The organism is Fodinibius roseus, from assembly GCF_900129315.1.
GTDB classification, from domain to species: domain Bacteria; phylum Bacteroidota; class Rhodothermia; order Balneolales; family Balneolaceae; genus Fodinibius; species Fodinibius roseus.
The window spans coordinates 57,672-115,342 of record NZ_FQUS01000016.1 but is presented as its reverse complement, the minus strand read 5'-3'; the positions used below and the strand labels follow the sequence as shown (position 1 = coordinate 115,342).

The following is a 57,671-nucleotide window of genomic DNA, read 5'->3' as shown; positions in this document are numbered from 1 at the left end:
AACCGGAAGTTCTGCTGAGATACCCGGGGTATATGTATCATTGTGCGATAAGTCTGTGGTATGTGAGGGGACTGTGAATAAGAGCGATGGGCGCGGATGACTAAGTTATATATTTTTAAATAAAAGAATTTTTTTACATACTATTGCCTTCTAATTAAAAAATTATGAGCAGAAGAAAATTTTTAAAAACGTCGGCGTTAGCCATGGGGACACTTTTACCGTGGCAAAAGGTCAATCAGCAGGCAGCGGGCGTTGAAAATAGGATAAATAAAGGCATTAGAATTAGTTTAAATGCCTACTCTTTTAACCGTTACCTGGAGAATGGAGAAATGACGTTGGAGGAGTTGCTGATGTATTGCTCTGAGCTCAACTTTGATGCACTGGATCCGACGGGCTACTATTTTCCAGGCTATCCGGATGTGCCCTCGGATGAATATATCTACAAGATTAAGCGAAAAGCCTTTATCCATGGTGTGGAGATCAGCGGTACGGGGATACGCAATAATTTCACGGATCCCGACCCGGACCGGAGAAAAGCTGATATTCAACATATCAGGCAATGGATAAAAGTGGCCTCTAAGTTGGGAGCGCCCGTGATAAGAGTGTTTGCGGGCAGGGGCATTCCCGAAGGCTACAGCCGCACTGAAATGAACGGGTGGATTGTGGACGCCTTGAAAAAATGTGTGGCCTGTGGGAAGGCACACGGGGTGATGATTGGCGTGCAAAACCACAATGATTATTTGAAAAATGCCGATCATGTACTGGAGATTATAGCATCCGTTGATTCCGACTGGCTGGGTATCATTCTGGATGTGGGAAGTTTTTCAACCGAAGATCCATACGAAGATATTGCGCGCGTAGCGCCTTATGCCATATCCTGGCAGATTAAGGAACAGCTGGGTTACCGGGATCGTGTAGTCAGAACAGACTTGAGGAAGATTGTGAATATACTGGAGGATGTAGCATACAAAGGATATATTCCCATCGAAACCTTGGGAGGTGATCCAAAGGAAAAAGTACCCCGCTTTTTAGAGGAGGTCAGAGAAGCGTTGTATTAGTTTTTGTAAATGATTTTATGAACCCGAACTACTTTGTTGATTCCTAAATGAAGGGTACGGGCTTATGCCGCAAATTGTGTTTACAGTTTATAACACCCTTTGATACCCACTACAACAGAGGTCAAAACAGGGCTGCGAGGGCTGTTCGGGATTCAATATGAGCTGCCAGCGTCTGGCAGGGGCTTTTTCAGAATAACTCTGCGGTACAGCTTCAGCGTAGGAGTGTTGAGGATTTAGAAAATAGGATTTTTAATTAAAATAAACGATTTAATTGAATTTTTTAGGACTCGGTTCGTCGAAGAAAAAAGATACATCAGCAGGAGTTAAGAAGTCGAAACGCCTGCTTTCGATAGATGCGTTGCGCGGTTTTGATATGCTTCTCATTTCGGGAGGGGCTCTGTTTATCAGGCGAATGGAAGGAAAAACCGAATGGGGCTGGATTGACTGGGTGGCCACACAGATGACGCATCCCGCCTGGCATGGTTTCACCTTCTATGACTTCATTTTTCCTCTATTCCTCTTCATTGCCGGTGTTTCCCTTCCGTTTTCACTGAATAAGGGACTCTCCACCGGTATGGGCAAGCCACAGTTATACAGAAAGATGTTCCGGAGAATGCTAATCCTGATAGGCTTGGGGATACTATATAAAAATGCTCCGGTTTCCATTTTCGAGCCTTCCGGAATACGCTATGTCAGTGTCCTCGGCAGAATTGGAATTGCGGTGTTTATTACTACCTTCCTGTATCTGAATTTTTCAAAAAAAGGCCGACTGATGTGGGTCGGCTCTATCTTACTGCTGTATTATGCCGCTCTTTTTCTCATTCCCGTACCGGGACACGGGGCCGGTGATCTTTCGCTTGAAGGCAATTTGGTGGGATGGATAGACCGGCAGCTGCTGCCGGGACGCCTGTTGCAGGGTTCATATGATGAGCTGGGTTTGCTGACCCAGCTGCCGGCTCTCTGCCTGACGGTATTGGGATCTTTTGCCGGTGATATATTAAGGTCCAATCGTGAAGACAGCATGAAGCTACAGAGGCTGTTTTTTGCCGGCGCGGCGTGCGTGGGAATCGGACTTGTATGGGGTCTTCATTTTCCGGTTAACAAGCACCTGTGGTCCAGTTCCTTTATCTTGCTGACGGGGGGGATGGCTTTCCTTTTCATGTTTGGCTTCTATGCACTGATTGATGTACTGGAGTATAAAAAGTGGGCCTTCTTCTTCCAGGTCATTGGCCTGAATTCGCTTACTATATACCTGGGATACCGGTTTATTGATTTTAGCGAGACGTCCCATCTGTTGTTTGCAGGGATCTATTCCATTGCTCCCGAACCTTGGCACGAAGTCTTCCAGGCCTTTGGGGCCATGATGCTGGTCTGGCTGCTTTTATACTTTTTGTACAGGAAAAAGATATTTATCAAGGTTTGACAAGCCATCCCTGATTCTTGTCTCCTCAGGAGGTAATGATGAGATAGGAGGAAAGTACTGCTAATTATTCCTGTCGATTTTCCAGCAAAAGGAAATAGGGGCCTGCCTGCCATTCGGCCTGCAGGCTGTCCGGTGTATTGAAAGACCCTTCTGAAAAGTTGCCCAGGAGTATGTCTTTATTTCCATCATCATTCCAGTCGGCTATATCCATGGTAATCCACCGTCCGGCTGAAGCCTTGGGATGATGGTAGGGAGTGAATTTCAGATTTCCCTCATTTTTAAAAAATACAAATCCTTCTTCCGGGTGATTTTCATAATCTGCATAGAAGGCGATCACAGCTATATCTAACCTTCCATCGTTGTTAAAATCGTGAGCTTGTGCGTTATAAGCCCCGTGTAAGGGGTAAAACCACTCCTCCGTAAAATTGTTATTTCCATCATTTAAAAAAATATAGACCCCGTGATAGGGTTTGAAGATGGTGGAATAGTCGGCGTTGTCGCCGCTTGTGTATAGTATATCCGGATGACCGTCACTATTAAAATCATGTATTTCAAATGAACTGGATCCTGCAGTAATTTGAAATTGCAACAATGTTGTCTTCAGAAAATTTCCTTTTCCCTGGTTTTCAAACAGATAAATCGCCTGGTCGGTTTGCGTGCAAAGCGCTATGATATCCTGCAGGCCATTTTTATTGATATCCTTGATATCGGTTTGTATGCAGCCGGGAGTATCAAGCAATACATTTTTTTGAGCAGCGAACGTTTTTCCGATGTTTTCTACCCAGAACAGTTTTCCTGTTCTGTGACCGAATTCACTGATCAGGAGATCATCCAGCCCGTCTTGATTGAGGTCTGTCCATTTGCTCTCCACAGGACGTGTGAGATTATTCAAAAGAAGTGAATCGGATATCAGTTCAGTACCAAGAGAATTATATAATATACTTTTGACGGATCCGGCGGGAGCATCGGTTGGCAATAAACGTCCTATGAATGTCAGGAGTAACTCTTGTTTTCCCCATACATCATTCTCCGTGTTCCTGATACGAATATCCGATATGGGAGCAGGTGAAGCAAACATATGTATAAGCTCCAGGTCGTTATTGAAGGTCAGGAATTTCTTCAGGTTGGCATCTGCAGCATAGATCAACTGGTTGCGGGTATCAAATCGGACTGCAGTTAATTTAGGTGTGTTTTTTGTCCGGAGTTCCGGGAAGCGGGCCTTGAAAAGGAATTTGTCATCCAAAATTTCTTGCTTTTTTTCCCGTTTGTTAAATTCCCCGGGGGCAGCCTTCTTGTAATAATCCAAAATTTTTTGCCACTCTGTGCTGCTTATTTGCGGCTCTGAAGGGTAATAATCCCGCGGAAGGTTGGGGTCCGTTTCAGTTGGATAAGTGTCAAATTTATGCTTAAAAATTCCCAGCAAGGGACCCATGGCAGGCAGAACAGAGGAAGTCCAGGTTTGCTTCGGAAGAAGCGAGGGTTTTGGGTATAAATGGCAACCCGAGCAGTATTTTTGGGATAGCCTTTTTCCCTCATCAAAAGTAGTAGCATTCCCGGGAAAGTTTTGTTCGACCTTTGCTATATGCGCATTATCTGATAAATAGATAAATAAAGCGGTGATGGATATACCAACAATTATGAAAAACAGGTATCTACTTCCTGTGGGTATATTCATAGATTCAAGGTTCTGTACTGAGGATATACGGTTCTGCTATATATTCGGGGGTATTTAATTTAACCATTAAACATCAATAAATTGTTTTTTTCCCAAAAAGGAGCGTAAATTTTTTGTATATCAGATTATTTTGTGTAATTACAGGTCAACCCGGGATCCTGGACTTAGAGGGTGCAGACGATTTGAGCCTTATTTTGGGGGACTATTGAGGCGAATGGTTGGCTTATTTAACAAGAAGACCCCGGAATCTGGCCAGATTCGCCGGACTCGCTGTAGATTTTCCCAGGTCCGACAGGTTCCCAGGGTTTTTAATTTTTAACATATATCAGCATACAGGTTATGATTAGTCGAATTATTGCAGGCATCTGTTTTTTGCTTTTCGGAAGTTTAGTTAATCCGGAGATGGAAACCGTACAGGCACAGGAGGGTCAGCAGCTGCTCCCTGACCCCGGGGTCGTATCCTACTCTTTTAGGAATCAGTTCGAGGAAGATGTGCCGGGGACACTGGATCTTATTAAGAGCATGGGACTCACCAATATTGAATTTTCCAGTTTATTCGGGACTACGGCTGAAGAGTTGCGCGGGATGCTGGATGAGCGCGGGCTCATATGCACTTCTTATGGAGTGGGGTACGATGCACTTGTCAACGACACAGAACAGGTTGTCGAAGATGCCCGCACCCTCGGCGCCAAGCATGTGCGTATAGCCTGGATCCCCCATGAGTCGCCCTTTTCCATTGAAGATGCGAAGAAAACGGTCACTGATTTTAACCAGGCGGGAAAAGAGTTAAGGGAAGCGGGACTTTATTTCTCTTATCACAATCACGGCTATGAGTTTCGACCCTATGAAGACGGAACGCTCTTTGATTATATCGTGGAACATACCGACCCGGAATACGTCAGTTTTGAAATGGACCTGCTTTGGACCGCACACCCGGGAGCGGATCCGGTGGAGCTGTTACAAGAATATCCCGACCGGTTTCGGTTGATGCATCTGAAGGATCTTAAAAAAGGCGTAGAAGGTGATTATTCAGGCAGTGCTCCCGAAGAATATGACGTGCGGCTGGGGACCGGGCAAATCGATTTCCCCGCGGTTTTAAGAGCGGCACAGGATACGAATATTGAATATTACTATATCGAAGATGAGAGTCATGAAGTCGTGGAACGAGTCCCCAAAAGTATTGAATACCTCAAAAGTTTGACAAAATAAGGATTCGTGAGTAATCCGGGTTAAGCATGTGTGAGGACGTTGAATGCATGAAAATGCAGACATTGGCCAAAAAGTTGTTTTACAAAGGCTTCTCAAAATTAAAAAGATATGAAGATAGAACACTTTGCAATGAACGTGAATGAGCCCCTCGCCATGGCCGACTGGTATGTGGCTTATCTTGGGCTGGAGGTTGTAAAACAGGAAACAGAACCGCCTTATATGACGTTTCTTGCGGACGACAGCGGGCGGGTGATGATAGAGATTTATCAGAATCCGGCGGACCAGGTACCGGATTATCATAACAGGGACCCGCTGATCATGCACCTGGCGCTGGTTTCCGAAGAGCCCGCAGCCGATAAAAAGCGATTAATCGAGGCCGGTGCAGAAGAAATAAGCGACGAGATACTGGAGGACGGCTCGCACCTGGTAATGCTGAGGGATCCGTGGGGATTGGCGATACAGCTTTGTAAACGTTCGAATCCCATGCTGAGAGAGAAGGAAGTACGATGATTTAGTTGCATAAATTTTATGATTATGGTTATAATTGTATGTGCAAACGATTGCGCAAAAATATTACACATCAATTCTGACAGGTATTGTGAGGTAATATCCATATAGTAAACATGGAGAATGCTGAGGCTCGACCGAAATTATTATTCCATTTTGAAAAGTTGATATGAGGATGGGACGTCTAACAGGGAAAAGAAGCAGAATTGGTTTTTGATTTGTATAAGTTTAATGTAATTCGTCAGAAGCTATGTTAAAACCAGCGCAAAAAAATACAGATGCAGGATTTTTTGAGAAGGCTTGTTTAGGATTGTTTTTTCTGATGACTATATGTGTTTGGCAGACGGAAGTGTTGCTGGCCCAGGATAAGAAAGTGCCGGTTGATATCGCCCCCGTTGATGCTCCTTTTGAAATGGCGGATCTCGAACGCCCGTCATTTCCGGATACCACTTTTGATATCCGGGATTATGGTGCACGGCAAATGGAAGGGGATGATCCCTTTGAAAACACTGCGGCCATTCACAGAGCTATTGAAGCTGCCCGCCGGGCGGGCGGGGGAAAGGTGTTAATTCCCGGGGGCGAGTGGTTTACCGCTCCCATCCATCTTGAGAGCAATATAAATCTGCATATTGCGGATAACGCTGTGGTTTACTTCAGTACGGACAGGGAAGATTACCTGCCCGTGGTTCGACAGCGGCATGAAGGGGTTGAAGCATACAATTATTCCCCGATGATTTATGCGTACAAACTCGAAAACGTGGCAGTGACGGGTGAGGGAACCCTGGATGCACAGGGGGACCACTGGTGGGAATGGTTCGAGGAGCACAGCAATGATTTCGGTGACCGGACGGAGGTAACCAAGGTGCCGCTGTCGCGACGCGCCTACGGAAAAGGAGCGGGTTTGGAGGGCATGCGCCCAAATTTCATGATTTTCTGGAAGTCTGAAAATATACTGGTGGAAGGCATTACGCTGAAGGATTCGCCCATGTGGAATGTCCACCTGGTGTACAGCAACAAGGCTATTGTCCGGGATGTCACCGTCAACAGCTTGCGGGCGCCCAATGGCGACGGCGTGGTACTGGATTCCGCCAGCGACGTGCTGGTTGAGTATAACCACTTCCAAACGGGTGATGACGCCGTCGTATTGAAATCCGGTGTCAACGAAGAAGGCCTGGAGATAGATATCCCTACCCAGAATATCGTAGTCCGCAATTTTGAAGCCCGTAATGTGCGTACCGGCAGCGGGGGCATCGTATTCGGCAGTGAAACCTCCGGCGGTATCAGGGACGTATATGTGCATGACGCCTATTTCGAGGGGACCGACCGGGGTATACGGTTTAAAACCGAACGGGGCCGGGGCAATGTGATTGAGAATATTTATATCCGTGATATTGATATGAAGGATATCGAAAGCCAGGCCATCAACTTCAATTCCTATTATTCAGGCCCCGGGCTTACGGGTCCCACTCCGCTGATCCGCAATATCAATATTCGCAACATCACTATCGACGGGGTTCCCGAACCGATTGAACTGGTGGGACTGCCTGAGAAATGGCTGGAAAATATTACCCTGGAGAATGTGTCGGTCGTCAACGCCGACCAGGGTGCCCGCATCACCCGCGTTAAGAACCTGACGTTGAAAAATGTAGATATAAGCTCCGAAGCCCGCGCTTTTGTTGCGAATGATGTCTATGAGCTGACCCTCCGGGATGTTAATCTCATTGATCATACTGAAGGAGTGCCGATCTTTGTGGAAGGAATGTATTCGGGTGCTATTTCGCCGGGGGACATCCCGGTGAGCCAGTTAGAGCTTGGAGAAGACGTGTCGGATTCGGCCATTCTCGAGTGATGATTTTATAAGGAGACGCAGGCTGGAAGCAGATAGCTCAAAACTTCGAATACGAGGAGCCGGCAAGACCCGCAGTAGAGTCTGCTAATTCCGACAGAATCCGAGGGTTAGGGTCTTTTCCCCCAGGGGACGGGTGATTGGGCCCGGGGAAGTTGTACCAAGAGTGAGCGTATGGAAGACAGTATTGCCTGAAGAGTTGATTTAGCGGGCGGCTCGAAAAGGTAGTTGGTATATAACTATTGGACGGGTGAAAGATGCTATCTGAAGAGCAGCACTGCGGACCTTATGAAGGAACCTTATCGGGTTCTGGAGCCCTGAAATGAGAGACTGAGTATAAATTAAAATTTATATCGAAAAAACCTTTCATAATTTGTATCATGGTGGTAATTAACTAACAGAATTATGAAAATAAATAAAATCTAATAATGCGATTATTTAAAATTAGGGTTTTGCAATTTATAGGATTGCTTTTGTTTATAACCGGTCCGCTACAGGCCCAGGATAACTGGCAGGAACTTATCACTGGCGAAAGCCTGGACGGGTGGACCCAGCTGGGGGGTGAAGCCGAATATTTTGTCGAAGACGGGGCGATCGTGGGTGAAGCGGTGCCTGACACGCCCAATTCCTTTCTGACAACAAACGAAGAGTATGGTGATTTTATCCTGGAATACGAGGTGTACCTGGACACCCAGATTAACAGCGGCGTGCAGATTCGCAGCAACAGCGATCCTGATTACCGCGACGGCCGCGTGCATGGCTATCAGGTGGAACTGGATCCCTCGGAGCGCGCGTGGAGCGGCGGTATCTACGACGAAGCCCGACGGGGCTGGCTCTATCCGCTCGCAGGGAACAAAAAGGGTGGAGCCGCATTCCGTGTGGGACAGTGGAATACTATCCGCGTGGAAGCGATCGGCTCGACGATTAATACCTGGATCAACGGGGTACAGTGCAGCCGGCTGGTGGATGATATGACCTCTGAGGGATTCATAGGGCTGCAGGTGCATTCCATCCACGATGAGAGCCTGGTCGGAGCACAGATAAAGTGGAAAAATATTCGCATTCTCACTTCTAACCTGGAAGAGCATCGCACAACGCCCGATCCCCAGGTCCGGCAGATTAGCTATCTGAAAAATGAGCTCACCGAGTGGGAACAAAAGCACGGATGGCGATTGCTCTGGGACGGAGAAACACCGGAAGGCTGGCGCGGGGCAAAGCTGGATGATTTCCCTGAGAGCGGATGGGAGATCAATGATGGTGTGCTGACGGTCCAGGAGACCGACGGCGGTGAAGCTACAGGCCCGGGCGACATTGTGACGAGGGACCAATACAGTGATTTCGAGCTGGAGCTTGAATTTAAGATTACGGAAGGAGCCAACAGCGGCATCAAGTATTTTGTGGATCCCGATCTCAATAAGGGCGCCGGATCCGCTATCGGAGCGGAATTCCAGATCCTCGATGATGAAAACCACCCGGACGCCAAGAAGGGCGTTGAAGGCAACCGGACGGTAGGGTCGCTCTACGACCTGATTACGGCCAAAAATCTTTCGGTTCCCGGCAGAGGCAAGCCGTTCAACGGGGTAGGCAGCTGGAACAAGGCGCGTATTGTCTCCGAGGACGGAAAGGTGGAGCACTGGCTAAATAATCAAAAAGTGGTGGAGTACGACCGCTTTTCGCAAATGTTTGCGGCACTGGTGGCCTACAGCAAATACCAGAAATGGGAAAATTTTGCTCGCTGGCCGCAGGGACCCATCCTGTTGCAGGATCACGGAAACGAAGTTAGTTACCGGAGTATCAAGGTGCGCGAGCTGTAAAAAATCAATTTATCTAACATTTAAAAAAATAATTATGGGATCACGAAAAGATTTTATCAAAAAGACAGCACTGGGAGCCGGTGGACTTGCCCTGGGATTATCGGCCAAAAGTTACGGAAGGGTTCTTGGAGCGAACGACCGCATTCGTGTGGCTTTTATGGGATGCGGGCGTCGGGTCGGGGCCTATTACGAGAGCCTGTCGAAACCGTACAATACCGAACTGGCTTATATCTGTGATGTTAAGAAAAGCCAGCGCGACCGGGTAGCGGAAGACTTGAAAGGTGAGCTCTCTTATACGCCCGAGCTGACCGATGACATCCGGGAAGTGCTTGAGGATCCGGAGGTGGACGCTGTGTTCAACGCCACCCCTGATCACTGGCATGCTCCCGGCGCGTTGATGGCCATGGAGGCCGGCAAACACGTGTACGTGGAAAAGCCGTGCAGCCATAATCCGGCGGAAAGTGAGCTGCTGGTACGCGGCCAGCAGAAATATGACAAAGTCGTCCAGATGGGCAACCAGCAGCGTTCGGCCGCACATACGATAGAGATCATTGGTGAAATTCACAATGGCGTTATCGGGGAACCCTACAAGGCGGTGGCTTTTTACAGTAACGGCCGGGGAGAAGTCCCCAATCCTGTCCGGCAGGATCCGCCGTCCGACTTAAACTGGGAGCTGTTCCAGGGTCCGGCGCCCCGGGAGGACTATCATCACAATACATGGGATTATAACTGGCACTGGTACGGCTGGAAGTGGGGCACCGCCGAAACCGGCAATAATGCTACCCACGAAGTCGATATCGCCCGGTGGGCTCTGCAGGTTGACTATCCCGAGAAGGTTATCGTAGATGCCGCGAAGCAACACTACCCGGATGACGGCTGGACGATGTATGATACGATGTATGCGACATTCCGTTTTCCGGATGATAAAGTAATAAACTGGGATGGCAAAAGCCGGAATGGACTGCAGACCTACGGTTCCGGCCGTGGAACGATTATATACGGGACGGAGGGATCGGTGTTTGTCAACCGCGGTGAATACCGGCTGTATGACCGGGACGGCGATCTTGTACGGGAAGAATCGGCCGGCGGCGATGAACAGGGTACGGCTCTTGGAGGAGGGGGGAGCATGTCTACCCGGCACGTGGTCAACTTCCTGGATACCATCCGGGGGACAGCCACCCAGCAAAACTCTCCGATCGACGAGGGAGCCAAGAGTGTCCACTTGTGTCACCTGGCCAACATCTCGTCCCGTACAGGAAAGCCGCTGGACGTTAACACGGATGATGGCCGTATCAACGACCGGGAGGCCATGAAGCTGTGGGACCGGGAATACGAGCCGGGATGGGAGCCCAAGGTATAAGGGTAGTAGGTTAATTCGTCGTATGTTCTTCTCCGGCCTGTAACGCTCTGGCCGGGGAGAGCATTCTTAACAGCATTTCTGCAGAGCGTTCTCATTAAATGTTCAACAGATTTATTACCTGCAAATCTTAATTCATATATTATCTATTTATGCTTGGAAGATATTCACTCGGGACCGGTGACCGGTTCGGACAGCAAGGAGAGGCCCAATTAAAAGCAATTAAAAAAGCAAAAGCTGACTCCGGCGTTCAAATCACCCCGGTATGGAATAAATCCCACCGGGAACATGAAATTATTGGCACTACCCCCCCGGATGTCCGCGAGGAAGCGGATAATGCCGTTGCCAGGTTAAGCTGGGACGGCCCCTATTGCGTAGACGCGGACCATATTACCAGGGAAATTGTGGATCCCTATATTGCCTGTTCAGATTTCTTTACCATCGATGTAGCCGATTATATTGGGGAGAAGTGTGATCCGGATGATAACGAGACCTTTATCCGGCGAAATGCCGATCTTATTGGGACCATAGCTATTCCGGGCATCGATAAAGAGTTCAAGGTCACGGATCAATACTTGTCCGACTGGGCCGATCAGTATCTGCGCGCCATCAACCAGGCCGGTGAGATATTTGAATATATCCGGGATCGAAAAGAGGGTCAGGCCGTTTATGAAATTTCGATGGATGAGGTTGAAACGCCCCAAACCCCCCTCGAATTATATTTTATTTTAAAAACCGCAGCCGAAAAGGGCATAACCATCCATACGGTTGCACCGAAGTTTACCGGTGATTTTTATAAAGGAGTGGATTATGTAGGGGAACTGGATCAGTTTATCAAAGAGTTTGAACAGGATCTTCTGGTGATAGCTCACGCGGTAGATACCTTTAATCTGCCGGAAAGCCTGAAACTGAGTATTCACTCGGGCAGTGACAAGTTCTCGCTGTACCCGCATATTCGCCGGCTGCTGGATAAGCATGAGGCCGGCGTTCATCTCAAGACCTCCGGCACTACCTGGCTGGAAGAGCTTATCGGACTGGCAGAGGCCGGGCCTCAGGGGTTGTCCATGGTAAAGGAAATATACGAGGAAGCTTATGGAAGATATGACGAGCTGACGGGTCCGTATGCACCTGTGATATCCATTGACCAATCCCAGCTGCCTGCCCCCGACAGGTTTTCCGGGTGGTCCGGGCAAACCATTGCTTCAAAGCTGGAACATAACCCGGAAGATCCCGCCTTTGATTCCCAGCTGCGCCAGTTCCTACACTGTTCGTATAAAATAGCGGCGGAAGAAGGCGATGAGTTCATCCGGTTACTGCGGGAAAACAGGGAGGAAGTTGGCCGCAGGGTGACTCAAAACCTTTATACCCGCCATATCGAACCGTTATTTTTGGGCAACTAAACCCCGCTGTAAGCACTAAATCCACCATCAACCGGTATGATGGTCCCCGTAACGAACTTCGAGGCGTCGCTGGCAAGCCAGACGGCGGTCCCGATTAGTTCTTCCGCTTCGCCAAAACGATCCATCGGGGTGTGATCCACGATCGTTTGTCCCCGGTCGGTTAAGGACCCGTCTCCCTTCAGTAGCAGGTCCCTGTTTTGCTTCCCGATAAAAAAGCCGGGAGCTATAGCATTAACGCGCAATCCTTCCCCGTGTTTATTGGCCAGTTCAACAGACAGCGACTTCGTAAAGTTATCGATTGCAGCTTTTGCGGCTGAGTAGCCGATGACCCGGCTGATAATTTTCTGGGCCGCCATGGAGGAAATATTTATGATGGTTCCTTTTTCTGTTTCAATCATCGGCTCGCTAAAGATTTTCGTCGGCAGATATGTACCATGGAAATTAAGGTCCACTACCTTTTCAAACGATTTGTCATCCAGATCCAGGAATGACTGATCCGGGTTAATAACGGCGCCTGCAATATTCCCGCCGGCAGCATTAATCAGAATATCAATCTGTCCCCATTCATCCAGCACCTTTTGTTTAGCTGCTCTCAGATCGGAGGTGTTTAGAACGTCGGCATACAGCGGCAGGGCCTCCCCGCCGTTTTGTTCAATCGTCTCAACCTGCCGGTTGACGGTTTCTTCGGTGCGGCCCAAAATGGCAACCCTGGCACCGGCCCGGGCAATACCTTCTGCCATGGCGCCGCCCAATACGCCATTACCGCCTGTTACAATTGCTGTTTTGCCGGATAAGTCGAATAGTTTATTCATGAAAAAATGAGTCTGTATGATTATTTAATTATTATAGCCCGTCAAGTTTTTAGATTGTGCAATCGATTGCTTAAGGTAATAATAAATGTTGTTTAGAAAAAATGAGAACAAGATGCATTGCCTTTAAGTTTGAGTAGGTGAGTGTGGCCTGAGCTATTACACAAGACGTTATTTCACCGCTTTATAACAATTGACGAAAACATTCGGAACGGGTTGCATGTCGACTCTTTGAAAGCAGATCCAGCTGTCTATGCCACGTATGACCGATTTTGTACACAGAAAGGATTGATTTCAAAAAGATCGAAAAAAATCTTGACTTAAGTAGATATAAATAATTATATTTGTGCTCCATTTGAAACACGTTTCGCAGGATTGAGATGCTGCGTAGCGAAAGACCCGAGACAGTCATCCTTAACAGTACCAGTGGCTGTCGTCACCGTGAGCAGCGGGACGTGATGTGTATTCCGGGCATTCAAAATTTATATAATCCTCGGTAGCTCAGTGGCAGAGCAATCGGCTGTTAACCGATCGGTCGTAGGTTCGAATCCTACCCGGGGAGCCAGGCATCCCTGAAGTGTGAACTTGGTCCTTTCCAGGTTCGCACTTTTTTATTTCAGTCTGTAAGCTTACCCGAAAGTTGACCGTTTGAAAGTTGAGAAAATTCACTACTTGGGACCGCGACAGTAGGCGATGATTCTTTATCTTTGGGCAGTTCTTTAAGCCGACTCGTAAGCTCTCCTTTTGGAATGGAAATGACGTTGGCAATATGTCCTTCCCGATACTATTCTTTGGGCCGGACGTCTATAACGACCACTTCCTTTTGTTCAATGTGTTGCAGTAAATCGGTTGAGTTAACAGTCTCCAGGCTCTGTCGATCATTACGGAAGTCCCGAACCAGACACTCAATTTCTGCATTTTGAGAAAATCCAAGCTCCCCGGAGTGATTCCCAAACTTCAAAAACAGCTGATTAATTAGCTGTTCCTTCAACATTGGGTCCTGCCTTGTAAATATCTTCACTACTTTCCTCTTTATACTGGGCAAAGTTTTCTATAAAGAGATTCCCGAGTTTTTTAGCTTGAGCATCGTAATCCTCGGCGTTATCCCAGGTACTACGCGGCAGAAGGATTTCTGATGGTACACCTGGACATTCGGTGGGTATTTCAACCCCAAAAACCTGGTCTTTCTCAGTAGTTACATGATCCAGCTTGCCGGAGTGGATTGCATCGATAATGGAGCGGGTATTTTTAAGATCTATACGGCTTCCCACTCCATACGGACCACCAGTTAATCCGGTGTTCACCAACCATACATTAGCGTTGTGCCTTCGAATCTTCTCGGCTAACAATTCGGCATATCTGGCAGGAGGCCATGCAAGAAATGCTGCGCCAAAGCAAGCAGAAAATGTAGCTTTAGGTTCTGTAACTCCCATTTCGGTACCGGCTACTTTGGCTGTGTATCCACTAATGAAGTGATACATGGCTTGTTCCGGTGTAAGCTTACTTACCGGGGAAAGAATACCAAACGCATCATAGGTAAGAAAAATGATATTTCCCGGATGACCGGTTTCGCACGGAATTTTGGCGTTTGAAATATGTTCAATTGGGTACGATGCTCGCGTATTTACGGTAATTGATGTATCCTCATAATCCACTTCTCTTGTATCCTGATCGTAGACTACATTTTCGAGAACCGTGCCGAATTTAATTGCACTGTAAATTTCGGGTTCTTTTTCTTTGGAAAGATCAATGGTCTTGGCGTAGCAACCACCCTCAATGTTAAAAATACCTTTATCGCTCCAACAGTGTTCATCGTCGCCGATTAGCTTACGGTCACTGTCCGCTGACAACGTTGTTTTACCGGTACCGGAGAGCCCAAAGAACAGTGCCACATCGCTAGAATCATTGCCTTCGTTTGCCGAGCAGTGCATAGGAAGGACATCTTTTTTCGGCATTAGATAATTCATGACGGTAAAAATGCCTTTTTTCATTTCTCCGGCATACTCTGTTCCAAGAATAACCATCTCCCGACGATCGAAATTAATGTCCACGCTTGCATCCGAAGTCATACCCGCGGTGAATTTATTAGCGGGGAACTTACCGGCATTGTAGACTACAAAATCAGGTTCGCCGAAATTTGCTAATTGCTCCTTGGTAGGGCGAATCAGCATATTATGCATGAACAGACCGTGATAAGGCCTTTCTGCAATTATGCGAACCTTAAGCCGATGCTCTGGGTTCCAACCGGCAAAACCATCCAGTACATAGAGTCGTTCTCTGGTATTCAGATAGTCGGTTGCTCTTTGATGGTTGATCTTAAAGGTATGTTCATCAAGCGGAATATTAATATTTCCCCACCATATATCGTCTTTGATCCCCTCGGTTGTAATCACTCTTTTGTCAGCGGGACTTCTTCCTGTACGTTCGCCTGATCGTACAACCAGAGCCCCCTTGTTTGTGATAGCTGACCCAGGATCGTATTTAATAACTTCCTCATAAAATCGTGAAGGAGAGGGATTTCTGATTATATTTTTTGCTGTAATTTTGTGCTGTGTTAAATCCATATCTTGAGTAGTTATCGGCTTTTTTTTTAATGATTGCGATCACCAAGGAATGTGAAAGCTAAAGAATTATGTCGACTCTCTGATAAATAAATCCCTGATTTAATAGTATGTTTATATTGAGCCTCATAAGATGAGCGGGTAACCATAATATTATCAAAATTGTGAAAGACTTCACGGATCGGCAAAAGAATTTTTCTTCAAAAATAAACGTTCTGGTAATCGCGCAGGGTGTTGCTAAAGCAGATTAGAAATCAATCTCTCTAAGTCATTCGTTTCACAAGATACTGAGCTTTTAATACATTTTCTAAATAAGGTTAACTATGTTACTTTCTGGTCAAATCATACCCCGCCTGATTTGACAAAAATTACTTAGGGCAATAATTAATCTATTGACTCACCATTATTTAATTTCTTTAAACTTTATCAGATGAAAGATAATAAAAATGTCGATCAGGATGAGTTTTTAGTCGTAGGCATTGGTGCCTCGGCCGGCGGGTTGGAAGCCCTGAAATTATTTTTCGGGTCTCTTCCTGAGAAAACCGGCATGGCTTTTATCGTGGCTGTTCACCTGTCACCAGACCATAAAAGCAGTATGCCAGAGCTGTTGCAACATCATACTGCTTTGGAGGTCCTGCAGGTAACCGGTAAAACAGAAATAAAAGCCGATTGTGTGTATGTCATACCGCCTAAAAAGAATCTTCTGGTAAAAGATAATCACATTGAATTGTCGGAGCTGGATTCTAGTGAGCACCCACCGCACGTGGTTGATCAACTTTATCGCTCTCTGGGGAAAGCAAAAGGAAATAAAGCCGTGTGTATCACCCTGTCGGGAACAGGAAAAGATGGAGTACTGGGCATAAAGGCGATCAAGGAAGAGGGCGGGTTAATTATTGTTCAGGATCCCGGGGAGGCCCAATACGGCGGGATGCCCCAAAGCGCTATCGATACGGGACTGGCAGATAAGATCCTTGCTATTAACAGGATGCCTCAGGCCTTGATGGATTACAGGGAAAATCTTTCGGCGGTTCGCATTTCTTCACAACCCGATGAATTATCAGAAGAGGAACAGGAAGTGCTTTATGATATTTTAGAGAAGGTCAGGAAAGACACGGACCACGATTTCCAGCAGTATAAAACAACCACCGTACTGCGACGCATCGAACGGCGGATGCATGTTCATAATGTCCAATCTCTTTCGGAGTACCTGGGTATTTTAGATACCCAGGATGATGAGTCAAAGGAGTTGTTCAAAGATCTGTTGATCAGTGTAACCCATTTTTTCCGGGATCGGGAAGCTTTTAAGGCATTGAAGCAAAAGGTGATTCCTGAATTATTCAAAGGTATGGATCCCGATGAAGAACTGCGTGTTTGGGTGCCGGGCTGCGCTACCGGAGAGGAGGCCTATTCTATTGCCATGCTGCTGAGGGAGCATGCCGAAAATATAGATCAACCTCCCGAAATAAAGATTTTTGCTACTGATATCGATGAACAGGCATTGCAGACAGGGCGCGCGGGACGATATCCTGAATCTATTGCGGACGATGTGACGCCAGAACGACTTCAGCGTTTTTTCACAAAGGATAACCATGAATACCAGGTTAAAGAGGAGCTCCGGGCCATGATCCTGTTCTCTCCTCATGACCTGCTCAAAAATCCTCCTTTCTCAAACCTTGATCTGATTTCCTGCCGCAACCTGCTGATTTATCTAAACAATGAACTGCAGAGCCAAGTATTTAATCTGTTTCATTATTCATTGACCCCGGGTGGATATTTGTGGCTGGGAAGTTCCGGTTCCAATCTTAAAGCTACCGAACAGTTTAAGGCTGTAGCTAATAAGTATAAGATATATCAGAAGCGAACCAGCTATACTAAGAGGAGTCTGCAGGATATTCCGTTGCAATTCAACAAAAACAGACCCTTCAATACCCGTTCTCGGCAAAAACCTTCCAAGGATAGGGTTAATATAAAAGAACTCCATCAGCAGCTGATAACCCAGCAGTATGGCCCGCCCAGTGTACTTATTAATGAGAATGAGGAGGTCCTGCATTCTACAGCGGGAATGCAAACGTATTTAAATTATCCGGAGGGCAAGCCCAGCCAGAATATTTTTGATATGATCATTCCCGAGCTGCGTCATCCGCTGCGTAATATGTTTTATCAAGCTAAAAAAGAAGAAACCGATCTGCCTATATGCAAGCAAGTACCAGCAGTGTTAAACGGAGAATCACATATGATTGAGATAAATCTGCACAGGGTAAAAGAGCAGGGTTCCCCCAACGATCTTATGTGCATCGTGTTTCGAAAAATCAGAGAGATTGAGCCTCTCGATGTCAGTGAACCGGTTAAGCGCGAGGATGTCCCCGAAGAGGGAAGGAAAATATAGATGACATTGAAACAGCCACAAACCTGTACCGGGTCGGCAGTGAAGCTGCCAAAAATGCCGCTATACATGGCGGGGCCAATAATATCAAAATTGTCTTGAATGTCGACGATCAGTTTCTTTATATGACTATTGAGGATGACGGGATGGGATTGGAAGTTTCAGAAGATACAGAAGATGGAATGGGTATTCATATAATGCGCTACCGCATAGAGCTAATTGGAGGCACGTTTGAAATAAAAACCACACCTAATATAGGAGAAACAGGCACAACAGTTACCTGCAGGATTCCGTTAAAAGAAGTAGAGGGCTATATTGAGTAGATTAGGGGTATGTATGGCGCTATCCTCACAGTAGTAAGATGAAGTAGTCACCTCGGAGGGAATCCTTACAATATTTTTTGAGAAATTAATTAATCCCTTGTCAAAACTAATATATGCTCCCCTTTCGGTGTGCCGGGGAAGTTTTTATCTAAATCCAGCCCTTTTATTGTGGCCTCACCAGGAACAATCGCAAATAGTTGAATAGGAATATACACAGCGACGTTCATAGCTTTGCAGCGAACGGGCCAATGGCCTTTCCCTTCCATGATCCAGGTATCAACTTGTGACTTGAGATCGAAAAGTGTATCAATAACTGAGCTTTGCTCTTCCATTCCTTCCAGGAGGAAGCTATCTTTAGCTCTAAGGTTTTTTGTTACAGTAATCTCAATGTATTTGTTGGCTAATTGCGCAATATTACGGGCATTATTTTCCCAGAAAGCCATGCTTACCTTAACGTTGGGATAATATCCATGGGTATGATAGAAATCATCAATTCGCGAGAGCAGGAGATCAAAAGATAAGTTGGAGCCCATTACCATAAAGGTTCGTTGTTGGACAGTGCAATCCATTAGTAAAATGAATAACGAAGATGTCCAAGCTTTTGATATCCCAAATTACTTAACAAATTTAAGATTTATCCTCAGGTAATTTCGGAAGAGTGAAAACATCTGATGCAATGTGGCATTTGCGCCAAAAGCGCTCTGGCTCTGGAGTCTTTAACCAATCAAAGGCGTTCAGGAGGGTGTCGGCTTCGGGGTTTATACCATATTCAGCCTTTCTTTTATTAGCTAACCTTTTATATTTTTCCGGGAGTTCAGAAATTAGCATTAAATCGGAGCGAACTTATAGTTTAGTTTGTAGTTATCACGGTAAGAGAGATGTTTCTGTATTTACTCGACGAGATCATTCCTGCCCTGGGTAAATAATCCGAATAAACCTTCTTTATACTAGCCGATAAAATAATTGTCCCATTTTTTTCTGTGTTGTGAAGGTGGCTGCCTGCTGTAAAGTTTATTTTTTAGAATCCTTGAAAATGAATTGTTTTCTTAAATTTCTATAAGAGCTAATTGAAAATTTCATATTATTAAAAATCCGGCTTTTGATGGCGGGGGGTGCTTTTATATGATGGGGGGACCGATTTATGATGGAGAAATAAATAAATGTGGTTACTTGCAGACCCTGGTTCAAAAAGGCGGGGGCTATTCTGAGAGAATCCTAAAGAATTGGGTTAAACCCTACCCCCCCCATATAGTAATACCCTGAGACATTACTCTCAGGGCATTACAGCTACGGCCAGGTTGGGCATCCGGCCGCAGGGTTTTTTTATGTAAATAGTTCTGCTACGGTACCTCATCGGCGCTGGCCGGCATCTGCAGGCCAGCCAGTTTACATTCTTTCCTCGAAATGCTCATACGCCGTATCCACCTTATGGTAGTGGCGATCCTCAAAATCGGGAAGCTTACAATCTGATCAGCGTAGCGATCGCCATACTCGGCCAGCAGGCGGGCATCAAAGCGATCGTCTTTGCGATGGTGTTCCGGGGCTACTTTCTTAGTAGCAGTGGTTTTAAGCAGGGCGCATTTCCAGCCCTGTCGGGATAGGCTAGCCAACAGGCGGTCGCTGTAAATGCCAGTATCTTCAATATAGATGATGGTGTGCTGTTGGGGGCAGTTGTGGGAGCTTAGCCACCGGTGCAGTCGCTGGAAGCCTTCCGGGGGCTGTATTCCCCGCGGGGACGCAACCAACAGTCAATGGTATCTTTTGACACATCAATGCCCAAAAAATGCTGGGACAACAAAACTTGCAAAACAGCAGTGACGATATAGAAGCAGAAAACCAAACCTTGCTGATGGTTGAATGTTAAGGGGCGGTCAAGACAAAACGAAAGATGGGCTTTGGGAAAACGGCAAGAAGCACCTGGAAATATTCCACAAAATCAGGAACACGAAATGGACGAGGATGGCAGGGACGCTAGGCCAGAAAAGGGCACTGGTTCCGCCCCGGAACCCGAAAAAAGCTGACCACAAATTAAGCCCGAACCCCTGGAGCTCTTACAAAATAAAAGAGAAGCAAAAAACCAGCCTCAAAAACTGTGACAAATTGGGAAGACCGACCGCGCAGGATAACGACATTGTGCTTAATCTGCCGGAGCTGTACCGTCGGAGCCATCGGTAGAAAGCGCGTTGGATCCGCCCTTCAGTGCGTAGTGACGGTGAGGAGTTTGCTGGGGTGAAGTTTAGCCTGCGTGTGTTTGGGCCGGTGTCCTATAATGTTGTCAATGCGGCACAAAATGCCTATACTGAGGAGTTAAGTAGTCATCGGGTTCACTGTCGGACTGTGATTGGACATCAACAGTATCGGTGAATCTCTGGCTACTGGCAAATCACTTAATATGAATACAAGAAATCTCAGCGATATTCCGGTAGCGAGAGGCAATCGTCAGGACTTTTCCCCCGACGGTTCCAGATTCCTGATTATCGTCTCGAACTCCAATTATATGGTGCAAGCTACTCTTCACGACCACCCATACTCCGGCACATCCTAATGCCCAATAGAAAACAGAATTCCAATATTCGTTTCCTGGATGACAAACCGCTCATAGAGCAGTTGTCCTTAAAGGAACGGGCAATTTCTGCCGTGGCTGAAGGTATCACCATCTCGGACAACCTACTCCCTGACAATCCGATTATTTATGCAAATAGCGGCTTTGAGAATCTGACAGGTTATCCGATCGATACTGTGCTGGGCAAGAATTGTCGGTTTTTGCAGGGACCTGATACGGATCCCAATACAGTGAAGACAATCAGGAAGGCCGTCAAGGAACAACGGGCGTGTACGGTGGAGATCCTGAATTACCGAAAAGATGGCACCCCGTTCTGGAACAATCTGTCCATCACTCCTGTGCTCGACCCCAATGATAATGTGACCCATTTTATTGGCATTCAATCTGATATTACAATACGCAAGACTTCGGAAGAGTCATTGCGCACAACTGCGAAGAAGCTTGAGGCGGCGAACCGCCGCATGAAAAATGACCTGGAGGACGCGCGTCAGCTTCAGCTTGCCATGCTCCCGAAAAGCATTCCGCAGCTTCCATATCTGGATATTGCAGTGTGCATGAATACGGCGTATGAAGTCGGCGGCGATTATTACGATTTTCTGGTCGATTCCGATGACACACTCACGGTTGCTATTGGAGATGCTACTGGGCATGGACTGAAAGCGGGGACTATCGTCACAGCCACCAAAATGCTGTTTGACTCCCTTGCCCCACGTCCGGATCCTATCCGCATATTACAGGAGATGTCACGCGCCCTTAAGATGTTAGGGTTTCGCAATATGTATATGGCGATGACTATTGCGAAAGTAACTCCAGAACGGCTCCTGATAACGTCTGCAGGCATGCCATACACCTACCATTACAGTATTGCCGACAACAAGGTCACAGAGATTGTGATCAAGGGCATGCCACTGGGCGGATTTCCGGATTTTCCGTATCAATCAATAGAAGTGGCATTGTATAAAGGTGATATTTTTCTACTGATGAGTGACGGACTCATGGAACTGAGGAATGAGCGGCGCGAGTTTTTTGGGGAAGACCGTATCAAGTCTCTGCTTCAAGATGTCGCGCTGGAAGCGCCCCGTACAATCATCGAGCACCTGTCGAGGGCAGCTGAAGAATGGGCCAAGATGAATACGGTGCAAGATGATATGACATTGATGGTAATGAAAGTGAAATGAGACGCACTTACAGCTAGGGGCTCAGTAGTGAATTTTATCTACTTTCAAACGGTCAACTTTTAGGGAAGCTTACAACCTGATTTAAGCTGAGCCAACGCTTTTTCTTGTAGTTTATCTAGTTCTTTTTGTGTCATGATTTGCCTAAGTTAGTAGATTTTAAATTACCAACCTAGACAGAGTTAGATTTACACTCTCGATTTTTTATGAGTTTTGATTTTCCTTTTTATACTTTAGAAAACAAAATTCACGTAATGCCATACGAATAAATTCATCTAAATCCTCAATCCCAATTCCTTTTGTGTACTGCTTTATATCTTCAACGATTGGATGATTTAAACGTTCATCAAAATACCATTTTATTAAACTTTCTTCAGTTAACCCTACCTCGGCCAGTTGGGGATTCTCTAAACCATGAGATTCAAGAAGGCGTTGTTTAGATTTGGCACGTTCACATAGTTCGCTGTATAAACCATGTAATCGTAAATAATCTGGTATTTGAGTCATTACGTCTGACAAGCATAAATTTTCCATCCACTGAAGTCGTGCTTCACTTTTAATTAACTGAAAAAACTGGTCTTTGGTAAGGTGTTGCTCTTCAAGCCAATTCTTGAATTCTATTGGTTTAATTAACCCACGCTCAATTCTAAATTTATTAATTGTTTGTTGCAACATATTATCTGAAATAGTTACGTTTAATCTAGACGTTTCATCAATTGCTAAAAGGCGTATCATTGCACCTTGGAAGGCCTTGGGATAAATTTCACTGTCGAGTCTTAGTTCATCTATTATTCTATTTAGTAAAATCATATCGGAATTTGCATCAGAATCTATCTTTAATTCCCCGGAAAATCGTCGTAAATTATCCCAAGTTTCAGTGTACTCGAACGAATATGTGATTTTTTTGGGTTTTAAATTATCATTAAGGGAACCATTGATTTTTTTTAGCATTAAGAGTGCATCCTCATGCTTTTTGTCAACTTTGCCTGTAGGTAGCCAATTATTTAGCAAGTCTAATTCCTCTTTAGATAAACCCTCATCACCACCCTTTTGCAAGATCGTTTGATATTTACGTTCAGGGTAATGAAAATTTTTAGCGATCTTAACCAATATTTCTCGCGTTGCCGGGCTAATTATTTTGGCTGCTTCAGCCTTAGCAAAAGTATGGCGAATATTGACCATTGCATCAGATAAAGTCTGATAATGATTTTCTTCGTTTCCATGTATCACGGCAACTTCGTCATCATCCTCAAGAGTCCCTTTTTGAAAAGATTCAAAAATTTTCCCAACTCCAATCATCCCAAATTGTTCTAACTCAGCTGCACGAAGTGCGCCCATGCTAGCACTCCCGTAAACATGTATGCCTTTGGACATCGCCCATAATATTTCTTTGTGCCAAATAGAGGGCACACGTTCAAAATAACCATCAATAATACCAATTATCTTTGGTTTTTTTAGTGCCACCCTATAGACATCACCTTGTTCGGCAGGGGGTAGATAAATGGCGTCAAGTGTATTTCGTGCTTCATCTGAAGCAATTGTAGGTCCAGTAAAAATATAGATGCTCATGTGGAATTCTCCAGCTGTTTTTTGACACGAATTCCCGGTTCATAACCTAGTGCTTCATCTGTACTTTCTAGGCCTGGAATAACAACTCGAACGACAGGTATATCAAACTCACTTTTTGTCAAATCAACCACTATGACTCGTTTTAACCCTGCCGAAGTAAGTTTGGAAATTTCCCAACTTACATCCTCATTTAAAGTTTTACTTTCCCATGTTGGAATCTCGCAATATTTACGTAAGGGACCTTTTATTTCAAGTTGCTTTCGAAAGTATTGATGTATATCCTGATTTAGATAACGTTCATACTTACCTCGGATAGCATCATCACGAGATCCAGCAATGAATGTAAGTCGACTCTGGGCTGCTTCTGTAAGTGCACGTAGCAAAGCAATATGCCGAACGGGATGACAACCCATGCCAGAAGTTGAATAAAGCGGTCGAAGGGGGTTGTTCTCTTTTCCAATTATTGTACATAGAAAAGAAGGTATCCCAACATCAGTAGTTGTATCCCACACTGCAACTTCAATATTAGCTTTCTTGTATTTTTCTAATATTCTAAGGCAATGAACATGGTCCACGGTATTCAAATTAATCCGAGATTTAAGTTTTTTTTCTTCGGAAAAGTATCTCCAAAGTGTAGTTGAATCACGTTCTACTACCTCACAAATACCATGACTTACTGCTTCTAGAAAATGGTTTCCTGAAGCTAAACCATTAGAAGTAATTGGAAAGCAACCACTGCCAACGGGAAGGGGGAGGGTATAATCCGTATGTACCATTTCATAAGGTATCCAGACTAACTCATCCTGAATAATATCGTACCCTTCAATCCATAATATTTTTAAATTAGGATGATATAGCCCTCCAGATATCTTGGGAAGTCTTTCCACATCTACCAAGCGGTGGGTGTAATTTAATTCCTCATAACTACCATACTTTAACGGAAGTGTGATATGTTCCGCATGGTAAGATTCAATAGACTCCATTATACCTGAAGCTTTCGCTGAAGCTAAATTTAGCCCCTTGCCCTGCGAAACAGCTAGCGATCGGGAATTGGGCCTGCTTACTATTACCACTGGAATACCAATTGAATCCAGTCCTGTAACATTGGCTACACGCGTGATACCCATTACTTTTAGTAAGCAATTAATACGTAAAAGTGTGTTCTCTGGTGTAATCAGGCGTTGAGTACCGCTATAAAATGTTTTTGGGACTGGTTCAATACCATTGAGTAGGCGAACCATGTGTAACTCAACGCTTCAATTGACGAATTGAACTTAGATTCATTATGCTGACTGTAGTAGATCCTCCTGCACGCAAACCCAAAGAATCCTTTACAAGGCGACCCCTAATAGAAGAAGTAAATTGTAAATTATCTGGATGAAAAAGTAGCTTTTCCGCAAGATAAGCTTCTTCTTCTGGCAACTTAAAAGAACTAAGTTTTTCATCTGGAATAAAATATAGAGCTCCATCAGCACCACGTATTAACGATCCCCCTTTTTCCTGCTTTTGATCTACTTTTTCTTGTCTTTTTTCATCACCCATTGGTAACCTCCTCTTTATTATTAATTATAATCCTTATAATAACTATAGATAAATAATTTAATAAATGCAACGATAACAATAATTTATATGTAAATTATTGATTGAAGATATCCTGGGTTACCAAGAACTAGACTCTAATATAGGCACAAAATTCCTTCTGAAGATGGGGGGCAAGAAAGCGAATTGTAAAAGGAGTTTAATAGAAATGCTCCCAAATCTTATGATCAGATATTTACAAAGGCGTCCCCTGGCCAAGGAGATTAACGAGATGCGTGAAAATGGATACAATACAACCGCATGGATGTCATTGATTGAACTATACAGGGATATTAGCTATGCCATTGATGGCAAGTTGATACCAGATGTACAAGTGCGGTTTGAGCGTCTAATAGGTAAAGAGGTTAAGTATGTAAAGATGCAGGAGCCTGACGATAGTGATCTCTGGGAGATAGGGGATATGGCAACAGGAGCGGCAGCTAACCTCCAACCGCTGCAGGGTAAAAGCAATCTTGGTGAGGAGGAAGTACGCCTTAACGAGTATCTAATGGAGATCCTTAACTACCGATTGGCAAGCTTACCTGATGAGGCAGCATGGGATTTTGTGGCACAATCAATTCTTTCAGAAACTAAAGAACTAGGATAATACCTTCGAAACCCAGGCACGACTAACATCAAATCTACGGGCAATTTCAGCTTGTGTGTCTACCTCTCCGGAGGCCAATAGCTCCTGAAATATTTCTCTTTGTTCCTCTCTGCTTTTGCTCTTTTTCTTGGGTTTTTGTGCTTTTGAGTTAACAATTTTTGTGTAAAGTTTTTGGTTCGCATCATTAAAATTTGGGTGCAAATTGAGTAGTTTTTGGTAGTCAATTTTGTACTTATTTCCTTTAGGACCCCGCCTTAAGACTCTTATAGCCCATTTTAAGGAAAAACTTTCCGCATACTATCGGTGTACGGGGAGCCGCGTAAAGCTAAAGTGCGAACATGGACGTTTCCAGGTTCGCACTTTTTTATTTCAGTCCATTCTGCTTCCAGCTTTTTGTCAGCTAAAAAGTTGATCTCAATATCTCCAGTATTATATCATTATCCACGTTAATGACTGGATCACTGTTTTCATCAGGTCTTCTCGCACTCTGCTATCAGACTCGTCCCACAATTTTATAAACTCATTGATAATCATTTTATCGGTATTATCATCTACCACTTTCCGGTTGTCAGGGGCCAGTTTATGAATTGGTTAAATTTTACGCGTCTTTTGACATATATCAAGACTATTTCCTGTCATATATCAATGGTGTTACAGAAAAGACTCGCTATGTTAGGAGCGAACAAACTGTTTAACATCAAAGTAATAACACAATGACTACTGCAACTAAAACCTTGTGGAATATAGATCCAACGCATTCAGAAGTTCAATTTAAAGTGAAGCATCTGGTGATTTCGACCGTTACCGGGAGATTTGGTTCGTACGATGGAAAAATTGAAGCCAACGGCGACGATTTTGAAAATGCCAAAGCAAGCTTTACTGCTGACATCGACAGCATTACCACCAATAACGAGGATCGCGACCAGCACCTGAAGTCTGAAGACTTCTTTAATGCGGAAGAGTATCCGCAGCTTAAGTTTGGGTCCACAAACTTTGAAAAAGCCGGGGAAGGAGAATACAAGGTTACCGGTGATCTGACTATCCGTGACATCACCAAAGAAGTTTCCCTGGATGTGGTGCACGGCGGGACGGTCGGCGATCCCTACGGAAATACAAAAGCGGGATTCGAAGTGACCGGAACGATTAATCGAAAAGAGTTTGGTCTGACCTGGGATGCTGTAACGGAGGCAGGCAACGTGGTTGTGGGAGATAAGATAAAGCTGCAGATGAACGTTCAGTTTATCCAAAGCTAAAACAACAGTATACGTCCCTACGCATACCAAGCGGGTATTCTCTTCCGGAGGGTATCCGCTTTTTTATTTTCTGATTATTCCCTGTACATTTTCAGATATCTTTGATAAGACAATTTGCATAAACAAGGTGACAATCTCCAAGCCAGCAACAAATGTATCAGGTACTAAAAGAAAGTTTTCAGGAGCATGTCTCGTTAACCGATGAGCAGTGGGAGATGTGCAAAAAAAAATTCCGTCCCAAGCGAATGCTTAAACGGCAATTCCTGCTCCAGGAAGGCGATGTTTGCCGCGAGCTGGCTTTTGTGGAAAAGGGTTCGCTCTATTCTTACTCCGTGGATTCAAAAGGCAACCAGCATGTTATACGTTTTGCCTTTGAAGGCTGGTGGATGGCAAATCTGCAAAGTTTCTTCACCAGGAAGCCAACCAACTTAAATATTGAGGTGCTTGAAGACAGTGAGCTTCTGGTGCTTGACAGTAAAAACCACGAAAAGCTGTTAGAGGAAATTCCTGCCTATGAACGCTACCATCGTATTATTCTCCAGAATGCCTATGTGGCCCTGCAACAACGTGTGGAAAATGCGCTTGGGCTTACCGCCGAAGAGAAATACAACCGTCTGATAGAGCAGAATCCGGAGTTCATGAACCGGGTACCCCTGAATCTGGTGGCTTCGTACCTGGGCATCAGTCCCGAGACATTAAGTCGGGTACGCGGCCAGTTTAGCAGCTAACCCAACCCCTTCATCTTTTCCCAAAGACTTTCTATCCCAGTCGCTGTTCACATCAGACGCCTCATTGGTTGACTGAAGGAAGGCAAACAGCAGCTCATCCGAATTTTCAGCCATTTGCGACCATAGGTAAATCATCTCAAGTGTCTCTTGCCATTCGGCCGGAGCAGGCAGTTCGGGCCATGAATAATTCTTTTGACTTGCTGATGAGTTTTGTTTCATCGTGACAGGTATTGTAAATAGTTAGGTGATTATGCTATTTCAGTACATCCTGCAATGACTCATCCCGCTCAATAACCGATTTGGCAAATGGACAGAGTGGAATTACCATCAGTTCATTGTCACGAGCATAATTCACCGCATGCTCAACCAATTCATTTCCGATATTTTGGCCTCGAAGTTCATCGGATACTTCGGTGTGGTCAATAATTATTTTATCTGAACCGGCCTTTGAATAGGTAATTTCGGCTTTTATTTCACTGTTCTCTTCAATAAAAAATGATCCTTTACTATTTCCGTCTTTGTGTTGGATAATCATAGCGACCGCGGAATAAGGTTAACGCGTTATTTGTTCCAACTTATATAAACCGGATCACAGTTGACAGCGAAAGTTATCCGCATTGCTCTTTTGACATATGTCAAGGGTTTTTCCTAACACATGTCAATGACAAGGGGACATTGGCAGGCTACCTTTACAGTAAGAAATTAAGACAACCAACAAACAGATGTACCATTATGCCTATTACCAAACAAACAATTGCTATCATCGGAGCCGGTGGAAATATGGGCTCCGCCTTTGCCAAAAGTATTGCCGAAGGCAATTACCGCCTGCTACTTTTTGACCGCAACCCTGAACAACTGGGTTCATTACATGAGGAAATCCTTCTGGACCATCCGAAAGCTGATGTAGAACTCATGAATTGTCCTCATGAATCCAGCTGGGAGGCCGATATCATTATTTTGGCTGTTCCCCACGGGGCCGAAAAAGAATTGGCTGATAAGATACGTGAAGTTGCAACCCAGAAGATCATGATCAGTATGGCCAATCCCATAGATGAAGATTTTAGCCAGTTGATCACTGATCCTGATACCAGTGCGGCCGAAGAGCTGCAGCAGTGGCTTCCAAATTCTAAGGTGGTAAAAGCATTTAACACCACGCTTGCAGCTGACTTTGAACAGCCGGTTATCAACGGTAAGCAGGTTGACGCTTTTATTGCCGGTGATGATGAGAAAGCCATACAGTCTGTCATCGAACTGGTAGAAACAGTGGGCTTCAATCCGATCGTTGCGGGAGACCTGTCGGTTAGCGGCACCCTGGAGCGTATGCAGTTGCTACTCATGCAGCTTACGATCAAAAACGAATACAACTGGCTGGCCGGCTGGAAGATACTTCACAACTAAATCAGAACTCAACTTCAAAAAATTAACATTATGATACTAATAACAGGAGCAAACGGACAGTTGGGATCACAATCCATTGACTTTTTAAAATGGCCCCTCTGTTAGAGGCAGTAAGTATTCCGTTTTCACTCAATTTATAAATGATGAAGATCAGCTTATTCCTAATGATGAAATAAAGAAGGCTGCGAGCACTATGTTGGACGAGTTGGCGCGATGGAGTGCTGGAATAAAAGTGATAAATGAAAATGAAGCTGTAGCTGTTTAAGTGATCGAATGAATTGGAAGATATGCGAAGCCTACGAATTCAAAAGAATAATTAATTATGGAAAACAATTATACCACACCGTCCCAGACCCAAATCGGGCACGTACATTTGAAAGTGTCTGATTTGGATCAGGCCCTTGAATTTTACCGCGACCTGCTCGGCTTTGAGCTAACCACCATGTATGGCGAGAACGCGGCCTTTCTGTCAGCCGGCGGCTATCACCATCACATTGGACTCAATACCTGGCACAGCAAAGACGGTTCGCCTGCACCACGCAATAGCACCGGACTCTACCACACCGCTTTTCTATATCCCACGCGCAAAGACCTGGCTGAAATCCTCCAGCGTCTCATTGATGAGGAATACCCCATTGACGGGGCCAGCGATCACGGCGTTTCGGAAGCAATTTACTTAAGGGATCCCGATGACAATGGCGTGGAGCTGTACCGCGATCGCCCGCGCGAGGAATGGGAGTATACCGAAAACGGCTCGGTCAGGATGGTTACCAAGCCACTGAATGTGAAGGATCTACTCAAAGAATTGAATTAAAACACACTTTGAATCTGAACTCAACAACAACTAATCATAACAGAAATATCTTTTATCACAATGAATAAATTGAAAATTACATACTGGATAACCACCAGAATATTCAGTGCTATGATGCTATGACGGTCGTGTGCGATGTCAGCAGCAGAAGTGATATTGAGCAGATGATTGCTTATGGCGCTGAGTAGTTGGGTGGCTTTGACGTGTTGGTAAATAGTTGGAAACGCTGTATGATTGGGTAAACAAATTTACGGGAGAATAGCGGCGCCAAACCTGGACAGGAAGAGAAAGGTTAGTAAAATTGGGTAGTAGTACAACGTATGAGACTGTATTTTGCAGAGAACTGTTGTGATTTATACCGCGATAAGTACTTAAGTACTAAAATAGACTCTCGCTTTAATTTAAATTTAAAACAATGGATATACTTTGGGTTGGTGTTGCCTTTATCTGTGGGATGTTGGTTTCCCGTATTAAACTTCCACCTCTGGTAGGCTACCTGGCAGCAGGGGCCGCGCTGGGTGCATATGGATATGAAGCTGGAGCTGCACTCCACGAAGTGGCGCACCTGGGCGTACTCTTTTTGCTTTTTACTGTGGGCCTGCACCTACGCCTTAAAAATGTTATCCGCCTTGAAGTGCTCGGTACCGGAGGTATTCATTTGCTGATTACAGCGGGTATTTTTATTCCGGTTTCTCTGGCGCTGGGATATGATCTTGTTTCTTCAATTATTATCGGGATCGTCCTGGGATTCTCGAGCACCGTCTTGACTGCTAAAAACCTGGAGCGTCGCGGTGAGCTCGGGGCTTTTCACGGACGTGTAGCTATCGGTATCCTCATTTTGCAGGATATGGTAGCTATTGGCTTGCTCGGCCTTACCAGCGGCACAGCGCCTTCTACCTGGAGCCTGGCGTTGCTGGGACTCCCGCTACTTCGACCGGCTGTCATCAAGGTGGTGGAATTGAGTCAGGAGGAGGAGCTCAAGCTGCTGTTTGCCCTCATGCTGGCGATCGGCGGGGGTACGCTCTTTGAGGAATTGGGACTTTCCTCTGAATTGGGAGCGCTGGTAGCCGGCATGCTGCTATCCGGCCATGAGGTGGCTGATGAACTGACTGAAAAATTATGGGGACTCAAGGAGGCATTTTTAGTTGGCTTTTTTCTTGAGGTAGGCCTCGCAGGTCTGCCCGAATTGCAAGATTTTTATCTGGTTTTGGCTGCTTTAGCAATACTTCCGGTTAAGTCACTACTGTACTTTGGATTGATGCTTGGTTTTAAGCTCCGTGCGCGAACTTCCTTTATTGCAACTATTTCATTGACTTCCTACAGCGAGTTTACTTTGATTGCGGGAAGCGTGGCCGCCTCTGCCGGATTTATACCGCCCGGCGTTGTGGTTGGCTTTGCCCTGCTTACAGCTGTTTCATTTGCTTTGAATGCCCCGCTTTCAATCTGGGAAGATCAGCTATGGACGAAATTAGAGAGAAAACTTATCACCCTTGAACGGGATGTTCCCCATCCCGACCAGCAGACGATTTCGCTGGGTTCGGCCAACTACCTGATCGTTGGGATGGGCAACGCCGGCCAGGCCGCCTATGACCGGCTGAAAGAGCATGAAAAAAATGTTGTGGGACTGGATATCGACCCGGCCCGCATCGAACATAATCTCGCTGAAGGCCGCCGTGTCATCTATGGCGATATGCAGGATATAGAACTATGGGAGAATATAGACCTCACGGATGTTTCTTCGGTAATACTGGCGTCAGGGACACCGGAATCCAAGGTTAACGCCACTAAGTATATCCGGAATAACGATTATTTGGGTTCGATCTATGCGCTGACTATGCAGCAGGAAGAACACAATGATATAGTTCAGGCCGGTGCCAGTGCCGTATGTCTTCCCATTACCCAGGCCGGTGAAAAGCTGGCGGACCTTAGTCTGGCTGACAATGACAGGCGCAATAATATTGTTATGGAGACAGGGTAATACTTTCTCTGAACCTACTCGAATGATTATAGGACTTCAGATTGACATATGATGTAAAGATGCTCAACCAATTTCATCAGCTAAAATGTAGCAATTTCAATGTGATCCTTGTAAAAAGAGTGAATTCTGTGTTGACTATCATATTACAGCAAAAACACAATTCCTCCGATTGTCCTTAAAAGGCAGATCTTTTAAATAAACAGTACATATAAGAGCTTAATAGCTCTCCCACCTCCAAATACATACATATCAAGGTGATAATTTATGTATAAGCAAAAAAGAGTACTGCAATTATCTTCACGCCGGGAAATAATCCCGCTTCCCTGACTTGGTCACTGGCGGGTCTGTCTGTTCAAGTTCCTGAACAAGTTGGCGGACAAGGATGTACGCCGGGATACTGGAAACAGCCGCATCATTTTGATTCATGGACATCCTATAAGCCTGACGACAGTATTGAAGATCCCTTTGATGTCCCGGGCTCTTTGAATGTTGTTCGGCCAGAGCAGGGAAGAGTCGAAGATCTGACATTGTTGGAAGGACTTGAATTGCGGGGAGGAAAAGTCAACGCTCTTATACGTCATGCGGTAGCTGCATTATTGAATGCGTCCAACCCTGATGTCAGCTATGACCTGTCCGTGTCTGAAGTAGTTGAAAAATTTAATGATTCCGTAAGTGGTGGTGATATTGAAGCAACGAAAAATAACTTTGAGTCCTTTAATGAACAGGGCTGCCCGTTAAATTAATGAATAGAAACCCTAAAGAGCTGTATTGTTAACCAACCTCTGTCCCCCAAATAGTAATGCCCGGGAAGCAAATGTCAGGGCATTACTACAACGGCCCCAGGTCTCAGTTTTACTTTTTGTTAACGGGTGAAGAAGTTTAGTAAATCCATTAAAACTGCCAGCAGAAAAATACCGATGGGAAAGTGAACAAGAATTGGGTGTATGTAGGGCGCCCATTCCGGAATCTGTTCCATAGGCAGATATTTTTGAGTTAAAATAGTTGGGTATAAACGAATGCTGATAATCCCAGAATGTTAATGATAATAAACAATGTTACGGCAATATTCTTAATCTTGCCGCCGCTTTCCATATCCATCATTTTCATTTCGTGGGTTTGCATGTACTTCTTATGCAACCATACCAGCGTTCCAGCGATCCAGATGAAGATAAGATTCATCCAGAAGGTATAGTCGATTTTAAACTGGGTGATCTGCGATACTTCCCGCCGGCTTTCCGGTACAATATCCAGAAATGAGAACAGCCCGTTCAAGATTAAGGCTGTAAGAACAATACTGACAAACATGACTCCTGCAATATACAGTGCAACTCTCCATCCGTAATATTTGGCGTTTATATGTACGAGAGGAGGGACCATCAGATCTGAGTAGATGAATCCCATAATCCCGGCAAAAAGCACCCCGTTTTGATTGAGAACCGTAGCCAGGGGAATATTACCCATCGATCCGATAAAGGTGGAAGCGGCTACAAAAGGGGCAATAATGGCATTCTCCAGGGTCACCAGCCAGCCGGGCAGATGTTGGGCATCAGCCAAAAAAAGCGTTGTCCAGAACGACTCGGGAACCAGCACGGCCACAAATCCTGCAATAGTAAAGCCGATCAGGATATCCTCCCAGGCCATCTTCCAGTCGTTGACAAATTTGTGTCCAACCAGCTGCCATCCTTCTTTACTTTTGATGCGTTTTTTCCAGTCAAAATCTTCCGTTAAACCATCATCATCGCTTTCAACTTTCTCACGAGCTGCCTGCAGCCAGCTTTCCGGATAGGTCCATTTGATGAGCAGGCTGCTAATGGCAATGAGCACGAGTCCGCCAATAAGTTCAGCGGCAAGAAACTGCCAACCAAGAAAGATGAGAATCAAAATACCCAGCTCAATAACCAGGTTGGTGGAAGCGAACATAAAAGCCACTGCCGCAACAAAATGGGCTCCTTTTTTGACCAGGGAACGGGCCGCTGCCAGTGCGGCAAACGAGCAGGATGAGGAAGCAGCTCCAAAGAAAGTAGACAGGGATATGCTTTTTAGATCGGCATCGCCCATATACTTGGTAAGTTCTTTTTTTGGGACAAAGGCCTGGATCATTCCGCTGACAAAATAGCCAAGCACAAATGCCCAGCCGGATTTCCAGAAAAAACCGAGTGCTGTTTTTGCTGATTCGCCATATAAATTTAATAAATCCATCGTGTTAATGAATTGTTTGGGTTGACGGTGAATTTGACGTGCTTTAAGCTGTTCACAAGTAAACTAAGCAACGTTACTATCCCATCCTTTTTTTCATAATCCTGAACAATAAATAAGTTCCAATGATCCCGTAAAGACGGAAAGAGAAACCGTCCACCTCTTCTCTGCTAAAGAGATTGAAATCATACATAAGATTCTCACCACTGTGTCAAATGGTGTTAGTTATAGTAAATGCAACAGAATAAACCACTAAAACCACATGCGAACGCCGCCGAGCATACTTAGGGTGCTGACATGTCCCCCGGTGCGGGCCATATCAGCGGTTTTCCCCAGCTTGCGTTCCCAGTTGACGCCGATATAGGGCGCAAATTCCCGTGCAAACTCGTAGCGAAGCCGGAAGCCAAGTCCAATATTATTGATCCCGGATCCGACGCCCCACTCGGGGACATCCTGGACAGCAATGCTGGTTTCGAAGATCGGCTGACCAATGAGTCGCTGGGTGAACAGCAGGTCATATTCTGCTTCCAGGGAAGCAGACAGATCGCCGTCTTCACTGACAAACATGCCGCCGTCGACATGAAAGAAGTAAGGAGCCATGCCCTGAACTCCCACTACGGCGAAACCGCGTGACTGGTTGCCGCTCCCTTCGTAGGCAAGATCGTAACGGATGCCCCCCTGAATATCAAAGTATGGAGTAATTCCGCGGCTGTAGAGTCCCTGGAATTCCATTTCGGCTTCGCTTTCGGCAGCCAGTGCTTCCCCGTGGGACTTAAACCAGAATTTGTTTAGATCCTTGCCCACGTACCCCTGTACTTCCCACATCAGGGGGTTAGCGCCGCTGACACTGCGGTATTCCAACTTCTCAGCAATTAGGTAGCCATAGGTTTTATCATCCATCATCAGGTCATTGCTGAATTCAGGTGCTTTTTGAGCGAAAGCTGAGCTGCCGGCGATTACAATGATTGCGAAGGTAGTGAGAATGAATGGTGACGCGTATTTCATTGTGTTCATTTTAATAAAAATTTATACAGCAGAGTTTTTAGTAAATAATCGGATGGATTAAAATGGATCATTCATTTCTAACTATATTCAATCTCCCATAACTCTTCTTTCCCAGGGAGGGACCTAATAGCAGGCAATATTTTAATCTATGAGTTCCTCCTTAGAAAAGGAGGGGAGGAGGATTAATTGACGATATCCATGAGTTACGGTCTATATTATTTGAAAATGTTTGTCTACGGTAATCTATTTACGAATAGTCCTGTCCGTAAATGCTGCCGTCCTCATCGGCCACTTGAACGACCCGGAACATGCCACGCTCCATGTGATACAGGATATGGCAGTGGAAGGCCCATCGCCCTTTATCGCGTGGGGTAATGAGGGCCGAAATCCGCTGGGCCGGCTGCACAAGCAGGGTATGCTGCCGGGGATTGTAGGGCCCGTTGCCGTTTTCCAGCTCCATCCACATCCCGTGCAGGTGAATCGGGTGTTCCATCATGGTATCATTGACCAGCGTCAAACGCAGCCGCTCGTTGTGCTTGAACTCGATAGGGCCATCCACCTCATGAAACTTTTTGCCGTCAAACGTCCACATGTAGCGTTCCATATTGCCGGTCAGGTGCAGCTCTACTTCCCGCTGGGCATCGCGTTTATCCTTGTTGGGACGCAGGCTCCTCAGGTCGTTATAGACCAGCACTTTACGCCCGTCGTTGCCCAGGCCGATACCGGGTTCATTGAGTCGGTCGAACTGGTTTTGGGCAATGGCCGCGGCGCCTGGACCGTGCTTGCCGGGGCCATGTTTGACAGGCTTCCTGCGGCTCTGGGGCATGTCCATGCCCCCGTGATCCATCTTGTCATGATCCATACTTTCCATATCATCGCTTTCCATGTCCATGCTGTCCATGTCCATTGCCATGCCCATATCTCTCATGCTGCGCCTGGGGCGGGGACGAAGCTTTGGCACGTCTGCAGACATTCCTTCTCGGGGCGCTAAGGTCCCGCGGGCATAGCCGCTGCGGTCCAGGGATTCCGCAAATATCGTATAAGGCTTTTTCTCTTTGGGTTCTACAATGACATCATAGGTCTCGGCAATACCGATACGGAACTCCTCAACAGGGACCGGCTCCACGTTTTGGCCGTCGGCTTGTACGACCGTCATCTCCAGTCCGGGGATGCGAACGTCAAAAGCCGTGGTACCCGCCGAGGCGTTGATAAAACGCAGGCGCACTTTTTCGCCTTTCTTGAAGAGCGCGTTCCAGTTGGCCTCCGGCCCGCGGCCGTTCATCAGATAAGTATAGGTGGCACCGGTGACATCCAGCAGGTCGGTCGCGCTCATCCGCATTTTTCCGAAGGAGAGATAATCTTTTACGGCATCACCAAAGCCCTCATGTTTTACATCCTTGAAAAATTCACCAATTGTTCGCTTCTGGTAATTATAGTAGCCTTCCTGTTTTACGCTGTGTGCCAATACTTTATAGGGATCCTCAAACGTCCAGTCGGAGAGCACGACCGGGTAGTCACGATCGTATTCAACCGGATCCCCCTCAGCCGGATCAATAACCAGGGGGCCGTAATGGCCGAGCTGCTCCTGCAGGCCCGAATGGCTGTGATACCAGTAAGTACCGTTTTGCCGTACCGGGTACCGGTATTCAAAGGTCTCGCCGGGAGCAATACCGTCAAAGCTGACGCCGGGTACCCCATCCATCTGGAAGGGCAGCAGGATCCCGTGCCAGTGGATGGAGGTTGTCTCATCCAATTTATTTGTTACCCGGAGCATTACATCCTGTCCTTCCTGAAGTCGGATCAGCGGACCGGGTACGCTGCCATTAATACCAATCGCTTCTCCTTGCTTGCCATCGATCTTGTGGGACATCCTGCCAATGGCAAGGTCAATTATGTTGTCAGGCCCCAGGGGCCGAAGTACTTCCCGCTGATTAAATCCTGCAAATGCGTAGGTAGGCAGGATGGAACTTACCCCGGCCATGGCCGCCATGGAAGCGGTATATCGTAGAAAGCGGCGGCGTGTCATATTGTTACTGTCTTCACTCATAGCTGGTTGTTGGGCTCTTTGTGCAGCTTAAAAAATATGATTTCAACAATGAACCAGAATATAACAGGCGAACCTTAAATCAAGCTTAAAGCATTAATGGTTAGTATCCTTTATTTTAAGACCGTTTGGTTAATAGTCAAAAAGTCTATTGTATGTGGATATTTTTAGTGGAAGATGAAAAGCAGCTGGCAAACACCTTGAAGCGGGGACTGGAAGAGGAAGGACACGTAGTTGAGGTGATGCACGATGGGGAAGAGGCGGAGCTTCAGGGATTGGTGAATGATTACGATATAGTCATTCTGGACTGGCGCCTGCCCAATCGCGATGGCAAGCAGATACTGGAGCATTGGCGCGCGGAAGGCCGGAGCTTCCCGGTTCTCATGCTTACCGCGCTCGGGGACCTGGACCACAAAGTATCAGGCCTCGATGCGGGAGCCGATGATTACATGGGCAAGCCGTTTTCGTTTGAAGAGCTGCTGGCCCGTGTTCGGGCATTGGGACGGCGATCCTCAGAGTTGCAGAATAATGAAGCTCTTACCGTGGGACCTATTGAACTGGACACGCGCAAACACTGGGTGAAGGTATGCGGCATTAAGCGATCGCTTCGGCCCAAGGAATTTATTCTGTTGGAACTGATGATGGGCGCCCCGGAAACGGTGTTTTCCAAGACCCAACTGGCTGAGCGGGTATGGGGTTCGGCCTATCATGTGAGTGATAATACGATTGAGGCTACGATTTCAACGCTGCGTCAGAAGCTGGCCGAATCGTTTGAAGAGTGCGGTAAAGAGTTGTTGGAGAACCGTTTCCAGGCTATTGAAACCATACGGGGCGCTGGATATCGATTAAGCAGTGAGCTAACAAAAGAACATGAGTAAGATTGTGAGCAGGATAACCAGCATTTTTGATCGCCTGTCTATCTCCAAGAAACTGGCGTTTTGGTATGGGGTAAGCCTGTTTATCATGCTAAGTGCTTTCGGCTATTTTTTATATGAGTTATTTCATCAGTCGATTCACCACAATTATGACCGCCATCTGCGGTTCGAGGCTGAACAGCTGCTCCCGCACATCGATACCGGCGGGGATACGCTGGCTATTGACTTGTCAGGCTATAGTCGCAATGCGGCCCTCAAAAGCGGCGTCGAATACGGAACCTACGTGCGGCTGTATAATAGCGAAGGGCAGCTTAAGTACAGCAGTCCGAATTATGCCGGTGTCGACCAGCAGTTGGAACCCGATATCCCTGATGCGGCCGAAGAATACTCATTCAGCAGCCAGTGGCAGGACCTGCCGGCACGAACGCTGTTTTATCCGATTATGGATGACAGTGGTCAGCTATGCGGCTGGCTTGAGGTTACCGGTTTTGAATGGACACTGCATGAGGAGTTGAGTCGGTTCAGGCAATATTTATTGGCATTGATTGCCATAAGCGTAGTTTTTTCAATCCTCGGAGGGTATTGGCTATCCCGCCGGGCGTTGTCCCCGGTGTCCTCGATTATTGATGCCGCCAAATCGATCAGGGCGACAGACCTGGATAAACGCATCCCCGTAAATTATCAGGTGAGGGACGAGCTTACTGATTTGGCTGAAACCTTCAACGTGATGCTCAATCGCCTTCAAAAAGGATTTGAACGGGAAAAGCGCTTCACCTCCGATGCGGCTCACGAACTGATGACACCGCTATCATCTTTGCAAAGCGATGCGGAAATTATGCTTCGCAAACCCCGCTCAAAACAGGAGTACCGGGAAACCATTCAACGGATGTTAACAGAAACCCGCCGCATGAGCGAGATGGTACATCTGTTGCTTCAGCTGTCAAGAGTTGAATCGGTGCATCGTGCTGAGCCGGAATTCGTTAATATAAGCCGCATTTCAGAAGTGGTGGCGAACAAATACCAGGAAAATGCCGAGGGCAAGAACGTTAAAATCCAAACGCAGATTGAGCCCGACCTGCAGGTTCGGGCGCATGGAGCTTATATCGAGGAGGTTTTCAATAACCTCCTGGAAAATGCCTTGAAATATACTCCCGAAGGCGGAGCTATAGACTTACAGCTTCAGCGATCCAGCGGGAAAGCAGTTTTACACCTAACCGATACGGGTATTGGTTTTGACCAGGAAACCAAAGAGCATTTGTTTGAGCGATTCTATCGGGCTAATCAACGGGATGTTCAGGAAAGTCCGGGCAGTGGATTGGGATTGCCACTCGTTAAGGCTATTATAGAATTATACAACGGAAAAATTCGTGCCTACAGTGAAGGGCAGGGCGAAGGGAGTACCTTTGTAGTCGAATTTTCGCTGGCAAAAGATACGGAAGGTTAATGCGGTCTTGTTGCTTCAATTCTTTTGAAGATGCCCTTTGCGGTTAGATCCTGAAGCTGTTCGATATTCCATCCAGCTTTTTCCACATTTGCTACTGTCTGGCGGGCGATATGAACGCCACTTATATAATGGATTGGAGTATCCAGCGTATCCATCAGGAATCCGAGTACCGGGTTCTCAGAACGCATGTGTTCCAACAGATGCAGTTTGCCGCCGGGCCTGGTGACGCGCAGGGCTTCTTTTAACCCCAATATGGGATCGGGAACCGAGCAAAACACGAAGGTGGCAACCACATCGTCAAAATGGTTGTCGGGGAAGTTCATGTCCTGAGCATCCATTTCTTTGAGTGTGACATTGTCTTGCAGCTTTTCTGCTATCAGTTGTTTTGCTCGTTTCAGCATGCCCGGGGAAAGGTCAATTCCTGTTAACTTAATCTCTCCGGGATAAAAGGGGATGTTTTTGCCGGTCCCCACTCCGATTTCCAATACTGATGGTCCGTGGATGTTCTGCCATAGCTTTTGCCGCCACTTTTTATACCATAATTGTTCAACCGGCCACTCCATCAGGTTATAAATAATTGATGTGGCATTATACCGTTTTTTAGTAAAATGGGTTTGTTCGGGATTTGGATTCTTCATATAAATCGAAATTGTTGCAGTAATTCCTTTCCAGCTTTTCTATAAACGAATTATATTCAGTTCTGAGGAAATAAAGGCTTCATTTATGGCTTCGGTTGAAGTACCGGGGATAAAATCCAGGCTTCACTTCATATTCCATCATTGCCTGATAAAAGCCATTTTCGGTAGTTCCCGGGGCACCGCCACCGCAGAGAACAAGCGCTGTTTTAGGTTTTACATTCATATTACTGGTAATCCTGCCCATTGATATTCAACTCATCAGCGGTCCATTGGCTTGATCGCTGATTGTATTTTTTGGCAACCTGAATAACGTCTTCTTGGGAAATATTCGATTGGTCTCCTTCACTTTCAGCACGCAAGTAATTCAGAATGGCAGCCATTTCCGCTGCGCTGAGTCGTGCTTTAAAAGAAGGCATGCTGCCCTGATAAGATTGTTTGCTGACTTCAATTTCTCCCGAAAGGCCATGAAGAAGGATGCGAATGGGGACGGATTTTTCACCGGTAATCCACTCTGAATCTGCAAGCGGAGGGAAGACGTTGCCAATTCCTTCTGCATTATTGCCGTGGCAGGAAGCACAATTTTGGGCAAAAAGGGATTCACCGTTAAGCAACGAAGGATCTCCCTCTTCATTGAAGGGGACTTCCGGTGTTTCATCAGTACTGGGTGTCATATGCCTCATCTTGCCGTATCCCTCTGAGAGCCGTCTGTTCATCTCCGCCATTGATTGCTGACCTCTTTTTTGGTGCATAATTGCCATTCGGTCATGCATGCTCATCATTTGTTGATACCATTCGCCGGTCATGTTATCCTGCATATGCATGCCCATGCCTTCTGCCATCATCTTATCGCCCTGCATATGCCGGCTCATGTGCATGCCCATCATTTGGCGGTGATTTGTTTCCATTTGCTGGTGCATCTGTTGCATCTGGGAAAAGAGCGATTTCAACTCCGCCGGCAGGGTATCAGACTCGGTCTGGTAGCTTGTTAACAGTGCTTCGTAATTGGACTGCAGGGAATCGTAAGCGGCTTCCAATTCCTGCCGCTGTTCTTCACTCATATAGTCAGATCTTTCCCTTTGACATGAGGATAGAAAAACAAGGAGTCCAATTATTATCAGAAAAAAATTAATATTCATTCCATTCATCACAGCTCCCTTCTTTAGTTAAAGTTAATTTATGATAAACTTATTTTAATAGGATTCATAACCATCCGTTTCTAAATCCTGTTTTTTTAACCCGTTCACAATGTATTTGGAGTCTCGCATGAGGTGTCATATTAAATTAGATTGATAATTTTCGCTTTGTCTCCACATAAATTTTGTTATTTCTAAGTAATCTGCATGTCGGCATGCATACTCATGGTAAGGAGAGCTGCCTTAAAACGAGCTTAAAATGAATGAGGAGTTTTTTAATCTTCAACCTCTGGAAAGACCGGTTGATTGAGAAGCTACCCTATTCAGCTCGGATTTTATACCTGTGTCTTTAAAACTCGCCACTTTCATGCCGGATTACACCAGATGGGGAAACCGGTGTTGCTGATTGACATGGATCCGCAAGCTATTGCCATGTCCCAGGGGCAAAAAATTCAGTCCATTTGGCTGACTTGAGGATGATGCTATATTGTTGATTTGTTGAGACCACTTAAATTTGCCGGCTAAACCCATCTTATCCTCATGCCATTAAGGATCACCGCCAGTACGGACAGCTCATGAACGAGCATGCCGCCCGCCATGTGAACCGAGCCGGTAAATACTCCGGTCAAAAGAGCCGCGACTGTCACCAGTGCTATCACTACATTCTGGCGAATATTACCGAGTGTTTTTAATGACAGGCGCAGGGCTTCCGGAATATTCATTAGCTTGTCCGACATCAGGGCAATATCGGCTGTTTCTATGGCTACGTCGGTTCCGGCCGCGCCCATAGCAATACCAATATCGGCCGAGGCAAGGGCCGGGGCATCGTTGATGCCGTCTCCGATCATCGCCACCTGGTGACCTTGTTTTTGCATTTCAAGGATGATATCGTTTTTGTCTTCCGGCAGGATGCCTGCATGCACCTCCCTGATCCCTACTTCTTCTGCAATGGCCTCAGCCGTGTCCCGGGCATCGCCGGTAAGCATTGCAATATGCTCAATGCCATTTTTACGGAGTCTTGATATCATTTTTGGTGCTTCCGGGCGCATTTGGTCGGCTATCCCGATAGCTCCAAGTAGTTCGTTGTTGCGAGCTACCAGTACAGCTGTGCGTCCCTTCTTAGTCAGAGTCGCAATCTCTTTTTCAATGCCGTCGTTAATAGAGATTCCCTGTTGCTTCAGAAACTCAGTTTTTCCTACAAAAATATGATCTTCACCCAATACCGCCTCAATTCCTTGCCCGGTATACGATTCAAACCGGTCGGGCTCCGGGATACGGCCCGATTGACCCGTTTCCGCTATGATGGCCTCGGCCAACGGGTGTTCGGAGGTAGATTCGGCTACCGAAGCCCAATAGAGAAGTTCTTCACCTTCCAATGGGAGTGACTCATTATTACGATCAGGCAAAGAAACCGTGTGTATTTCCTGAAATTCCTCCTTTGGGTTAACACCGGCTAAATCGGCTGCCTTTGAAAAGTGAATGATCTCGGTCACATTCGGTTTCCCTGCTGTCAGGGTACCGGTTTTATCCAGTGCGATGGCGGTAACTTTACCTGCATTTTCCAGGTATTCGCCCCCTTTGATAAGAATTCCTTTTTTCGCAGCATTGCCTATACCCGTTATAACGGAAATAGGAGTTGATATCACAAGCGCGCCGGGACAGCTGATCACCAGCAGTGTGAGAGCCAGCTCCAGGTCCCAAGTAAACAAGTAGGATACAATACTCAAGCCCACAATTCCGGGCGTATACCACCGAGCAAACCGTTCGATAAATCGCTGCGCGGGGGCTTTTTCTTCCTGGGCTTCCTCTACGCGCCGTATGATCCTGGCCAGCGTGGTGTCGGCACCCGACTTGGTCGCACGTACATAAATGCGGCCGTTTTTATTGATTGTTCCCGCATAGACTTCAGACCCGGCCTGTTTTTCGGCTGGGATCGGCTCCCCGGTGATGGCGCTTTCATCGACCGTTGTCCCGCCGGAATCAACAATACCGTCAACCGGAATTTTGGCTCCGGGTTTAACCAGCACCTGCATCCCTTCATCTACCTCCCGGGCCGGAATTTCTGTTCGCTTTTCACCATCCACCAGGATTGCGGTTTCCGGCGCCATATTGATGAGCTCTTTCAGGGTATCCCGTGTCTTGCTCATCGTCCGGGCTTCCAGCCAGCCGCCGAGCAGAAACAGAAAGGTAACGGCCGCCGCTTCCCAGTACACCTCAATGGCAAGGCCGCCCGTAGCGGCAATGGTCACTAACAGCTCAATGTTGGTATGCCGGTTCCGCAATCCCTGCCAGGCCCGGCGGGCAATCTCAAATCCCGCCGTTAGCGTTGCCAGCAGCATAAAGGCGTCAAACAACCGGGACGAGGCCCAGAAGAAGTTGGCGGCCCACCCGGCTGTGACGAGCAGGCCGCTGACAAACAGTAGTACTTTCTTCCGGGTTGATGCATTACCGAATAGTTTTTGAAGTGTTTTCATAATCTTATGGATTTAAAACTGAGAGACTCTTGCTTCGTATCCTGACTGCGCGACGACTTTAACGAGCTTCTCTTCAGAAACAGTTTCAGTATCATGCTCTACCTCGATGCGACCAGTATTGAAATGAACCTTGACTTTGGATATGCCTTCCGTCTGATTTAAGTTCGATTCGATATTGTTTACGCATGAAGGACAACTTAGCCCATCGCTTCGCAATATTGTTGTTGTCGTTGTCATAATAACTACCTCTATTAGGTTTGATATTTATTTGACGGTTGTTAAATACCTGCCAGGGTATCAAAACCTGACAGGTCTGGGGCACTATGTATTACTCTCCGACGCCGTGGGCCGGTCCGGCCTGTATGTTTTGATACAGCTTGTGAACGTATACGATATACTGTACATAAGCGTCAACCCACCGGCGGCCGGCTTCAACGCTATTATCCTTCTTGCTTTTGGCTTCCATAGCCCGGGTATAAAGTTCCGAAGTTTTCTTTCGGATTTCATTTGCCAGCATGTCGTTAACAGGAGCCAGTTTGCCTGAGGTAAGTGCCTTTTCGGCTACTTGGATATCTTTCGAGCTTGACTGGGCCGGTTTTAGACCGGTAAAGGGCATGCCTTCTGCCTCGCGGTGCAGTCGTACCGTCTCACTCATAAAATAGCGTTCGGCAAGCTCTTGTGACTGGCCACCCCTGGTATAAACTTTCAGACTCTGCTCAAATTTAGATTTGAGCTCTTCGGCTTGCTGATCTGTTATCCATATAAGCGCATGGGAGATATCGCCGGTTTCAAGCGCCTTTCGGGCATCCGTCGCTACGGGGCCGTTTATGCGGTCGCAGTGCGCCTGACCGGCTGAAACAGACCCAAGCATAAATACCAACGTGAAAATGGAAGCTAATGTAGTTTTTAAATATGATTGTAAGTAATTCATAATGAGCACCTTTTATGTGGTTTGTCTTTTGATTCAACCAAAAGATAACAGGCGGGGAACAGCACTAAAATGAGCTGGATCAAGTTAGTGCAAATAAATTTTATAGAAGGAAAGGATACTGAATGAAAGGGCCGGTTGGGGACGCAATAAATGCACAGGGGGGGTCAGGATTCGGCCGAAATGCGCAACAGTTCCGGTTTGTCTTTAATAGCTACCCACTGGCGGCCGGACGTTATAAGATCATCTTCCTGGAATTGGCTCATAACCCTGCTGGTGGTTTCGGCGGATGTGCCAGCCATATCGGCGAGATCTTTACGTGAAAGAGGTAATTGAATCAGCAGGCCCCGACGATCCTCTTCGCCAAACTTGTGGGCTAATGTAACGAGGATATGAGCTATACGCTTTGTTACCGGTAAGGTAGAAAGATGCTGAATTCGTTGCCGTGATTCATTGAGCCGATCGGTCGTAATATCCAGTACAACCATTGCAACAGAGGAATATCGATTCATAACTTCTCGAAAATCACTGAGCCTGATCGAAAGGATACAAGCAGGGGTTTGGGTTTCTGCTGTTTCATTGTAGACATCCTGGCTGCCGGCCGTGGGATTTCCGAAAAAATCGCCGGGCTGTAGCATATCGAGCAGTACGCCTTCCCCCTCGAGGGTGTGAGAGACCAATTTCACGTTTCCCGCTACCACCACCCGAAGCATCGTTGAGGAATCGCCCTGCCGGTAAATGGTTTCCCCTTTAGAATAGTGGCTGGCTGTAAATTTCTTATTCACTTCGCGGAGCTGCTCCTCAGCCAGTTGTTGAAAAAACGGGACCAGTCCCAGCTTCTCCAAACGCAGGTCAACGGTGCAGTGATGCCCTTCTAAAGGCGGGCTACTAAGCGGAGTTTCTCTTTTGTCGGACATAATGTATAATATATCGCTTACCTCTTGCCGTCGAACATACTCGACCACAGCGAAAAACCGATTGTCAATCCCGCCGTCACCCGAGGGTGAAGAACAGGCTAACATCATTTATCAATGCACTGATCAGCCAATCCAGGATAAAGGTTTGTATGATACCAAAAAGTGCGTCCACTTGCGGTACATTCATGCGAATAATGAGTTCTGCATCCAGTACAGGCAATAGGCTGTTAGAGAAGAAAATGGTTCCATAAACCGTTGTGGTGTTATTGATGGCTATTACCTTTTATTGTTCATCATTCCTTTTTTTTCGTCGTATTCCCCTGCATCATCATTTGCATGCACATCATATGCATCTTCATCATGGATGAATCGCCCAGCATTTCCTTCATTTTAGAAGGGTCCATTTCTCCATCCTTCATCATGGATTGCATCATGTCCATGTGCTTTTGCATGCGCTGTTTCATTTGGGGGTCATCCATCATTTTTTGCATGTTTCCTTTCATTCCGGGATGATCCATGTTCCCGGACTTCATCATGTGTTGCATCATCTGCTTGCGCAATTCGGGATTCTGTGCCATATGTTTCATCATCATGGCGCGCATGGTGGAGTCCTGCATCATTTCCTGCATCTGTTGTTTCTTTTTTCCCATTTTTCCCTGCTGCTGGGCCATGCTCATTCCAGCAAAAAGAAAGATAAGTGATAATGTGAGCATTAAGCGTTTCATAATTTTCACCTTTTGTTATTAGTTGTATTCATTAGATTATTCAATCCATCTGAATATAGCATTAGCATGCTTAAAATAACCTTAAGGAGGTGGGATGATTATGTTAGAGCGCAGCAGCGCCCTGTTTCCCGTCTCCTATTCTGTTTACCTGCTCAATGGGAGCGACAAAGAGGATACCGTCACCTTATAGACGTTACCTATTCGGGCGTTGGCTGAAATTTCGGCACCGGTCGCGCTTTGGCCTCTTTTTCCGTTTCCGCAATTCCATTTTCTCTGATATCATTGATAAGCCATTCCATCTCTTTAATTTCTTTCCGCTGGGCATCCATTATCTCCTTTGCCAGTTTTTCCACCCGGGGGTCTTTTATTCCTGCCCGTTCGCTTGTCAGAATAGCTATCGAATGATGTGGTATCATGCCCTCCATATAGTCTACATCGTCGATCGTAGCCTGACTGCGTGAGAGCCAAATTGAGCCAATGAGCAATAAAGCGCCCCCGATGAAGATGGCTCTATTCATCTTGCTGTTTTTATACATTTGAAGCATAAATGCCAGCATGATAATCGTCATGGAACCACCCATAACCATGGTCATGAACAGTCGTTCCTCGCTGAACCAGGCATGATCAAGTATTTGATATGAATTTGTGTACATTAGAACGAACATCGCAATCATTGCGGTTGCAATCATTGCAAAAAACGTTAAATAACTTCCCTGCATATTTTTATCTCTCATAAGTATCCTCTCACTATTTTTCAGTTTGTATAGATTTATAGTAAAGAAGTTGTGAATTGTTTCCCAACAGTATTCCGATATACAACTTCGTCGGCCAGCGGGAAGGCGTGATCCTTCCTTTCTTGATGATACCCCATTTGCTAACGCTCGACCAAGATTCCAGAAAGAGAACGATTGGCGCAGGCTATTGGAAATAACACCCGAGCGAAGGATTTGAAAATAGTTCTGCAACGGGTCTTTACCTGACCCGGCACGGTGGAAATCTTTCTTACCATATTCATTCAACAAAATTATTGAATGTAATCAAAATTTATCGTATTATACATTCAACAAATTAATTGAATGAACTAATTCGGAATCTTTTTATGGACACACGGACCTTCAAAAAATCCCTGTACCAGGAACTTTCGCAGGTAACCAAGGCGCTGAGCAATCCCCACAGGCTTGAAATTCTGGATCTGTTAGCCCAGGGCTCCTTTCCGGTGGCCTATATAGCAGAACAGACAAAATTGCCGGTGGCAAATGCTTCCCAGCACCTGCAGGTATTGAAGAAATCCGGACTCGTTAAAACGCAGCGGGAGGGCAAATACATGTATTATGAATTGGCGGGCCAGCATGTCTTTGATACCTGGTGTGCGCTGCGAAAGCTGGGCTTTACACAAAACGAAGAGATTAGCAAGCTGCTGAACGATTATAGAAATCGACGCAACAGCCTAAAGACCATCAGCAGTGATGAGCTCAATGAAATGATGAGCCGGCAGGAGATCTATGTTATTGATGTGAGACCTGAAGAGGAGTATGAAAAAGGGCATATAGAGGATGCGGTTTCCTACCCGCAGCAAGAACTGAGCGAACGTATTAAAGACCTTCCGGAGGACCGGGAAATTGTAGCGTATTGCAGGGGACCCCTGTGCCTGATGGCGGATGAAGCGGTCAAATATCTGCAGAAGGAGGGGTTTGAAGCTGCCAGACTCGAAGACGGATATGCCGACTGGGCAGCAAGCGGCAAAGCCGTGGCAAATACCAAAGAAACGAATGAACAAAAATCAACGAATAAAGCATAAAATTATGAAACCGACCATATTAGTGTTAGGTGGAGGAATAGGTGGAGTCAGTGCGGCCAGAGAACTAAGCAGAAAAATCGGCAACGAAGATGGCATCAACCTGGCCAGGATTTTGGTCTTTGAAAAAGAAAAGAGCAGTTTGTATGCCCCATCCCTTACATGGATGATGGTCGGCAAAAGGGAAGAAAAACAGATTTATGGGGATCTGTCTGATGTCGAGCTTGGTGGTATTGAAGTTATCCATGGAGAGATCACATCCATAGATCCAGAAAAAAGAACGGTTGCCTCCAATGGTACAGAGTACAAGGGGGATTATATGGTGATCTCACTCGGCACGAAGCTGACGGACAGGCATGATCTCAGCCGATATGGGCACAATTTTTATACGTCCGGCGGAGCCTCCTCTTTCTATGAAGAATTAACACAATTCGAAGGCGGTGAAATCGCTGTGGCGGTGTCATCACTGCCCCATAAATCGCCGGTAGCTCCTTATGAAGCCGCATTACTTATAGATGAGTTTGTCCGGGAGAAAGATATTCGTCACAAAGCAGGAATAACGCTTTATACCCCGGAAACCGAGCCGATGGATTTTGCCAGCGAGGAAATATCTGAGAAGGTTCGCCGAATAATGAGACAGAAAGATATCAGTTACAAGCCTGAGCATGAGCTGATTTCGGCCGGTAAAAACAGGCTGACATTTTCAACGCCCGGGGGGCAGGGTGCCACCGCAGCGGTTCCATTTGACCTGCTTGCCTTCACGCCCGGACATACCAGTCCGGATATCATACAGGAGGCAGGACTAACAGGAACTTCCGGCTGGGTCGAGGTGGATATGCAAACCCTGGAGACTTCCTATGATAATATATATGCCATAGGCGACATCATTTCACTCCCGATCGGTGAGGGGAAAATGTTGCCGAAGGCCGGTGTGTTTGCACAATATCAGGCAGACACGGTTGCCCACAATATTGCACGAAAAATACGGGGGAAAAAACCTGACAAGACGTTCGAGCCAAAAGGATCTTATATCCTTGATCAGGGTGATAAAGCCAGCAAAGTTGACGGCAGCTTTGACGATGGAAATCTAACTATCAAAACCTCAAGCATGATCAGGCACTGGGAAAAAATACTCGCTGAGAAAACCTGGTTTTTGAAAAACTTCTAATAACTGACTGACCTCAAAGTGATTCCATCTGTATTTACCCTATGAAGTGAATCCAAAAATGATCAGAGATACAATCGAGAATTAAAAAGTGAGCGTACATGAACCCGGCAAGGATTTTCAATCCACAACAAAAAGAAATGACTCCCAACATGAACTCGAATCATTCATATATACCAGGCATATATTTTCTTCTGCTGATCTTATTGCTGCCGATATATTCGATGGCACAGGATATGCCGTCCGAGAAACCGCAACTCTCTCTTTCCCTTCAGGAAGCCGTAGAGCGCGCCCGGGAGCAAAATTTTGACGTCGGACAGGCCGAATATGACGTCGAGAAAATGCGCGGGCAATACCGGCAGACCAACGCTGCCTTTTTACCGCAGCTTTCCATAGAGGAGACTGGGGTTTCAACCAATGATCCGCTGAATGTATTCGGTTTTAGATTAAAACAGGAAGCGGTGACGCAGGCCGATTTTAATCCCTCGCGACTAAATGATCCGGATGCTTACGATAATTTTACGACAAAATTTGAACTGCGTCAGCCGCTGCTCAATACCGATCTTTTTTTTGAGCGAAGTGCGGTAAAAAAACAGTTGGAGGCAACAAAAGAAAAGCTGAAGGGCACCCTTGACTATGCGCGTTACCAGGTAAAGGATACCTATTACCAGCTTCAGCTGATGTATAACAGGCTGTCAGTGATCGGCCTGTCGCTTGAAACGGCGAAGGAAAATGAACGTCAGGCCAAAAACCTTTATGAACAGGAGATGATTAACAAGGCCGATTACCTGGCCGCCAACGTGCGGGTGCTGGAGCTCGAAAGTCAGCAGTCGAAGGTGGAAGATCAGCTGCAGGCGGTGCAGGATAACCTGCGGTACCTGCTGAATATGGATGAAGAGGTCACCATTGTACCGACCGACAGCCTCCAGGTGCGGCCCGGATTATCCGATGATTTGATAGACCCTGCAAATGTTGCCAATGCGGAGGTGCGGGCCATGGAGCACCGCCTTTCTGCAGCCAGGCAGATGCTAAAGGCTTCGAAATTTAATTTTGTGCCGAGCATTAATCTTTTCGGCAGTTATGAATTTAATGATGAGGTTCCGTTTGGCACACAGGGCAACAGCTATATGATTGGAGCTACCCTGAAATGGAACCTGTTCAGCGGCTTCAGCAATATGGGGAAAGTAATGGAATCGAAGGCTGAGCTGAAGCAGGCAAAGCTGGCGTATGAGAGTAAGGTTTTTAGAAACAAGCTTGACATTCAGCAGGCCCGGCGTTCACTGGACCAGGCCCGGAAACAGCTTCGTTTTGCCGAATCATCGGTAGAACAGGCGGCCGAAGATTATCGCATCCGCAACAACCGGTATGAGCAGGGCATGGAAAAAACAACGGATCTGCTATCTGCGGAGACAAAGCTTCAGGAAGCCAAATTCCAGCGGCTGAACGCCCTGTATCAGTATAATATAAGTATGGCAACACTGGAGTTATTACTGGAACAGGAACGGGTTTACTAATCCAATGTTATCAGGAAAATCGATTTTAACAAAACCAAACAAGACCATGAAAAATAACATTATGAACATTTCAGGCAGGCTTTTATCTGCTGTTATAGCACTAATACTCGCCGGGACTGCGTGCAGCTCTTCTGACCAGTTGGAACCTCAGCAGGATCAGCCCGTTTCTGTCGTCACGGAAACCGCAGGTCTGGTGCAGGGAACAGCATCCCATCGCTTTTCGGGAACGGTGACAAGTGAACGTACGATCAATTTAAGTACCAAAGTGATGGGGCGTATTACGCAGCTTGACCTTGAAGAGGGGGATTTTGTCCGGAAAGGGGAGCTGCTGGTTCGCATAAAGGATGATAACCTGCAGGCACAGAAAGGCCAGGTGGAATCGAGTCTGATGGAGGCCAGTGCGGCGCTGCAAAACGCAGAGATAAATTATAATCGCATTAACAACCTGTATGAGCAGGAGAGTGCAACCAGGAAGGAGCTCGATGATATTTCGACCGGGTACGAAATGGCCAAAGCCAGAGTTCAATCATTGGAGAGCAGGCTTAGGGAAATTGAAGGTATGCTCGACTATACCCTGCTAACGGCACCGTTTGATGGCTATGTGGTCTCAAAGATGGCCTCGGAGGGAGATATGGCCGGGCCGGGACAACCGATTATGGCTTTTGAGCAGAAGGATAGGATGAAGCTCAACGTTACGGTCCCCGAGAGTGAAATATCGCTCTTCAATCTCAACGACACCGTATCTGTAGATGTTAAAGCCGCCGGATACCACCACGCCGAAGGGGTTGTGGCTAATATCAATCAGTCCGGCCGTCGCGGCAGTAGACAATTTTCGGTAGAAATTGCGTTGCCCGGACTGTCTGAAGATTCAGGCGTCAAATCAGGCATGTTTGCCGAAATTGGACTTGCTACGGATAAAGACCGTGCCATTGTAGTGCCGCAATCGGCCATTATAGAAAGAGGCCAGTTAACCGGCTTATATACGCTCAATGATGATTCAGAAGTGGTGCTCCGATGGGTACGCCTGGGAGATGCCAGTGGCGGGCGTGTGGAGGTACTGTCCGGGTTGTCCGAAGGAGAAGCGTTTGTGGCTTCTGTCGATCAGCGACTGCGCGAAGGCCAGAAAGTCAGTACACAGTAATAACAAATATTTAGCAATAGCATTATGAAAACCGGAATTGCAGGTAAAGTAGCGCAGGGCTTCATCGACTCGAAGCTGACACCCTTGTTGATGATCGTATTCCTGGCGCTGGGATTTTACGGGACGTATTTAACGCCGCGGGAAGAGGAACCCCAGATTGACGTTCCGATGGCCGATATTTTTGTCGGATACCCCGGGGCAACACCCGATGAGGTTGAAAAGCGAATTGCTATCCCGTTGGAAAAAGTGCTCTCGAATATTGAAGGCGTTGAATATGTTTATTCTACGTCCATGCCCGATCAGGCTATGGTTTCGGCCCGATTTTATGTGGGCGAAGATGTCGAACGCAGTTTGGTTCGCCTTTATAATGAGATTATAAAAAATATGGACCGGTTTCCCGACGGGGCCACCCAACCCATGGTGAAAACGCGCTCCATTGATGACGTACCGATAATGACATTGACGCTGTGGAGCGATACCTACAGTGATTTTGAAATTCGGCGCGTAGCCGATGAACTGGCCCTGGAGGTTAAACAGATCGAGGATGTGGCCCAGACCGATATTCACGGGGGACGAACCCGTCAGGTGTCGGTCAATCTCGATAAAAATAAAATGGCCTCATACGGTATCGATCCGATGCAGGTAGTCGGACAGATACAGGCGGCGAACCAGGAATTATCTTCGGGCTCATTCAGTAAAAACGACACGGAGTACCTGGTAGATACCGGTGACTTTTTTAAATCTGCAGACGAGGTGCGAAACGTTGTTGTAGATGTACAAAACGGCGATCCTATCTACCTGAAAAGTATTGCCGAGATCCGTGACGGACCGGAGGAACCCTCCGAGTACGTTTCGTACGGTATTGGGTATCAAAAAGCCCTGGAGAATGGTTTGAACAGGGGCGAGTCATATCCTGCCGTAACCATATCCATAGCCAAGCGCTCCGGGGCCGATGCGATGAATATTGCCGGACAGATTGAAAATAAGGTTGATCAGCTCGAAGGAACCCTGATTCCGTCTGATGTGCATGTAACCACTACCCGGAATTACGGAGAGACAGCATCCGCCAAGGTATTTTCACTCCTGGAGCACTTGCTGGTGGCTATTTTAGCCGTGACTTTTGTGGTGGCGCTGGCCCTGGGATGGAGAGGCGGCCTGGTTGTGTTCTTGTCCGTACCCGTAACCTTTGCGCTCACGCTTTTTTTATACTACATGTTTGGCTATACGCTCAACCGGATTACCCTGTTTGCACTGGTTTTCGTGACGGGTATTGTGGTGGACGACTCGATTATTATTGCCGAAAATATGCACAGGCACTTTAAGATGAAGAAACTCCCGCTCAAGCAGGCGGCCATCGCCTCCATCAGCGAGGTGGGGAATCCGACGATCCTGGCAACCTTCACCGTAATTTCGGCGGTGCTGCCGATGGCGTTTGTTTCGGGACTGATGGGCCCCTATATGAGTCCGATGCCGATTGGGGCTTCGCTGGCGATGATTTTTTCCCTGATCGTTGCCCTCGTTATTACCCCGTGGCTGGCCTATATCCTGTTGCCGCACGGTAAAACGGAGAAGGATGAGAATGGAGAGGAAAAAGAGTATGACCTTAAAGAGACATTCATCTATAGATGGTATGAGCGTACGATGAATCCTTTGCTGGAAAGCACATCCAAACGATGGTTGTTCATCGGTGGGGTGACGGTCCTGCTGCTGGCATCAACGCTGCTGTTTGTGTTCCGGATGGTGGAGGTAAAAATGCTGCCTTTTGACAACAAAAATGAAATTCAGCTGATCATTGACATGCCGGAGGGAACCACGCTCGAACGGACCAACGCCGTGGCCCGTGAAGTGGGGCTGAGCCTGAAGGATGTACCGGAAATCAAAGACTACCAGATTTATGCCGGTAATAATGCGCCGATCAACTTCAACGGACTTGTACGGCATTACGATTTACGGGAGGGCCCCAATGTTGCTGATGTACAACTTAACCTGATAGATAAAGGCGAACGCAGTGATCAAAGTCACGCTATCGCCAAGCGTATTCGTCCCATCGTACAGAAAGTGGGCGAGAAGTATGATGCCAATGTAAAGGTTGTTGAAGTACCGCCCGGACCGCCCGTGCAGTCAACCATTGTTGCCGAGGTCTATGGTCCCGATGGAGATGAGCGAGAGCGCGTCGGCCGCGAGGTGAGAGATATCTTTGAACATACCGATGGCATTGTGGATGTAGACTGGATGCTGGAAGCTCCCCAGATAAAATACCGGATGGATGTACATACCGAAAAAGCGATGATGTCGGGCATACCATCGCAGCAGGTCGTGCAGACCGTAACAATGGCATTGAACGGAAAGCCTGTTTCGCGCATCTATAGTGAAAAAGAGCTGAACGATGTGCCCATTATGGTAAGGCTGCCCAAGGCCGACCGCTCTGACATTGACAAGTTGAGGCAGCTGTATATGAAGTCGGCATCCGGTGCGATGATTCCGGTGTCAGATCTTGTAACCGTTTCGGAAGAGACCCTGGAGTCCAGTATTCATCGCAAAAACCAGCGCAGGGTTACCTACGTGCTGGCAGAGGTAGCCGGGGAGATTGAGAGTCCCGTTTATGCTCTGCTGGATACCGGCGATGAGGTTGATGCCATCGATATGCCGGAAGGATACAACCTGGCACAGATTTTTGCCGGACAACCGTTTATGACCGATGATTATACCCTGAAGTGGGACGGCGAATGGCAAATTACCTACGAGGTATTCCGTGATCTTGGAATCGCCTTTGCCGTAGTGCTGGTCATTATCTACATGCTTATTATAGGCTGGTTCCAGGATTTCAAAGTCCCCATTATAATGATGATCGCCATTCCGCTTTCGCTGATTGGCATCCTGGTGGGACACTGGGTGTTGGGGGCCTTCTTTACGGCTACATCGATGATCGGGATGATTGCCCTGGCCGGCATTATGGTGCGTAACTCGGTTTTGCTGATAGACTTTATCAATATACGGATCGACGATGGCGAGTCACTCAAACAGGCCGTAATCGAAGCAGGTGCGGTACGCAGCATGCCGATACTGTTGACGGCCGGTACCGTTGTGATAGGCGCGGTTGTGATCCTGTTTGACCCGATATTCCAGGGTTTGGCCATCTCGCTGATGGGCGGGGCGGTAGCATCCACAGCGCTCACTCTGGTTATGATACCGCTGATCTACTTTATGGTAGAGAACAAGGTGAAGGAGTTGAATGAGAAGAAAGCGTAACGCCAAATATTACTTGTATCCGGGTGGCTAACGATCATTCGGATACGATTTTAATACACAAAACCATGAATACAATGAAGTTATTAATAATACTCAGTGTTGAAGAATATACCGATGACGTCCGTAAGATCTTAGCACGACAGAAGGTACCCATTTATAGCGAGACCAGTGTTCACGGTTTCAGAACGGAGGAATACCAGCCGGACATCACAAACTGGTTCGCCGGCGATAATCACGGCATTTATTCCACGCTGTTTTTTTCGATCCAGGATGGAAGATGCGTGGGGCGTGTGCTTGACGAAGTCAAAGCATATAACAGGGAAACAGGTGCCGAGCAGCAGAATCCAATCCATGCGTATTCTCTGAACGTAGAAAAATCGGTTTAATCAAACAGTAAATTTCAATAATCTGCAAAAAACAATATCATGAATATTCAAAATCCAGGTTGTTCAACAATGCGGCCGATGGAACGCGCGATACGTATTCTGGCAGGTACATTTGTAACGCTAAGTGTGGCATTGGGATATTTCGTAAGTCCCTACTGGTTTTTGCTGACGCTGTTTGTCGGTCTTAATTTATTCCAGTCGGCTTTTACCAGATGGTGTTTGGCTGAACAAATTTTTGCCAGGCTGGGCATCGGGGTGGAGGAAAAAGTTTCAACCGGAAGGCAAAGGTAACAGCTTTTGTCTTTAAAAAAGCGCTTGGGCTTCGTTCCACGGATGGATATAGATGCCGCTCGCATAGCGATCGTCCAGAATTGTTTGTCTTCTTGTACAGTACGTATGGGTATTTAGTGGAGTTATGGATGTTACTGCCAATAATAATTCTTTATAGCATGTGTGAACAGTTAAGATTTAAAGACCATTCTTTTTATTAAATTTGGTTTCTTCTCAATCAGTTTAAGGTTTTCAGATTTAAATGTATGAAGGTACAGCTCAAAATAAAGCCGGCTATGATTACACTCACAGCAGCGGTGCCCAGAGGGTGGATTGATCACATTATTTCTCGGCCATTTCTATCATCCACCGGGCAAAATCAGGCGAGCTGTAATCGGCAATGCCTTCCTTCTTATAGATAACTTTCCCCTCTTTTGAGAGTACATAGGTGGTCGGCAGGTAGGGGCTTCGAAATTCATTTGGCAGTGCCGAGGCCGGAAAATAGTAAGGCATCGGAAACCCTTTTCCCTTCATGAAATCAACGGCTTTCTGTTTGTTTTCGTCCATCGAAAGTAACATGAATGTTATGTTTTCATGGCTGCTGACATTGTCGTAGAGCGTTTTGATGGTCGGCATCTCGGCCACACAGGGCGGACACCAGGAAGCCCAGACATTGACAAAGACCACATCGCCGCGGTAATCGTCCAGTGCTACCGTTTGTCCCTCCGTTGTTTCCAGGGCGAAACGGTAGTCCGCATCCGAGAGCATGGGGCCGTCGGTCGTGGTGATCTCGGATGTATCCGCATCAAAGAGGCCGGTCCACAGCAGGGCGCGCTGCATGGTGCCGAGCACCTCGGTATGTAAGCCGGTGGCGTAAAGGATAGCCCCGGTTGCCAAAATAACGCCCCACTCTATAAGGCTGCGTTTCCAGCTGCTTGTTTCTTTCTTTTTGTCAGAGATCATGGTGTGATGGTTGTAATGAGTTTATGTTCCGCCTAAGGAGTGTCGAATACCCCGTATTGTGGTTACCGGGCAGCCAGTTTTTCAAGTATGGGCTGCAGTTTGTCTTTCGTGAGCATGCCCGGTGCGACGTATTCGACCTGTCCCTTTTTATTAATGATAAAGGTAGTGGGTATGGTACGAATGGGTCCATACTTACGCGATACGCCTCCGTCATCAACCATAATAGGATAATTTATACCCATATCTTCGGCATAGGGACGCACTTTCTCCCATCCTTCCTCATCAAGAGAAATGCCGGCGAAAAGGACGCCATCATCCTTTAACTCTTCATGCAATTCCATGAAGTCGGGAATCTCTTTACGGCAGGGAGCGCACCAGGTAGCCCAGAAGTTGAGTACGACAACACGACCCTGCTGGTCGGACAGGGTGAACTCCTCTCCCCCCATCGTTCTGAGGGTAAAATCAGGAGCAGTTGTAAATTCACGGTCACTATTGTGAGCTCCGGCGGTATCGGAAGTGGTTTGATCAGTATTATTTGGCAGTTGCTCTTTGGCCGTGTCGCAGGTCATAAGCAATCCTGCAATGGTGATACTGAATAGAAGTTGTTTTGTGAAGCTGGTGAAGGTCATATTGAAAAAAGTTAATTCGTGAAATATGTTGATTCTGTTGATAAGTCTGTTCCATTGGCTCTGGCAGACCAATCGGGAACAGGAGTCCTGCAAGCCTTCCTCCCGCTCAATGTCAATCAGACTATACGCTTAGCTAATTGAATCCTTTTTCT

At 46.4% G+C, this 57,671-nt stretch carries 53 protein-coding genes and 1 tRNA gene; 29 read left to right on the top strand and 25 right to left on the bottom strand.

Going from position 1 to position 57,671, the window contains the following annotated elements:
• Window positions 1-164 precede the first annotated feature (164 nt).
• Together BUB16_RS14695 and BUB16_RS14690 are read left to right on the top strand one after the other, a co-directional pair.
• Complete coding sequence (locus BUB16_RS14695; RefSeq protein WP_073066047.1) at window positions 165-1,058, top strand: sugar phosphate isomerase/epimerase family protein; 894 nt, start codon at window positions 165-167, stop codon at window positions 1,056-1,058.
• 271 nt (window positions 1,059-1,329) lie between these two features.
• Window positions 1,330-2,481 carry an acyltransferase family protein gene (locus BUB16_RS14690; RefSeq protein WP_211483195.1) on the top strand — a complete coding sequence of 384 codons (1,152 nt, stop codon included), beginning with the start codon at window positions 1,330-1,332 and terminating at the stop codon, window positions 2,479-2,481.
• A 64-nt stretch (window positions 2,482-2,545) separates the two neighbouring features.
• On the opposite strand, the gene BUB16_RS14685 is transcribed toward BUB16_RS14690, so the two are convergent.
• The gene (locus BUB16_RS14685; RefSeq protein WP_211483194.1) at window positions 2,546-3,724 is read right to left on the bottom strand and encodes an FG-GAP repeat domain-containing protein; all 1,179 of its coding nucleotides are present in this window, start codon (window positions 3,722-3,724) and stop codon (window positions 2,546-2,548) included.
• Between the two features lie 834 nt (window positions 3,725-4,558).
• Between BUB16_RS14685 and BUB16_RS14680 the strand changes: the two genes are divergently transcribed.
• From BUB16_RS14680 to BUB16_RS14655, 6 genes are all read left to right on the top strand, one after another.
• A complete protein-coding gene (locus BUB16_RS14680) occupies window positions 4,559-5,365 on the top strand; it encodes a sugar phosphate isomerase/epimerase family protein (RefSeq protein ID WP_073066095.1) in 807 nt (268 codons plus the stop codon).
• Window positions 5,366-5,473: 108 nt separating this feature from the next.
• Window positions 5,474-5,875, top strand: a complete 402-nt coding sequence (locus tag BUB16_RS14675) for a VOC family protein (protein ID WP_073066041.1) — start codon at window positions 5,474-5,476, stop codon at window positions 5,873-5,875.
• A 319-nt stretch (window positions 5,876-6,194) separates the two neighbouring features.
• Window positions 6,195-7,721: a glycoside hydrolase family 28 protein gene (locus BUB16_RS14670; protein ID WP_084088323.1), complete on the top strand. Its 1,527-nt coding sequence runs from the start codon at window positions 6,195-6,197 to the stop codon at window positions 7,719-7,721.
• 470 nt (window positions 7,722-8,191) lie between these two features.
• Window positions 8,192-9,532 carry a 3-keto-disaccharide hydrolase gene (locus BUB16_RS14665; RefSeq protein WP_211483193.1) on the top strand — a complete coding sequence of 447 codons (1,341 nt, stop codon included), beginning with the start codon at window positions 8,192-8,194 and terminating at the stop codon, window positions 9,530-9,532.
• A 34-nt stretch (window positions 9,533-9,566) separates the two neighbouring features.
• Window positions 9,567-10,892, top strand: coding sequence for a Gfo/Idh/MocA family protein (locus tag BUB16_RS14660; protein ID WP_073066031.1), 1,326 nt, complete (start codon window positions 9,567-9,569; stop codon window positions 10,890-10,892).
• A gap of 149 nt (window positions 10,893-11,041) precedes the next feature.
• On the top strand, window positions 11,042-12,289 hold the full coding sequence (locus tag BUB16_RS14655; protein ID WP_073066027.1) for a tagaturonate epimerase family protein: 1,248 nt from the start codon (window positions 11,042-11,044) through the stop codon (window positions 12,287-12,289).
• On the opposite strand, the gene BUB16_RS14650 is transcribed toward BUB16_RS14655, so the two are convergent.
• Window positions 12,286-13,101 (bottom strand): SDR family oxidoreductase, encoded by an 816-nt coding sequence (locus BUB16_RS14650; RefSeq protein WP_073066023.1) that lies wholly within the window; start codon window positions 13,099-13,101, stop codon window positions 12,286-12,288. The two genes, BUB16_RS14655 and BUB16_RS14650, sit on opposite strands and share 4 nt — an antisense overlap.
• A gap of 487 nt (window positions 13,102-13,588) precedes the next feature.
• Between BUB16_RS14650 and BUB16_RS14645 the strand changes: the two genes are divergently transcribed.
• Window positions 13,589-13,663: transfer RNA gene (locus tag BUB16_RS14645), tRNA-Asn, on the top strand.
• Window positions 13,664-13,882: 219 nt separating this feature from the next.
• Here BUB16_RS14645 and BUB16_RS21600 read toward each other — a convergent pair.
• A complete protein-coding gene (locus tag BUB16_RS21600) occupies window positions 13,883-14,059 on the bottom strand; it encodes a hypothetical protein (RefSeq protein ID WP_170864415.1) in 177 nt (58 codons plus the stop codon).
• A 10-nt stretch (window positions 14,060-14,069) separates the two neighbouring features.
• Window positions 14,070-15,662 carry a phosphoenolpyruvate carboxykinase (ATP) gene (pckA, locus tag BUB16_RS14635; protein ID WP_073066017.1) on the bottom strand — a complete coding sequence of 531 codons (1,593 nt, stop codon included), beginning with the start codon at window positions 15,660-15,662 and terminating at the stop codon, window positions 14,070-14,072.
• A 427-nt stretch (window positions 15,663-16,089) separates the two neighbouring features.
• On the opposite strand from pckA, the gene BUB16_RS14630 reads away from it, so the two are divergent.
• A complete protein-coding gene (locus BUB16_RS14630) occupies window positions 16,090-18,045 on the top strand; it encodes a CheR family methyltransferase (protein ID WP_073066014.1) in 1,956 nt (651 codons plus the stop codon).
• Window positions 18,042-18,365, top strand: coding sequence for a sensor histidine kinase (locus tag BUB16_RS14625; RefSeq protein ID WP_084088317.1), 324 nt, complete (start codon window positions 18,042-18,044; stop codon window positions 18,363-18,365). Before BUB16_RS14630 ends, BUB16_RS14625 begins: the two co-directional genes overlap by 4 nt.
• Window positions 18,366-18,454: 89 nt before the next feature.
• Here BUB16_RS14625 and BUB16_RS14620 read toward each other — a convergent pair whose 3' ends face one another.
• Both BUB16_RS14620 and BUB16_RS14610 read right to left on the bottom strand, forming a co-directional pair.
• The gene (locus BUB16_RS14620; protein ID WP_139240323.1) at window positions 18,455-18,898 is read right to left on the bottom strand and encodes a hypothetical protein; all 444 of its coding nucleotides are present in this window, start codon (window positions 18,896-18,898) and stop codon (window positions 18,455-18,457) included.
• A gap of 807 nt (window positions 18,899-19,705) precedes the next feature.
• On the bottom strand, window positions 19,706-20,110 hold the full coding sequence (locus BUB16_RS14610; RefSeq protein WP_073066002.1) for an IS110 family transposase: 405 nt from the start codon (window positions 20,108-20,110) through the stop codon (window positions 19,706-19,708).
• Window positions 20,111-20,757: 647 nt separating this feature from the next.
• On the opposite strand from BUB16_RS14610, the gene BUB16_RS21595 reads away from it, so the two are divergent.
• On the top strand, window positions 20,758-20,910 hold the full coding sequence (locus tag BUB16_RS21595; protein WP_170864414.1) for a hypothetical protein: 153 nt from the start codon (window positions 20,758-20,760) through the stop codon (window positions 20,908-20,910).
• Window positions 20,910-22,106: a PP2C family protein-serine/threonine phosphatase gene (locus tag BUB16_RS14600; RefSeq protein WP_073065997.1), complete on the top strand. Its 1,197-nt coding sequence runs from the start codon at window positions 20,910-20,912 to the stop codon at window positions 22,104-22,106. Before BUB16_RS21595 ends, BUB16_RS14600 begins: the two co-directional genes overlap by 1 nt.
• A gap of 201 nt (window positions 22,107-22,307) precedes the next feature.
• Here the strand turns inward: BUB16_RS14600 and BUB16_RS14595 are convergent, their stop codons facing one another.
• From BUB16_RS14595 to BUB16_RS14585, 3 genes are read right to left on the bottom strand one after another with little or no spacing between them, the layout of a single operon-like run.
• Window positions 22,308-23,672 (bottom strand): TfuA-like protein, encoded by a 1,365-nt coding sequence (locus BUB16_RS14595; RefSeq protein WP_073065994.1) that lies wholly within the window; start codon window positions 23,670-23,672, stop codon window positions 22,308-22,310.
• Window positions 23,669-24,913 (bottom strand): YcaO-like family protein, encoded by a 1,245-nt coding sequence (locus tag BUB16_RS14590; RefSeq protein WP_073065991.1) that lies wholly within the window; start codon window positions 24,911-24,913, stop codon window positions 23,669-23,671. Before BUB16_RS14590 ends, BUB16_RS14595 begins: the two co-directional genes overlap by 4 nt.
• A 7-nt stretch (window positions 24,914-24,920) precedes the next feature.
• On the bottom strand, window positions 24,921-25,214 hold the full coding sequence (locus BUB16_RS14585; RefSeq protein ID WP_073065988.1) for a hypothetical protein: 294 nt from the start codon (window positions 25,212-25,214) through the stop codon (window positions 24,921-24,923).
• Window positions 25,215-25,311: 97 nt separating this feature from the next.
• Here BUB16_RS14585 and BUB16_RS14580 point away from each other — a divergent pair, with 97 nt between their 5' ends.
• The 3 genes from BUB16_RS14580 (at window position 25,312) to BUB16_RS14565 (ending at window position 27,838) form a co-directional block, all read left to right on the top strand.
• The gene (locus BUB16_RS14580) at window positions 25,312-25,857 is read left to right on the top strand and encodes a hypothetical protein (protein WP_073065986.1); all 546 of its coding nucleotides are present in this window, start codon (window positions 25,312-25,314) and stop codon (window positions 25,855-25,857) included.
• Between the two features lie 713 nt (window positions 25,858-26,570).
• Window positions 26,571-27,110 carry a YceI family protein gene (locus BUB16_RS14570; protein ID WP_073065980.1) on the top strand — a complete coding sequence of 180 codons (540 nt, stop codon included), beginning with the start codon at window positions 26,571-26,573 and terminating at the stop codon, window positions 27,108-27,110.
• A gap of 152 nt (window positions 27,111-27,262) precedes the next feature.
• Window positions 27,263-27,838 (top strand): Crp/Fnr family transcriptional regulator, encoded by a 576-nt coding sequence (locus BUB16_RS14565; RefSeq protein ID WP_073065976.1) that lies wholly within the window; start codon window positions 27,263-27,265, stop codon window positions 27,836-27,838.
• On the opposite strand, the gene BUB16_RS14560 is transcribed toward BUB16_RS14565, so the two are convergent.
• The gene (locus BUB16_RS14560) at window positions 27,806-28,057 is read right to left on the bottom strand and encodes a hypothetical protein (RefSeq protein WP_073065973.1); all 252 of its coding nucleotides are present in this window, start codon (window positions 28,055-28,057) and stop codon (window positions 27,806-27,808) included. The genes BUB16_RS14565 and BUB16_RS14560 overlap by 33 nt on opposite strands.
• 34 nt (window positions 28,058-28,091) lie before the next feature.
• Window positions 28,092-28,373, bottom strand: coding sequence for a GNAT family N-acetyltransferase (locus BUB16_RS14555; protein WP_073065970.1), 282 nt, complete (start codon window positions 28,371-28,373; stop codon window positions 28,092-28,094).
• A 197-nt stretch (window positions 28,374-28,570) separates the two neighbouring features.
• Here BUB16_RS14555 and BUB16_RS14550 point away from each other — a divergent pair, with 197 nt between their 5' ends.
• From BUB16_RS14550 to BUB16_RS14530, 4 genes are all read left to right on the top strand, one after another.
• Complete coding sequence (locus BUB16_RS14550; protein ID WP_073065967.1) at window positions 28,571-29,236, top strand: NADPH-dependent F420 reductase; 666 nt, start codon at window positions 28,571-28,573, stop codon at window positions 29,234-29,236.
• Window positions 29,237-29,558: 322 nt separating this feature from the next.
• Window positions 29,559-30,050, top strand: coding sequence for a VOC family protein (locus BUB16_RS14545; RefSeq protein ID WP_073065964.1), 492 nt, complete (start codon window positions 29,559-29,561; stop codon window positions 30,048-30,050).
• Window positions 30,051-30,465: 415 nt separating this feature from the next.
• Complete coding sequence (locus tag BUB16_RS14540) at window positions 30,466-32,028, top strand: cation:proton antiporter family protein (protein ID WP_073065961.1); 1,563 nt, start codon at window positions 30,466-30,468, stop codon at window positions 32,026-32,028.
• A 530-nt stretch (window positions 32,029-32,558) separates the two neighbouring features.
• Window positions 32,559-32,771, top strand: a complete 213-nt coding sequence (locus tag BUB16_RS14530) for a hypothetical protein (RefSeq protein WP_073065954.1) — start codon at window positions 32,559-32,561, stop codon at window positions 32,769-32,771.
• 119 nt (window positions 32,772-32,890) lie between these two features.
• Here BUB16_RS14530 and BUB16_RS22265 read toward each other — a convergent pair whose 3' ends face one another.
• From BUB16_RS22265 to BUB16_RS14515, 4 genes are all read right to left on the bottom strand, one after another.
• Window positions 32,891-33,004, bottom strand: a complete 114-nt coding sequence (locus tag BUB16_RS22265) for a DUF2231 domain-containing protein (RefSeq protein WP_350354141.1) — start codon at window positions 33,002-33,004, stop codon at window positions 32,891-32,893.
• A gap of 17 nt (window positions 33,005-33,021) precedes the next feature.
• Entirely contained in the window at window positions 33,022-34,227 is a 1,206-nt protein-coding gene (locus tag BUB16_RS14525) for a permease (protein WP_073065952.1), read from the bottom strand.
• 249 nt (window positions 34,228-34,476) lie between these two features.
• Window positions 34,477-35,229, bottom strand: a complete 753-nt coding sequence (locus tag BUB16_RS14520; RefSeq protein WP_244545706.1) for a copper resistance protein B — start codon at window positions 35,227-35,229, stop codon at window positions 34,477-34,479.
• Between the two features lie 247 nt (window positions 35,230-35,476).
• Window positions 35,477-37,276, bottom strand: coding sequence for a copper resistance system multicopper oxidase (locus BUB16_RS14515; RefSeq protein ID WP_073065946.1), 1,800 nt, complete (start codon window positions 37,274-37,276; stop codon window positions 35,477-35,479).
• A 152-nt stretch (window positions 37,277-37,428) separates the two neighbouring features.
• On the opposite strand from BUB16_RS14515, the gene BUB16_RS14510 reads away from it, so the two are divergent.
• Together BUB16_RS14510 and BUB16_RS14505 are read left to right on the top strand one after the other, a co-directional pair.
• Complete coding sequence (locus BUB16_RS14510) at window positions 37,429-38,151, top strand: response regulator transcription factor (RefSeq protein WP_073065943.1); 723 nt, start codon at window positions 37,429-37,431, stop codon at window positions 38,149-38,151.
• Entirely contained in the window at window positions 38,144-39,592 is a 1,449-nt protein-coding gene (locus BUB16_RS14505) for a sensor histidine kinase (RefSeq protein ID WP_084088315.1), read from the top strand. The genes BUB16_RS14510 and BUB16_RS14505 overlap by 8 nt, the downstream gene beginning before the upstream one ends.
• Here the strand turns inward: BUB16_RS14505 and BUB16_RS14500 are convergent.
• From BUB16_RS14500 to BUB16_RS14465, 8 genes are all read right to left on the bottom strand, one after another.
• The gene (locus BUB16_RS14500) at window positions 39,589-40,230 is read right to left on the bottom strand and encodes a class I SAM-dependent methyltransferase (RefSeq protein WP_073065940.1); all 642 of its coding nucleotides are present in this window, start codon (window positions 40,228-40,230) and stop codon (window positions 39,589-39,591) included. The two genes, BUB16_RS14505 and BUB16_RS14500, sit on opposite strands and share 4 nt — an antisense overlap.
• A gap of 224 nt (window positions 40,231-40,454) precedes the next feature.
• Entirely contained in the window at window positions 40,455-41,288 is an 834-nt protein-coding gene (locus tag BUB16_RS14495) for a c-type cytochrome (RefSeq protein ID WP_170864413.1), read from the bottom strand.
• A gap of 596 nt (window positions 41,289-41,884) precedes the next feature.
• Window positions 41,885-43,837, bottom strand: coding sequence for a heavy metal translocating P-type ATPase (locus tag BUB16_RS14490; protein ID WP_073065933.1), 1,953 nt, complete (start codon window positions 43,835-43,837; stop codon window positions 41,885-41,887).
• Between the two features lie 12 nt (window positions 43,838-43,849).
• A complete protein-coding gene (locus tag BUB16_RS14485) occupies window positions 43,850-44,074 on the bottom strand; it encodes a heavy-metal-associated domain-containing protein (RefSeq protein ID WP_073065930.1) in 225 nt (74 codons plus the stop codon).
• Window positions 44,075-44,165: 91 nt separating this feature from the next.
• Window positions 44,166-44,768 carry a DUF6448 family protein gene (locus tag BUB16_RS14480; RefSeq protein ID WP_139240321.1) on the bottom strand — a complete coding sequence of 201 codons (603 nt, stop codon included), beginning with the start codon at window positions 44,766-44,768 and terminating at the stop codon, window positions 44,166-44,168.
• A 164-nt stretch (window positions 44,769-44,932) separates the two neighbouring features.
• Complete coding sequence (locus tag BUB16_RS14475; RefSeq protein WP_170864412.1) at window positions 44,933-45,682, bottom strand: Crp/Fnr family transcriptional regulator; 750 nt, start codon at window positions 45,680-45,682, stop codon at window positions 44,933-44,935.
• A 293-nt stretch (window positions 45,683-45,975) separates the two neighbouring features.
• On the bottom strand, window positions 45,976-46,407 hold the full coding sequence (locus BUB16_RS14470; protein WP_073065920.1) for a hypothetical protein: 432 nt from the start codon (window positions 46,405-46,407) through the stop codon (window positions 45,976-45,978).
• A 197-nt stretch (window positions 46,408-46,604) separates the two neighbouring features.
• The gene (locus BUB16_RS14465; RefSeq protein ID WP_073065917.1) at window positions 46,605-47,141 is read right to left on the bottom strand and encodes a DUF305 domain-containing protein; all 537 of its coding nucleotides are present in this window, start codon (window positions 47,139-47,141) and stop codon (window positions 46,605-46,607) included.
• Window positions 47,142-47,506: 365 nt separating this feature from the next.
• On the opposite strand from BUB16_RS14465, the gene BUB16_RS14460 reads away from it, so the two are divergent.
• The 7 genes from BUB16_RS14460 (at window position 47,507) to BUB16_RS14430 (ending at window position 55,948) form a co-directional block, all read left to right on the top strand.
• Window positions 47,507-48,205, top strand: a complete 699-nt coding sequence (locus BUB16_RS14460) for a metalloregulator ArsR/SmtB family transcription factor (protein WP_073065915.1) — start codon at window positions 47,507-47,509, stop codon at window positions 48,203-48,205.
• A gap of 4 nt (window positions 48,206-48,209) precedes the next feature.
• Window positions 48,210-49,370: an NAD(P)/FAD-dependent oxidoreductase gene (locus BUB16_RS14455; protein WP_073065912.1), complete on the top strand. Its 1,161-nt coding sequence runs from the start codon at window positions 48,210-48,212 to the stop codon at window positions 49,368-49,370.
• A 221-nt stretch (window positions 49,371-49,591) separates the two neighbouring features.
• A complete protein-coding gene (locus BUB16_RS14450; protein ID WP_170864411.1) occupies window positions 49,592-50,881 on the top strand; it encodes a TolC family protein in 1,290 nt (429 codons plus the stop codon).
• A gap of 46 nt (window positions 50,882-50,927) precedes the next feature.
• Window positions 50,928-52,022 (top strand): efflux RND transporter periplasmic adaptor subunit, encoded by a 1,095-nt coding sequence (locus BUB16_RS14445; RefSeq protein ID WP_170864410.1) that lies wholly within the window; start codon window positions 50,928-50,930, stop codon window positions 52,020-52,022.
• Between the two features lie 24 nt (window positions 52,023-52,046).
• The gene (locus BUB16_RS14440; protein WP_073065902.1) at window positions 52,047-55,271 is read left to right on the top strand and encodes an efflux RND transporter permease subunit; all 3,225 of its coding nucleotides are present in this window, start codon (window positions 52,047-52,049) and stop codon (window positions 55,269-55,271) included.
• Between the two features lie 74 nt (window positions 55,272-55,345).
• Entirely contained in the window at window positions 55,346-55,657 is a 312-nt protein-coding gene (locus BUB16_RS14435; RefSeq protein ID WP_139240320.1) for a hypothetical protein, read from the top strand.
• Window positions 55,658-55,696: 39 nt separating this feature from the next.
• A complete protein-coding gene (locus BUB16_RS14430) occupies window positions 55,697-55,948 on the top strand; it encodes a YgaP family membrane protein (RefSeq protein ID WP_211483192.1) in 252 nt (83 codons plus the stop codon).
• A 321-nt stretch (window positions 55,949-56,269) separates the two neighbouring features.
• On the opposite strand, the gene BUB16_RS14425 is transcribed toward BUB16_RS14430, so the two are convergent.
• Both BUB16_RS14425 and BUB16_RS14420 read right to left on the bottom strand, forming a co-directional pair.
• A complete protein-coding gene (locus tag BUB16_RS14425; RefSeq protein WP_073065896.1) occupies window positions 56,270-56,890 on the bottom strand; it encodes a TlpA family protein disulfide reductase in 621 nt (206 codons plus the stop codon).
• A gap of 62 nt (window positions 56,891-56,952) precedes the next feature.
• Window positions 56,953-57,459, bottom strand: coding sequence for a TlpA disulfide reductase family protein (locus tag BUB16_RS14420; protein WP_170864409.1), 507 nt, complete (start codon window positions 57,457-57,459; stop codon window positions 56,953-56,955).
• Window positions 57,460-57,671: the final 212 nt, after the last annotated feature.

What these genes read in the sequence shown, in the direction of transcription:
- BUB16_RS14695 (WP_073066047.1), top strand. Translation starts at nt 165, where the DNA reads ATGAGCAGAAGAAAATTTTTAAAAACGTCGGCGTTAGCCATGGGGACA.
- BUB16_RS14680 (WP_073066095.1), top strand. Translation starts at nt 4,559, where the DNA reads ATGGAAACCGTACAGGCACAGGAGGGTCAGCAGCTGCTCCCTGACCCC.
- BUB16_RS14675 (WP_073066041.1), top strand. Translation starts at nt 5,474, where the DNA reads ATGAAGATAGAACACTTTGCAATGAACGTGAATGAGCCCCTCGCCATG.
- BUB16_RS14670 (WP_084088323.1), top strand. Translation starts at nt 6,195, where the DNA reads ATGACTATATGTGTTTGGCAGACGGAAGTGTTGCTGGCCCAGGATAAG.
- BUB16_RS14660 (WP_073066031.1), top strand. Translation starts at nt 9,567, where the DNA reads ATGGGATCACGAAAAGATTTTATCAAAAAGACAGCACTGGGAGCCGGT.
- BUB16_RS14655 (WP_073066027.1), top strand. Translation starts at nt 11,042, where the DNA reads ATGCTTGGAAGATATTCACTCGGGACCGGTGACCGGTTCGGACAGCAA.
- BUB16_RS14650 (WP_073066023.1), bottom strand. Translation starts at nt 13,101, where the DNA reads ATGAATAAACTATTCGACTTATCCGGCAAAACAGCAATTGTAACAGGC.
- pckA (WP_073066017.1), bottom strand. Translation starts at nt 15,662, where the DNA reads ATGGATTTAACACAGCACAAAATTACAGCAAAAAATATAATCAGAAAT.
- BUB16_RS14630 (WP_073066014.1), top strand. Translation starts at nt 16,090, where the DNA reads ATGAAAGATAATAAAAATGTCGATCAGGATGAGTTTTTAGTCGTAGGC.
- BUB16_RS14620 (WP_139240323.1), bottom strand. Translation starts at nt 18,898, where the DNA reads ATGGGCTCCAACTTATCTTTTGATCTCCTGCTCTCGCGAATTGATGAT.
- BUB16_RS21595 (WP_170864414.1), top strand. Translation starts at nt 20,758, where the DNA reads ATGAATACAAGAAATCTCAGCGATATTCCGGTAGCGAGAGGCAATCGT.
- BUB16_RS14600 (WP_073065997.1), top strand. Translation starts at nt 20,910, where the DNA reads ATGCCCAATAGAAAACAGAATTCCAATATTCGTTTCCTGGATGACAAA.
- BUB16_RS14595 (WP_073065994.1), bottom strand. Translation starts at nt 23,672, where the DNA reads ATGAGCATCTATATTTTTACTGGACCTACAATTGCTTCAGATGAAGCA.
- BUB16_RS14590 (WP_073065991.1), bottom strand. Translation starts at nt 24,913, where the DNA reads ATGGTTCGCCTACTCAATGGTATTGAACCAGTCCCAAAAACATTTTAT.
- BUB16_RS14585 (WP_073065988.1), bottom strand. Translation starts at nt 25,214, where the DNA reads ATGGGTGATGAAAAAAGACAAGAAAAAGTAGATCAAAAGCAGGAAAAA.
- BUB16_RS14570 (WP_073065980.1), top strand. Translation starts at nt 26,571, where the DNA reads ATGACTACTGCAACTAAAACCTTGTGGAATATAGATCCAACGCATTCA.
- BUB16_RS14565 (WP_073065976.1), top strand. Translation starts at nt 27,263, where the DNA reads ATGTATCAGGTACTAAAAGAAAGTTTTCAGGAGCATGTCTCGTTAACC.
- BUB16_RS14560 (WP_073065973.1), bottom strand. Translation starts at nt 28,057, where the DNA reads ATGAAACAAAACTCATCAGCAAGTCAAAAGAATTATTCATGGCCCGAA.
- BUB16_RS14555 (WP_073065970.1), bottom strand. Translation starts at nt 28,373, where the DNA reads ATGATTATCCAACACAAAGACGGAAATAGTAAAGGATCATTTTTTATT.
- BUB16_RS14550 (WP_073065967.1), top strand. Translation starts at nt 28,571, where the DNA reads ATGCCTATTACCAAACAAACAATTGCTATCATCGGAGCCGGTGGAAAT.
- BUB16_RS14545 (WP_073065964.1), top strand. Translation starts at nt 29,559, where the DNA reads ATGGAAAACAATTATACCACACCGTCCCAGACCCAAATCGGGCACGTA.
- BUB16_RS14540 (WP_073065961.1), top strand. Translation starts at nt 30,466, where the DNA reads ATGGATATACTTTGGGTTGGTGTTGCCTTTATCTGTGGGATGTTGGTT.
- BUB16_RS22265 (WP_350354141.1), bottom strand. Translation starts at nt 33,004, where the DNA reads ATGGAACAGATTCCGGAATGGGCGCCCTACATACACCCAATTCTTGTT.
- BUB16_RS14525 (WP_073065952.1), bottom strand. Translation starts at nt 34,227, where the DNA reads ATGGATTTATTAAATTTATATGGCGAATCAGCAAAAACAGCACTCGGT.
- BUB16_RS14520 (WP_244545706.1), bottom strand. Translation starts at nt 35,229, where the DNA reads ATGAAATACGCGTCACCATTCATTCTCACTACCTTCGCAATCATTGTA.
- BUB16_RS14515 (WP_073065946.1), bottom strand. Translation starts at nt 37,276, where the DNA reads ATGAGTGAAGACAGTAACAATATGACACGCCGCCGCTTTCTACGATAT.
- BUB16_RS14510 (WP_073065943.1), top strand. Translation starts at nt 37,429, where the DNA reads ATGTGGATATTTTTAGTGGAAGATGAAAAGCAGCTGGCAAACACCTTG.
- BUB16_RS14505 (WP_084088315.1), top strand. Translation starts at nt 38,144, where the DNA reads ATGAGTAAGATTGTGAGCAGGATAACCAGCATTTTTGATCGCCTGTCT.
- BUB16_RS14500 (WP_073065940.1), bottom strand. Translation starts at nt 40,230, where the DNA reads ATGAAGAATCCAAATCCCGAACAAACCCATTTTACTAAAAAACGGTAT.
- BUB16_RS14495 (WP_170864413.1), bottom strand. Translation starts at nt 41,288, where the DNA reads ATGAGTGAAGAACAGCGGCAGGAATTGGAAGCCGCTTACGATTCCCTG.
- BUB16_RS14490 (WP_073065933.1), bottom strand. Translation starts at nt 43,837, where the DNA reads ATGAAAACACTTCAAAAACTATTCGGTAATGCATCAACCCGGAAGAAA.
- BUB16_RS14485 (WP_073065930.1), bottom strand. Translation starts at nt 44,074, where the DNA reads ATGACAACGACAACAACAATATTGCGAAGCGATGGGCTAAGTTGTCCT.
- BUB16_RS14480 (WP_139240321.1), bottom strand. Translation starts at nt 44,768, where the DNA reads ATGAATTACTTACAATCATATTTAAAAACTACATTAGCTTCCATTTTC.
- BUB16_RS14475 (WP_170864412.1), bottom strand. Translation starts at nt 45,682, where the DNA reads ATGTCCGACAAAAGAGAAACTCCGCTTAGTAGCCCGCCTTTAGAAGGG.
- BUB16_RS14470 (WP_073065920.1), bottom strand. Translation starts at nt 46,407, where the DNA reads ATGAAACGCTTAATGCTCACATTATCACTTATCTTTCTTTTTGCTGGA.
- BUB16_RS14465 (WP_073065917.1), bottom strand. Translation starts at nt 47,141, where the DNA reads ATGAGAGATAAAAATATGCAGGGAAGTTATTTAACGTTTTTTGCAATG.
- BUB16_RS14460 (WP_073065915.1), top strand. Translation starts at nt 47,507, where the DNA reads ATGGACACACGGACCTTCAAAAAATCCCTGTACCAGGAACTTTCGCAG.
- BUB16_RS14455 (WP_073065912.1), top strand. Translation starts at nt 48,210, where the DNA reads ATGAAACCGACCATATTAGTGTTAGGTGGAGGAATAGGTGGAGTCAGT.
- BUB16_RS14450 (WP_170864411.1), top strand. Translation starts at nt 49,592, where the DNA reads ATGGCACAGGATATGCCGTCCGAGAAACCGCAACTCTCTCTTTCCCTT.
- BUB16_RS14445 (WP_170864410.1), top strand. Translation starts at nt 50,928, where the DNA reads ATGAAAAATAACATTATGAACATTTCAGGCAGGCTTTTATCTGCTGTT.
- BUB16_RS14440 (WP_073065902.1), top strand. Translation starts at nt 52,047, where the DNA reads ATGAAAACCGGAATTGCAGGTAAAGTAGCGCAGGGCTTCATCGACTCG.
- BUB16_RS14435 (WP_139240320.1), top strand. Translation starts at nt 55,346, where the DNA reads ATGAAGTTATTAATAATACTCAGTGTTGAAGAATATACCGATGACGTC.
- BUB16_RS14430 (WP_211483192.1), top strand. Translation starts at nt 55,697, where the DNA reads ATGAATATTCAAAATCCAGGTTGTTCAACAATGCGGCCGATGGAACGC.
- BUB16_RS14425 (WP_073065896.1), bottom strand. Translation starts at nt 56,890, where the DNA reads ATGATCTCTGACAAAAAGAAAGAAACAAGCAGCTGGAAACGCAGCCTT.
- BUB16_RS14420 (WP_170864409.1), bottom strand. Translation starts at nt 57,459, where the DNA reads ATGACCTGCGACACGGCCAAAGAGCAACTGCCAAATAATACTGATCAA.